This window comes from Pseudomonas sp. B21128 (assembly GCF_044218865.1).
GTDB lineage: Bacteria > Pseudomonadota > Gammaproteobacteria > Pseudomonadales > Pseudomonadaceae > Aquipseudomonas > Aquipseudomonas iridis.
The window spans coordinates 57,672-114,349 of sequence record NZ_CP162590.1 but is presented as its reverse complement, the minus strand read 5'-3'; the positions used below and the strand labels follow the sequence as shown (position 1 = coordinate 114,349).

The following is a 56,678-nucleotide window of genomic DNA, read 5'->3' as shown; positions in this document are numbered from 1 at the left end:
CCACCACTTGGGACAACAACGCCGCGCTGGGTTTCAGCTACGCCCTCGACCTCTGGGGCCGCGAAAGCAATACCAGCGAACGGGCGCTGGATCTGGCGCACATGAGCGTTGCCGAGGCGCGGTTGGCGCAGTTGGAGTTGCAGAACAACATCGTGCGCGCCTACATCGCGCTGTCGCTGCATTACGCCCAGCGCGACATCGTCGCGGCCACGCTTGCGCAGCAACAGCAGATTCTCGATCTGGCGCAAAAGCGTCTGGACGGCGGGATCGGCACGCATTTTGAAGTCAGCCAGGCGCAAACGCCTTTGCCGGAGACCCATCGGCAACTCGATGCGCTGGACGAAGAGATCGCCCTCAGTCGCAATCAGCTCGCCGCACTGGCAGGCAAAGGGCCGGGGGCGGGTGCGCAATTGCAGCGGCCGACGCTGTCCCTTGGTGCGGCGCTGAAGCTGCCTTCGGCACTGCCCGCGCAATTGCTCGGTCAGCGTCCGGATGTGGTCGCCAGCCGCTGGCAAGTGGCGGCGCAGGCGCGTGGCATCGAAGTGGCGCACGCCGGTTTTTATCCCAACGTCGACCTGGTCGGCAGCCTCGGTTTCATGGCCACTGGCGGTGGGGCGCTGGAGGTTTTGACCGGCAAGAAACTCAATTACAACGTGGGCCCGGCAATCTCGTTACCGATTTTCGATGGCGGGCGACTGCGTGCCGAACTGGGTGAAGCGTCGGCCGGTTATGACATCGCTGTGGCGCATTACAACCAGACACTGGTGAATGCGCTCAAGAATATTTCCGACCAGTTGATTCGCCGTGAGTCGATGGACAAGCAGCAAGGGTTCGCCGCCGAATCCGTGGCCACCGCGCAGAAGACTTACGACATCGCGATGATCGCTTATCAGCGCGGCCTCACCGATTACCTCAACGTGCTCAACGCACAAACGTTGCTGTTCAAACAGCAGCAAGTGCAACAGCAGGTGCAGGCGGCGCGCTTGAGTGCGCATGCGCAGTTGGTGACGGCGCTGGGGGGGGGGCTGGGTGCGGGGAATGACGTGCCGAGTGCCGAAAAAACCCAAGCCCCGAAAACCCCGGCTCTCCTGCATTGAACACACGACCCAATGTGGGAGCGAGCCTGCTCGCGAAAGCGGTTTATCAGTCGACATCAACGTTGAATATAAAAACGCATTCGCGAGCAAGCTCGCTCCCACAGGTTCTGCGACCAGACCGAATCTCATTGAGCACATTTGAATGACTTCCTTGCCTGCACCCCTGCGCTGGCTCTACTCCCTGGAATGGCGCCGCGGTTTTTTTGACTGGGCGCGCAGCGATGGCGTGACCTGGGTCTACATCTTCAAGGTGTTGCTCGCCGCGTTCCTGACCCTGTGGCTGGCCATGCGTCTGGAATTGCCACAACCGCGCACGGCGATGATCACCGTGTTCATCGTCATGCAGCCGCAAAGCGGGCAGGTGTTCGCCAAGAGTTTCTATCGCTTTCTGGGCACGCTGGCCGGCTCGGCGATGATGGTCACGTTGATCGCGCTGTTTGCGCAGAACACCGAACTGTTCCTCGGCTCGCTGGCGATCTGGGTCGGCCTCTGCTCGGCGGGCGCCGCGCGTTGCCGTAACTTCCGCGCCTATGGGTTCGTGCTGGCGGGTTACACCGCCGCAATGGTCGGGTTGCCGGCGCTGGCGCACCCCGACGGCGCGTTTATGGCCGCTGTGTGGCGGGTTTTGGAGATCTCACTGGGGATTCTCTGCGCCACCGTGGTCAGCGCCGCGATCCTGCCGCAAACCGCCAGCGCGGCGATGCGCAACGCGCTGTATCAGCGTTTCGGCGTATTCGCGCTGTTCGTCACCGATGGCTTGCGCGGGCGTAGCAAAACCGAATCCTTTGAGGCGACCAACGTACGCTTCATTGCCGAAGCGGTGGGGCTGGAAGGGCTGCGCAGCGTGACCGTGTTCGAAGACCCGCACATGCGCCGGCGCAATGGTCGCCTCAGCCGTTTGAACAGTGAGTTCATGGGCATCACCACGCGCTTCAACGCCCTGCACCAGTTGCTTGAACGCTTGCGCGGCAATGGCGAGGAGCACGTCGTGGCGGCAATCAGGCCGGGTCTGCAGGACCTGGCCGAAGTGCTCGACAGCTTCAGCGGTCGTGCCCTGACCAGTCCCGATGCCGCACGCCTGGCGATGGCGCTTGCGACCTACAAAGAAGGCCTGCCAGCGCGGGTGCGCAGTCTGCGCGCGGCCTTTGAGGAGAGTGAGCCGAGCGACGCCGAGCAACTGGATTTTCACACCGCATACGAGCTGCTCTATCGCTTCGTCGATGACCTGCACAGTTATGCACAGACCCACGCGTCCTTGGCCGATCACCGTCACGAACGCGAGCGTTGGGACGAGCCGTTCACCCCGCAAACCAACTGGTGGGCAGCGGCTGCTTCGGGGATTCGTGCCTCGTTCATCCTGATCGTGCTGGGCAGTTATTGGGTGGCCACCGCGTGGCCGAGCGGCGCGACCATGACCTTGATTGCCGCCGCCACGGTGGGCTTGTCCGCCGCCACGCCGAACCCAAAACGCATGGCATTCCAGATGGCGTGCGGCACGTTCCTCGGCGCGCTGATCGGCTTCTTCGAGATGTTTTTCATCTTCCCGTGGATCGACGGTTTTCCATTGCTGTGCGTGATGCTCGCGCCGGTGATCGTGCTCGGCTCGTTCCTTACGTCGCGGCCGCAATACGCCGGTGTCGGTCTCGGTTTGCTGATCTTCTTCAGCACCGGTTCCGTGCCGGACAACCTGACGGTCTACAACCCGTACACCTTCATCAATGACTACATCGCCATGGTCATCGGCATGCTGGTCTGCGCGGCTGCCGGGGCAATTATTCTGCCGCCGAACAGCCGCTGGTTGTGGCAACGGCTGGAGCAGGATCTGCGCGGGCAAGTGGTCTATGCCATCAGCGGCAAACTCAAAGGGCTGGCGTCGAGTTTCGAGAGCCGCACCCGCGATCTGCTGCATCAGGCCTACGGTCTGGCGGCCGGTGAGCCGAAGGTGCAAAAGAGTCTGCTGCGCTGGATGTTCGTGGTGCTTGAAGTCGGCCACGCGATCATCGAGTTGCGCAAGGAACAGGCGATTCTGCCGGTGCATCCGGCGTATGCCGAGTCGCAGCCGTGGCGTCAGGCAATCCGTGTTATGGGGCGTGCACTGGTGCGTCTGTTTCTGCACCCCAACGCCAGCAATCTGGAGCGCGCACTGGTCGCGGTCGACCACGCGATCAGTCGTGTCGCAGCCACCGATGAACCGTTCGCGCCGCACTTCGATACCTCGGCGTTGCGTCGGGTGAAGAGCTATCTGCACTTTATCCGCACGTCCTTGCTCGACCCGCAATCACCGCTTGCCGCGTTCGCGCCCGCCAAGCCCGAAGGACTTGCCCATGCCTCGTGAAATCGCCTTCCACGGCGTGTACATGCCGACCATGACCTTGATGTTTTTCATCGCCGCGGCCTTGGCCTGGGCGGTGGACCGGTGCTTGTCGGGGTTCGATCTGTACCGCTTCTTCTGGCACCCGGCGCTGCTGCGCCTGAGTCTGTTTACCTGTCTGTTCGGCGCGATGGCGCTGACTGTCTACCGTTGAGAACGTTCTGATGAAAAAGTTTTTCAGCCTGCTCGCGACCCTGCTGGTGCTGGCCCTTGCGCTGTGGATCGGCCGGACCTTGTGGGTGCATTACATGGACACGCCGTGGACCCGCGACGGCCGGGTGCGTGCGGACATCATCAACGTTGCCGCCGACGTCACCGGTGAAGTGGTCAACGTGCCGGTGCGCGACAACCAATTGGTGAAGAAGGGCGATTTGCTCATGCAGATCGACCCGGAGCATTACCGCATCGCAGTGAAACAGGCGCAGTCGCTGGTCGCTTCACGCAAGTCGACATGGGAGATGCGCAAGGTCAACGCGCATCGTCGCGCCGACATGGATGCGCTGGTGATCTCCAGGGAGAACCGCGACGACGCCAGCAATATCGCAGACGCCGCACTCGCCGATTACCAACACGCGCAGGCGCAACTGGAAGCCGCCGAACTCAACCTCAAACGCACCGAAGTGCGCGCGGCGGTGGACGGCTACGTGACCAACCTCAACGTGCATCGCGGCGACTACGCGCGCATCGGCGAAGCGAAGATGGCCGTGGTCGACATGAATTCGTTCTGGGTCTACGGCTTCTTTGAAGAAACCAAACTGCCGCACGTGCGCGTCGGTGATAAGGCCGACATGCAACTGATGAGCGGCGAAGTGTTGAAGGGCCATGTGGAAAGCATTTCTCGCGGCATCTACGACCGCGACAACCCTGAAAGCCGCGAGCTGATTGCCGATGTGAATCCGACGTTCAATTGGGTCCGGTTAGCGCAGCGGGTGCCGGTGCGCATTCACATCGATGAAGTGCCGGACGGTGTGCTGTTGGCGGCGGGGATTACGTGTACGGTCGTGGTTAAGCAGGACGGTTTGGATAACTGACGCAGACTGAGCCGCGATGCGGACGCCTCGGTCCTGCAAGAAATGCCGAACGTCTAAACCCCGCAAAACGTCTCCTGCAAATGCACCCAGACCAGCCGCCCGGAATCGAGTTTTTCAAACACGACCGTCGAGCGCCGGTCCGTGTGCAAACCGCTCGCATCCGTCTGCTGTTCTCGGTAACTCACCGTCGCGCCACGGTCGTGCAACGCAATCGCGCGCAGTTCGCTGAGTTCAATCCTGAACCCGTTCTTCTTGCCTCCGGCCATTTGAAACAGTCCCCGCAAGGCTTCGAAATCAAGCACGCGACCCAGCGGCGTAATCATCGAAAACCGGGGTGAAAAGCGTGTCAGTAATCGCTCCAGAGCGGTCTCGTCCTCTGCCACGGCAAACCATCGTTCGATGGCCTCGTGCGCTTCGATCACTTCGGCAAAGTAGTCGGTGTGGTCAGTCATGTGGTTTTTTCCTGAAGGGCAGGTGAGTTCAGCAGCGCGAGGACTTTGCTCGCATCGAAACGCAGCACGGCGACCATCGGCAAGAGCGTGAGAAGCGCGGCGGCGAGAAAGCAGTATTTGAAACCGTTGGCGCCCAGGGCGCCCAGCAATGAACTGAGCAGCGCCGCGCCGAGGCAGAAACCGAGCTGGCGATTGATGTTCCAGAGGGCGCTGGAGTGGCCCATTTTTTCCGCGCTCATGCCGACAAACGCCAGGGTCTGCGCGGTGACGCTGCACAGGCTGCCACCCAGGCCCATCAAGGCATAGGCGAGGATCAACGGGCCGGCTGCGGGCTGTTCGATCTGCATCAGCATGACAATGCCCAGGCTTTGCAACAGCATGCCCGCGATCAGCAACGGCTTGGGACCGACCCGGTTGAAACGGCGTTTGCCGAGCATGATCGCCAGTCCCGAAGCCGCCGCCCAGGACAGCATCAGTGCACCGGTTTGCGCCGCACCGAAACCGAGGTCGTGCAGGTACAGCACGGCAAGCATGTTGGTGCCGGTAAAGATGCCTGGCACAAACAGGTAGATCAGCATGGCCAGACGCAATGACGGGTGCTTGATCAGTTGCAGGTCAAGCACCGCACCAGGTTTTCGCCAGCCATCGCGTATGTACACGCACAAGGTTAAGACGCTGAGCAGCAGCACGGCGCCAGCCAGGTGGCGGGTGGCGGTTGCGCTTGCCAGGCTTACGGCGATCAGCAACAGGCTCAGGGCCGACACGGCCAACAGCAGGCCGCGTGCGTCCAGTGTCGGTCGTTCGCGGGTGGGTTGGTCGGGCTTCAACCAGAGCAGGCCGAGCCCGAACGCCAGCAGCGCCATCGGCATGTTCAGGTAGAAAATCCAGCGCCACGACAGCGCTTCAACAATCAGTCCTCCGGCCGCCGGCGACAGGGCCGGCACCATCAGCGCCACCAGCAGCACCACACCGGTGAAGTGCGCGCGCTGCGTCGCAGGAAACTCTCGATAGGCCAAGGCCTGACCGACCGGCAGCAGCAATCCGCCCCCCAGCCCTTGCAGCAAGCGCCAGCCGATCAGGCTTTCAATCGACCCGGCCTGGGCTACCAGTCCGGACGCGATGGCGAACACCAGCAACGAGCCAAGGATCAGCCGGCGCTCGCCGACCCGTGCCGCCAGCCACACGCTCATCGGAATGATCAGCGTCAGCCCGAGCATGTAGGCGTTGGTGATCCACGCCAGTTGCGTCACCGACGCGTGCAACTGCCGGGCGATGTCCGGATAGGCAATGCTGGCGGCGAACATGTTGAGCAGGTCGAGGGCGAAACCCAGCAAATACACCAGCGCGACTTTTGAGCGATAGGCCATGGCGACTTTCCTGTGATGAGACGTGCAGGGTAGGGCCCTTCTGACGATAGGAAAACGCTGGTTTGGCTGCTAGTTTGTCAAAATAATTTTGACAAGGAGCGCCGTGAATATGGTCAGCCTGGACCGTTTTGACACCTTTAAAGCCGTGGTCGAGGCCGGGTCGCTGACCGCCGCCGCCGATACGCTTGGGCAGACGCGAGCGGTGGTGAGCTTCAACCTCAAACGGCTGGAAGAGGAGCTGGGTGTCACGTTGCTCACCCGAAACACCCGGCAACTGGCGCTGACCGATGCCGGCGAGCGCTTCTATCGGCGCTGTCTGCGCACACTGGATGAAGCGCGACTGGCGATCGAGGAGGCCCGTTCCGAGCACTCACAGCTAAAGGGCACGCTGCGTATCACCACCACCGTGGAATTTGCTCTGGCGCAGGTGGTGCCGGCGCTGGAAGTGTTTCGTCAGCAGCAGCCGCAATTGAATATTCATCTGTCGACCTCCTCGACCCACGCGGATCTGATCTCAGAACGTTTTGATCTGGCGATTCGCCTCGGGCGCATGCACGATTCCAATCTGCGCGCGGTGCAGTTGTCGACGTTCGAGGTGTTTGCAGTGGCGGCGCCGGCATTGGTCGAGCAGTTTGCTCCCGTCAGCACCCTGGCAGTGCTGGAGTCGATGCCGACACTGGGGCATGGGCGCGTACCGGAAATGACGGTCACCGACCCCGCCGGCAGCGAGCATTTCTATCAGCCAAAACCGGGGACGACCGCGATCGTTGCGGACAACTCGGCAACGCTGCGGGCATTTGCATTGACCGGGCAGGGCGTGGCCATTCTGCCGCAGTGGCTGATCCAGGAAGATCTCGACGCCGGACGGTTACAGCGCTTGTTGGCGGACTACCGTTTTGCCCAGCAAGGCGTGTACGCGCTGTACCCGGACACCCGGCATTTGCCGCTTAAAGTGCGGGCGTTCATTGATTTCATGAAGGGCTGGGGTTGAGATTTTTCGGTGATTGCTGCGGCCCCATCGCGAGCAAGCTCGCTCCCACAGGTTTTGCAGCGTTTTAGGTATTTGAGTACACCGGAAAAACCTGTGGGAGCGGGCTTGCCCGCGATGGGCTCAACCCGCTCTCAGAGTTGCCCACGCAAGCCGAACCGCTTCATCAATGCTGACTCCAGCAAACCTTTAGGCAGTAACGCCGCCAACAACGGCAACGCCCGGCTGCCATTGCCGATGCGGATCAGCCGTGGTGGTTTGCTTTGTTGCACAGCCTTCAGCAATTGCGCCGCAAATTCGCTGGCCGGCGTCGGCTTGTCCTGCGACGCCTTGGCCCGCGCGCGAATGCCTTCACGCAGGGGAAACCACGGTGACTGCTCGTTGATCAACTGCTCGGCCTCATGCCCGGCATTCTTTGCGAAACTCGACTGAATCGCCCCGGGCTGGACTTCCATCACGCGGATGCCGAACGGTGCCAGCTCCATACGCAACGCGTCGCTCAAGGCATGTACGGCAGCTTTCGAGGCACAGTAGGCGCCCGCGAATGGCGTGACCAGAACACCGGACACACTGCCAATATTCACGACAAGCCCTTTGCCCCGGCGCAGCACCGGAAACAGTGCGCGGGTGACCCCGACAATCGAGAACACGTTGGTTTCGAATTGACGCTGCATGGCGGGCACGCCGCCGTCGAGCAGCGGGCCCATCGCGCCGTAACCGGCGTTGTTGATCAGCACATCGAGGCCGCCGTGTTGCTGATTGATTCGCTCGCCAAGTTGCGCCAGTGCCGCGCCGTCATTGACGTCGAGCTGCACCGCAATAAACCCGGCTGACGTCAGCGCGGCGACATCTTCAGGCTTGCGCGCGGTGGCCCAGACTTCGTAACCGGCGTTTGTGAAAACATCCGCCAAGGCGCGGCCGATGCCGCTGGAACAACCGGTGATCAACGCAACAGGCATGGCGCGTTCCTTGTGCAAAACGGTGGGGAAGGGGATCAGTCGGAGAAGCTGCCCTGCAATCGCTCGGCGCGAAATTCCAGGGTTTGCGGGCGATAACCGGGCCGCAGCGGCGGCATCGGCACGCAATCTTCCCAACTGCCACCAGCCTGCAATTCGCCGGGGCCGCGATAGCGTGGCGCGGTGTATTGGTTATCGGCCAGATTGACGGTATCGCCCGGCGCATAAGCGCCGATGCGCCAGCGCAGTTCGGTCAGCGGGACGTCGTTGCCGTTGTTCATCTTCAGTTGCAGCGGTCGATCTGCCGGGCATTGTTCGGGTGCATAGCTGATGCGCAGTTCCAGACGTGCCAGTTGCTTGACCTCGCGGTTGTCCAGCCACACCACCCACATCGCCACCAGCGCGAGACCGACAGCCGCTGCGACCGAAACCGGTAGCGCCTTGGCGGGGTAGCGCAGCAACAGGATCAGCCAGGTGATGACCAGCAGGACGCCGATGAACATGTTTGAACGCTCCTTGAACTCTTGCGCACCATCCTACCTAAGGGACGCCCCAATAGACATTCGTTGCGCAAGCGAATGCACCGTTGGTCGGAACTGTAATTTCTGACAGTAGGCATTCATGCCGTCCGACTGCTGTGATGCCGACAGACGAAAAGGACGTCGCGACCGTGCGGAGCAAACCACATGAACGTGCACAGCAGAACACCGACGCTTTCGGCGCACGACCCGCGTGGGTTGCCGGTTCGTAGGGTCGACTATTGGCGCACCGAGGTGGATGAGCCTGTTCAAACCCGCGTCAACCGCACGCTGCATGACGTAGCCGGGCGCGCTGTCGCCCAGTGGGATCCACGTTTGTGGTCGCTGCACATGAGCGATCCGCAGACTCCGGCCAATCTGACCTCGGTGTATTTGCTGAACGGCCAGATGCTGCGCTCGGACAGCGTTGATGCCGGCATGCAGATCGTCTTGCACGGTGTGGGTGCGCACGTGCTGTTCGATTGGGACAGTCGAGGCACTCGTCGCGAAACACAACACGATCTGCTGCTGCGTCCGTTGGCGGTGTTTGAAGAAGGCGAGTCGCAGCCTCGTCTATGCGTCGAGCGTTTCATGTATGGCCAGCCCGAGACGGCTGACCCGACCCGCAACCAGCTCGGCCAGTTGCTTCGCCACGATGATCCGGCGGGCAGTCTGCTGTTCGAAACCTTTTCCATCAGCGGCCAATGCAGCGAAAACAACCGACACTTCACCCCGCAACCCGTTATCCCGGACTGGCCCGAACCGATTGATGAACGGGCGCGGTTGTTGGAACCCGGCGAGGGTGCAACGACCCAATGGCGTTTCGGGCCACAGGGCCAGGTGATCGAACAGGTCGATGCGCGGGGCCATCGGCATTTCAGCGAATTCACCCTCGATGGCCGTCTACGCGCCCGTCATCTGCAACTGAAACATCAAGCCCGGCCGCGAACGCTGGTCTCTGCCATAGCTCACAACGCTGACGGACAAGTCACGCAGGAGTTGGCGGGCAACGGGGTGCTGACAGCACTGACCTATCGGCCCGAAGATGGTCGCCTGCTTGAGCGCAGCGCTGTAAAGGCCAACGGTGCGGCTTTGCAGCTCCTTCGCTACGAATATGACCGGGTCGGCAACGTGCTGAGCATTGAGGACAAGGCACTGCCGATTCGTTATTTCGCCAATCAGCGTATCGACCCCGTCAGCCGGTTTACGTACGACAGTTTGTACCAATTGAGCGAGGCCACCGGGTGGGAGGCGGGGGCCGCGAGTCAGGGGCCAGAGTCTCTGGATCGCAATGATCCGGCGGCGTTGAGCAATTACCGCCAGCGCTATCGCTACGACGAATCCGGCAACCTGCTGGAGCTCCAGCATGTGGGTATGCGCAGCGGACGAAAGCTCAAAGCCGCGCGGTGCAGCAATCGCTGTCTGCCTTACCGCAACGACGTACCGCCCACAGAAGAGCAAATCGCTGCAGCGTTCGATCCCCGTGGAAATCTGCGGGCGCTGGAAGCAGGGCGCTCGTTGACGTGGGATTTGCGTAATGCTTTGCGGTCGATTACGCCGGTGGAGCGGGCCAGTGGGCTCAATGACATCGAGCAATACGTTTACGACGGTGGCGGACAGCGTGTGCGCATGACGCGTTCATTACAGACGAACTCTCGCGGCGTCGTCGGCGAAGTACGCTATTTACCGGGACTGGAATTGCGCAGTGAGCGTGGCAGCGCAGAACAACTGCAAGTCATCAGCGCCGAGGGCGGCCTCAACGTTGTGCACGTTTTACATTGGGACAGTGCACCACCGACTGGCGCCAACGACCTCTATCGGTACAGCCATACTGATCATTTGGGCTCGACCAGTCTGGAGCTCGGCGAGGATGCCCGCATCATCAGTCAGGAAACATTTCACCCGTTTGGCGAGACGGCGTGGAGCAAGGACAGTGAAGTCAGTTACAAAACCCTTCGTTATTCGGGCAAAGAACGGGATGCGACGGGGCTTTATTACTATGGTTTTCGGTACTACATACCGTGGCTGCAGCGCTGGGTGAATCCTGATCCCGCAGGGGCTGTGGATGGGCTGAATCTGTTCCGGATGGTCAGGAACTCACCCATTAACCGTCAAGACGAAAACGGGACAAATAGTTATGACGTTTTGAATCAACAGGAGAGCTATGCAAAAAAAAGGAGTATTGAAATCATCGCCCAGGGGCTTGATTCATTTCCGGCAAAAGAAAGGGATGCAACGAGCGAAGCATTAAAATTGGGGCTTGATTGGGTAACCAATGCCGAGAAAGCGTTGTCGCAGCCTTCGTTAAGCCTCTCCACCCGGAAAATTCTAACGATGATGTTTGATGAGCAGGACTTCTCGTCTGCGCGGGATGAAGACAGCTTCACTTCCTTGCTGCTGGCAGATATGAGGGACTTGAAGTCCTTCATGACGAAGTTGGCGAATGAACGCAGTCAGCGAATTTTTCTTGTCGATCAGATGCCGGGTATGGAAGCGATGTCATTCAATACGATCAATGACGGGAGCTTCATATGGATGAGCCGAAGTTATATTGAACGTAGCCACCGGGTTTCTTATACGCGAACAGTGGTTCATGAGGCCGCGCATGCCATGCGCACACACCAGGACCCGAATTTTGTAGCTGATTTCATGTATCTGAACTTTGGTGATGAGTGGAACACCGCCTCCGAGGAAGACATGAAGGACTATGTTCTGCTCGGGCGTTTGGACTCCGCAGAGAGCATGCGCGTTGCCCCCGATGAAAGTAAATTCAACCCTCGTGTACTTGGGCAATACAAGAATGCAGTGAATACAGGCTTGGAAAAGTTGGGCAAGGGCCCGGCAACGTCGCCGCGAAAGCGTGCAGATGCCTACATCGGTCATGTAAAAGTCCGGCAAAACGTTGCTCGGCGCAACGCAGATTCCGTGGCTGTATTTGCCATGCAGTTCGGACGTTGAGTTGTTGATGGAGCACTGAGCAAAAAAAAGCCCAACCCGCTGCGGATAGGGAACGCAACGGGCTGGGCGAGGGCTTCATGTTTTGCGGATCGTTTACTGCGCGATGGTTTTCACCGACACGCCGCGCTCGATCGGGGTGGAGCGGCCGTAGATATCTTCGAAGCGTTCGATATCGTCTTCACCCAGGTACGAACCGGACTGCACTTCGATGATTTCCAGCGGGATCTTGCCCGGGTTGCGCAGGCGATGCACCGAAGCGATCGGGATGTAGGTCGACTGGTTTTCGCAGAGCAGGAACACGTTGTCATCACAGGTCACTTCGGCGGTGCCGCTGACCACGATCCAGTGTTCGGCGCGGTGGTGGTGCATTTGCAGCGACAGGCACGCGCCCGGTTTGACCGAGATGTGCTTGACCTGGAAACGCCCGCCCATGTCTACCGAGTCGTACGAGCCCCACGGACGATAGACTTCGCAGTGGTTCTGGGTTTCGCTGCGGCCCTGCTCGTTGAGGGTGTTGACCATCTGCTTGACGCCCTGGACCTTGTCCTTGTGGGCAATCATCATCGCGTCCTTGGTTTCGACCACAACGATGTTTTCCAGGCCGATCACCGACACCAGTTTGCCGTTGCCGTGGATCATGCAGTTCTTGCTGTCCTGAATCACCACATCACCTTTGGTGACGTTGCCATTGGCGTCTTTCTCGTTGACTTCCCACAGCGACGACCAGCAACCAACATCGCTCCAGCCGGCGGTCAGCGGCACGACGCAGGCACGCTGGGTTTTTTCCATGACGGAGTAGTCGATGGAGTTGTCCGGGCAGCAGGCGAAAGTGGCTTCGTCCAGCGTGACGGTGTCGGCATCCTGCGCGCTACGCTCAAGGGTCAGCAGGCAGGTGTCGTAGATGTCCGGGTCGTGTTTTTTCAACTCTTCGAGGAAGCGGCTGGCGCGGAACAGGAACATGCCGCTGTTCCAGTAGTAGCCGCCGGACTGCACGTACTCGGTGGCGCGTTTGACGTCAGGTTTTTCGACGAAGTGCGAGACGCGGCTGACGCCTTCGGGCAGCAGCGAATCAGCGGTGGACTTGATGTAGCCGTAGCCGGTTTCCGGTTTGGTCGCCGGTACGCCGAACAGCACCATTTCGCCGTTTTCGGCAGCGACGGTGGCCAGGGCCAAGGCTCGTTGCAGGGCTTTCTGGTCTTCCAGCACGTGGTCGGCCGGCAGCACCAGCATCAACTCGTCACGGCCTTCATTGACCAGCATCATCGCGGTCAGCGCCACGGCCGGCGCGGTGTTGCGGCCGAACGGTTCCATCAGGATGCGCTGGCATTCCAGTTTGCGGTTGGCCAACTGCTCGTTGACGATGAAGCGGTGATCCTTGTTGCAGACCACGATCGGGGTGTCCATGCCTTCGAACACCAGGCGTTCCAGGGTCTGCTGGAACAGCGTGTGTTCGCCGGTCAGGGCGAGGAATTGCTTAGGGAACTGCTTACGCGAAAGCGGCCAAAGACGTGAGCCGCTACCACCTGACAAGATCACCGGAATCATATTGTTTACTCCATAAAATCGATTGGGTTAGAGCCACGAACGCTGTGTCGTTTCACTCTTGTTTTTGTCTCGTACCCGAACGCTCACCTCGGTCCCTGTGGGAGCCTGGCTTGCCAGCGATGGCATCACCTCGGTGCATCTGCAGAACCGCGGTGTCTGCATCGCTGGCAAGCCAGCTCCCACAGGGAGCCGGGTCAGTTCGGAAAATTGATTAGCGCGTCGACACCGGGCGTTTCACCCAGACTGGCGACAGGCTGCTGCCGGAACCGGTGACGTACAGCACTGCTGCTTCACCGCGCTCCAGGGCGACCGGCTTCACGTCGCCGACTTTCTTGTCACCTTCGTACAGCGCCAGGCTGACTTTCACCGGGTTGATTTCACGTTCGCCGCGGCCCTTGGCGGCCACGGTTTTGACCACTTCAGTCTTGCCGTCGGCCGTCTTCAGGGTCAGCGGCTTGTCGCTGAGGTTCTGCACGCGCACCAGGGATTTCTGCTTGTTCTTGAACGGCGGCTCTTCGATCAGTTGCGGCGCGCCGGAAGCGTTGTTGACCAGGGTGTAGTAATGGTCACCGGCGAGTTTCACCGGCAGGGTCTGGCTGCCGACCTTGGCGCTGTAGTCGCCGCCCGGCATGAAGCTGAAGTCGCTGCTGGCCAGTGGCGCAACATCGCTCAGGTTGGTGCTGCCAACGGTGGCGCTGACTTCAGCGTTGCTGGCGTTATAGATGCGCACGAAGCTCGAGCCTTTTGGCGCCGTAGGGCCGTAGAGGGCAGCATCGCCCCCCGCGAAGGCGGATACGGACAGCACGCTGAGGCCAGCAACCAGAGCGAAGCTTTTAGCGAGACGGCGAGGAGTTGTAGTGAAAGTCATGGTGTACCTCTCTTTCAGTTTTGCGCCCGGTCGGGCGTCTCGGATTGAGTGTTTGCAGCTACGTTTTGTTGGCGTGCGCCGGCTTGTTTAAGCTCTGCGACCCACTGCGGGTCGGCGTCACCGATTTCGTTGTTCACAGCCAGATAACGTTCAGGAAACTCCCAGATCAGCACTTGTGGCGGGCTGTTCTTGAAGTCATCGCTTTTGAGGTAGCTGAGCATCGGCAGGATCGGGCCGTGGCCGTCTTCGGCGTAGCTCACGACGTCGCTGTGCAGCGCTTGTTTCAGCGCACCGACGAAGTTCCAGTTCGGGTTGGCGCTGTAGCTGGTACCGATCAGCGCGACCGGCACTTCGCTGTTGGCGAACAGGGCGTCGTCACCGCCAGGTTGCTCGCCAGCGGCTACGGTGTTGCGCTTTTGCAGCGGCTCTTGCGCCGGCATCAGGTTTTCGAACAGTGGGTCAAGCGGCAGGAACAGACGCAGGTCGCCCTTGTGCGTGACCTTTTCCGCCGGCGTGGTGACGAAACGCTGCGGCTCGCCGCTGAGCGGGAACTTGTCGGCGATGGTCTTGGCCAGGGTGTTGGCGGCAACCTCGGCACCCTCTGGCGTCCAGTGAGTGTCGGTGCGCAGGAACACTTGTTGACCATTCTGCTTGGCCTGTTGCAATGGCTTGAGCAGATCGGGTGCAAGGATCTTGTCCGCCGCAACCCGTGCGTGGAAGTCCTCGTAAAGGTTGGCGTGAATGCTCGCCGGTTTCACTTCACCCAGGTGCTCCGGGTACAGACGAACCTTGGCCGGCACGATCGCCATCACCAGTTTCACGCCTTTGTCTTTCAGGGTCTGGCGCACGCCTTCGACCAGCGCGTAGTTGCCTTGCAGGTTCAGCTCTTCGTTGACGATCGGGTTGAATTCCTCATCGCTGTACAACCACTGATCGCGACCGAGCACGACGCCCGGACGACCTTCGTTGAACAGTTTGAAATCCAGCGCGGCCCAGAGGTTGGTGCCAAGACGCTTGATCGGAAACTCTTCGTCGTAGTGTGTTTCCACAGCCTTGGTCCAGCGACCGTTGAGCACCGTCGCGTCGGCGTTGGTGCTGAAGCCGAAGAAGCTGCGAACCGACCATAGACCCAGGACCAACAGGGTCACCAGGAACAGAGCGATGTAGAAGATGCGTAATGAGCGGGTCATGTCAGATCCCTCAGAACTGGAAGTAAAGGAACGGCGAGAAACTTTGCGCCGAGAGTTTGAGAATCGAGGCAATGAACAGCAGCAGAATCACGGCGCGCATTGCGTAGCGCGACCAGTCAGCGGTCCAGTAGGCCGGTTGCACCTGGGCTTCGACGCCGACGGTGTAGCCTGGCTCGTGGATGCTTGCCGGGTTGTCGCCGGGCACCGCTTTGATCATTCCTGGAGTTGCAGTGGCAGGGCCGTCGGCCTCGACGTTGACTTCAGGTTTGGCCTTGACCGGTGGCTGATTGGTGTACAGATCACGCAGGCCGAAGAACGCCAGCGTCACGTACGCCACCACCAGAGTTGCCACTTGCAGACCGGTGAGGCTGGCCTGATTGAGTTCCGACAGCGACCATTCGCCGAAGCTGAACATCGCGCCGTACATGCGACCGGCAACGTGCAGGTTCTCTGCGCGGAAGATCACCCAGCCCATCACCACCAGCAGGAACGTCAGGGCCCAGCGGATCGGGTTGAGGCTGCGTGGCGAGGTGTTCAGGCCCAGCGCTTTCTCGATGGCCAGCCACATGCCGTGCCAGGCGCCCCAGACGATGTAGGTGATGTTCGCGCCGTGCCACAGACCACCCAGAAGCATGGTCAGGAACAGGTTGCGATAGGTCATCAATGTACCTTTACGGTTACCGCCGAGGGTGATGTACAGGTAGTCACGCAGCCAGGTGGACAGGCTGATGTGCCAGCGACGCCAGAACTCGGTGATCGACTGACTGATGTACGGCTGCTTGAAGTTTTCCATGAAGCGGAAACCCATCATCAGACCCAGACCGATCGCCATGTCGCTGTAACCGGAGAAGTCGAAATACAGTTGCGCGGTGTACGCCAGCGCACCCAGCCAGGCATCGCCCGTGGTCGGGTTTTGCAGGGCGAAGCAATGGTCGGCAACTACCGCCAGGGTGTCGGCGATGAAGACCTTCTTGATGAAACCCTGCATGAACCGCGTGCAGCCCTCGGAGAACTTGTCGAGGGTGTGCGTGCGGTTGTTGAACTGGTCGGCGAGGTCGCGGAAACGCAGAACCGGGCCGGCAATCAGGTGCGGGAAGATTGCCACGAAGGCCGCGAAGTCGATCAGGTTGCGCGTCGCCGGGGTGTCACCGCGATACACGTCGATGATGTAGCTGATCGACTCGAAGATGTAGAACGAGATCCCGATCGGCAATAGCACGTGGGTCAGGATGAACGGCGACAGACCGACCGAGGTCATCATCGCGTTGATGCTGTCGACACCAAAGTTGGCGTACTTGAAGTAGCCGAGGATGCACAGATCCACTGCCACGCCGAGCAACAGCCAGCGTTGCGCCGGTTTGGTCCGCACGCCGGCAGCACCGACTTTCAGGCCGATCCAGTAGTTCCACAACGTGACGGCAGCGAACAGCGCCAGGAAGTCCACCCGCCACCACGCATAGAACACGTAGCTGGCGAGTAGCAGCAGCAGATTGCGATAACGAATCCCGCTCAGGTAGTACATGCCGAGAAAGATCGGCAAGAACAGAAACAGGAACACGTTGGATGAAAATACCATCCCGATCTCTCCAGTTTTAACCAACAGTCAAGGGCCAAAGCCCCCCCAAACCCCCCGTGGTAGTGGAGGGGTGATGCGTGTTTCCTTGAGGTTCGAGGAGGCCGTAAGACCGCGCCCCTCACTCCCCGCCCTCTCCCGGAGGGAGAGGGAGCCTGATCTCCATGGTTTTCAAAAATGGAGATCGACTCGGTTGTTCATGTCGCCAATGAAGCTGCCTGGATCCTGAGCTCGGCGCGAACTTTCAGGTCGGCGGATTTCGCCCAAGCAACTCGGTCAGTCCCCTCTCCCTCCGGGAGAGGGTTAGGGTGAGGGGCTCTTGCTTCATGAGCCTTTCCCGCCCTTTTCATGGGACGGGTCGTAGACCTTGGTCAGATCCCCGCCAAGGCGGAAGGTCTTGAACGGTTGCATGTCGCGCTTCTTCTCGATCACATCGGCCGGGCAGGTGTAGAGGGTGCAGAACGGTTCGAGCCAGGCGAATTTGGAGTCGACCTTGAGGTCGTCCATGTCTTGCTCTTTGCCGTTCTTCTTCTCGAATTCATCCGGGTCTTTCACACCCGACAGCACCCGCTCACCCAGACGTTTTAGCGCAGCGTTGTTTTCCTGACGCAGATCGACGCCATTGACCTGGGCAAAACTGGCGATCATCGCCAGCGGCGGCAGGGCGTAATTGTGGTAGGCGAGGGCGCGTTGCTGGCGCTTGAGTTCGTTCGGCAGGAAACCGTCGGCGTCGACCTGATTCACGCCGACCTTGTATTCCTTCACTGCCCAGTCAAACAGGTCGCGGCGGTTGGTGGCGATGGACGTCGCCATTACCGACCAGGCAGCCCAGTACGAGTGGTTGTTGGTTTTTTCCAGCGGCAGGTTGTCCCAATCGCTGACGACCTGGTCGGCCATTTTGCTGAACCAGGCCTCGATCAACTGCGCTTGCTGCTGATGCTGCGCCAGCGGATGCGAGTCGGAGAATTTCAGGCGAATGTACGAAGAGGCCATGCTGCCCAGCGCCCATTTGCGCATCGACTTGCCGGTGTGGTTGAAGTCTTTCGACATCAAGGCGTCAGCCTTGGCCCACGCGGTCAGCCAGTTGAGCGTGCATTCGAGCTGCTCCGGGCGACCGTCGCGCATGAATTGCATCACGCGTTTGGCGGTGCCGCGTTCCAGCGTGGTGATGTCTTTGGTGGTGTCGCGGAAGGCTTTTTCCGACTGCACGTTCAGGGTCGAACGGGCCTTGTCCGAGCCTTCGTATTTACTGCGAAATTGCAGCGCGCCGGTGTACGGCGTCGGCATTGCATCGCAGCCTTCGCTTTTGTCGCCAGTCTTGAATTTATCCACCGGGGCGAAATAGCCCTGAGGTGGACGCAATGGCGCGGCGGCCTGCGCGGTGCCGGCGAAGATCGCCAGCCCGAGCAGCGTCGGCGCTAAAAGAGTTTTCAATTTCGGATTTCGCATAGCAGACCTCATTGCCCGACCTGAGCGGTTTGTTGCCCAGCGCCCGGGAATACGTTGCGTTTGCAGATTTTCGCTTCGACTTTCTGTGGCGCGGCGCCCGCTTCCGGGCCCTGGACTTCGACTGCCAGCAGGTTTTGCGAGGCCCAGTCTTCGTCCGTGCGCAACTCAAAGGCGAAACGACCGTCGGTGTCGGAGGTTTCCGGCTTCTCGATCTTGATGTCCTCGTGGCGACCGTTCATGTACCAGAGGGTGGCTTGCAGGGTTTTCACCGAGGTGTCGGCGAAGCGAATGTCGACCTGATGGCTGCTGTTTTGCAGGTTCAGGTTCTTGCTGTTGACCAGCAGTTCTTGTTTGCTGCCCGGCTTCAGTGTGGCGCTGCCGGTCATCTGTGCATCTTTGCCTTCGCAGCCGTTGTCGAGCAGCGCCATCATCTGGCGGTAGATGGTTTCCTGGTCGAGGCGATACAGCGGCGAGAATTCCCAGATGAGAATTTTCGGCGGGGTTTTCTGGAATTCGTCGCTGCCCAGGTACTGCAACATCGAACCTTCCAGACCACCGCCCGGGAACGCGACGTTGAGGATGTCGGCACCAATCGACTCTTCGAGGAAACCGGCGAAGTTGTAGTTCTTGCCGCTGTGCGAAGTGCCGACCAGGGTGATTTGCGGGTTGCCGGAATCACCGAACAGGTCGCCGTCGCCCGCTTCGCCTTTCGGCTCGGTGGTGAACTGGTCCATGTACTGGATCGCGTAACTGGTGCCGCACAGTTGCCCGGCCATGTTGTGCAGGGTACCTGTCTTGCCCATGCGCCCGGACTTCTTGGTCTCGAATTCACGCTTGGGAATGTCGGCGAAGGCCGGGATCTGCTTGACCTTCTCGGCGACGATTTTGGCCGTGCGCTGTGCGCCGTATGGCGTCCAGTGCTGGTCGCCACGGAAGTAGAAATCGTGGGCTGGCAAGGTGTCTGGCAGCGATTCATTGGTCAGCGGCGACAAGTCCGGCACCACGTAACCCATCTTGGCGAAACGGCCGAGCATGGTCTTGTAGTTGCCCAACGCTTTCTCGTAATCGAACGCGGCTTTTTCTTGCGGGTTGAGCTTGTTGCGGTTCACCAGGCCACGGGTCGGCTGATAAACGATCACCAGCTCGACGCCTTTGCTCTTGAACGCATCGTGCAGTTGCTGCATGCGTTTGTAGCCGGCCGGGGTGGTGTTGAACTCGGTGCGCAGGTCTTCCTGGGTACGGAACAGCCAGTCGCCTTGCGCCTGTACCAGCGTGGTGAAATTCTGCTGATAACGCGTGGTGTAGTTCTTCGCGTCATGCGCTTCCGGGCACAGGTTGCAGCACGGATCAGCGGTGAACTTGGGCGGTGTGACGGCGCTGGTTTCATCTGCGCGGGCACCATTGCTGGCCGCCAGAATGCCCATGGTCAGGGCCGACAGGCTGAGTAATTTGATCAAGTGTGGGTGCATAAAATTATCCTCAGTCCTGCATTTCGGTCTGGCGTTCGACAGGGTCGATCAGCACGGCTTTCTGCTGGCGCACCAGCAGGTCAAGAATTTCATCCTGGCGCTCGCCCAGGATGCCGTTGAAGCTGATGCCGCTGGATTTGGTCGGCGCCAGCATCGATACGCGATACAGCTCAACACTCAACGGCGAGTCGATCGACAGCGGGCCGCTGCCATTGGCCGCCAGCTCACCGCCGACCACGATCAGCGAAACCTGTGCATCGAACGGATCGAGCTTGATGTCGCGGTCGGTGTCGGTCAGGTCTTTGATGTGGCCGTAGACGCCGGTCAGACCGTTGGCCATGGCGATGTTTTCGTAGAGGCGAATGTTCACGCTGTTACGAATGCGGATGCCGTGGCGCTTGTTGCTGATGACCTTGTTGCCCCACAGCAGATTGTCGGCAGACTCGTAGAGGGTGATGCCGTCGGTGTGGTTCTTGTAGATCTCGTTGTAGGCAATGATGTTGTTGACGCTGTTCCGGTCGATCACCAGGCCCGAGAGTTTGTTGTCGTAGCTTTTGTTGTTGAAGATGAAGCTGTCGTTCACTTCGCGGGAAATGATGATCCCGTGCTTCTTCTTCGTCCCGTAAACGGTGTTCTCGGCAATGATCAGGCCGTGTGAACGGTCGTGCGGGTCGATGCCATAGACGATGTTGTCTTTGTAGGTGTTGCCCTTGACCACGAAGTCGCGGGTTTCATAGCAGTAGAAGCCGTACCACATGTCCGAGAACTCGGAACCGACGATCCAGCCAGTCGGCTCGGCGCGCTTGAGGACCTTGGCCATGTTTGGCGTGTACTGGGAAATACTCACACCGTACGACTTACTGTTGGCGTAGCCGAAGCTGGCCATCTTGCTGTTGACGATGTAAGTCTCGGTACCACCCCAGGCGAGCAGGAACGGGCGGAATTCTTTCGGCGAACGGAAGGTTGCCGGGCCGTTTTCCTTCTCGCGCCAGCCAGTGATTTTGGTATCACGCACGAACAGCTGACCGTCGTTGACCAGGAACGACCCGGCCTCTTGGGACAGGCGCAATTCCTGAGTCTGGCCGTCGATTTCGAGGATGCCCTTGCGGCCAACCACGATCGGCAACTTCGCCAGGTACACGCCCGGCGCGGTTTCGCTGAAGTACTGCTTGGGCAGTTTCTTCGCCAGATCCTTGAGGTTCATGTAGCCGTCGTCGACGAAGATCGCCTGCGGAATACCGTGCTGACGCACCACCCACTCGGCCATCTTGTTGTCGCCGCCGATGAAGTCCTTCAGGGCGTCTTCCTGCATCATCCGGCGCACGCTGACCTTGCCCGCTTTGCTGCGAACGATCTTCGCGGCGGCGGCTTCGGCGGTGTAGCCGGAGATGTCCGGCAGTGTCGGCGCGGCGAGGTTCAGCGCCTCGGTCGGTGCGCTGCTGACGGTGTAGGTCTTGGCTTGTTGCAGCTCTTTCGCCGTGGTCGCTGGCTTCGCCGGCTCTACGCTGGCGAAGGCGCCTGCCGAGGCCAGCAGCATCGCGCCGGCCAGCAGGCTGAGTGAGCCTTTGCGGGCACTGTTCATGTCGGGCACTCCCTTGGCGGTTGGCATCAGAAGCGCCAGATCACGTCGATGAACGCACGGTGCATGTACGAATCAACCTGCTTGCCATAGGCATCGCCCGGCTTGAACACGCCGCCACGGAAACGCACCAGGGCCGAAGGCTCATCGATCGACTGGCTCAACGCCGCCGGCAACAGGCCTTGCTTGAAGTACTTGGTGACGACCAGATCCATCTCCTGCCCCATGTCCTTGTTGCCGTCTTCAAGCGGCAAAGAGGTGCTGGACAAGATGGCGCCGGTGACGTCGTCGGTGTTGTTCTCGACGGCGTTGATACCGTTGCTGCCGACTGGCTTGTTGCCGTCGACGCGCCAGAATTTGTGGTAGATCAGGCTGGCGTCGTACTCGTCATTGAGCATCCACGAACCGAACAACGTAGCGGTCTGCATGTTGTTCATTTCGCCACGGAACGCTTCGCCGAAACGGTGAACGCGTGAACGTGTACCGGTGTAGTTCGAGCGGTTGCTTTCCAGACCGGTCTGTTCGTAATCGGCGCTGGCGCGGGCATAGGCGGCACCGACTTGCCACTGCGGATCGAGGCGCAGACGCACGCCGATGTCAGTGGCCCAGCCGTTGACGTCATCGCTGCGTTTGGCCTGCGTCGGACGGCTGCCATCGGCATTCAGTGCGTTGACCGTGTCGCGGTCGCCGCTCATGCCGGTGATGCTGCCCCAGTAGTTGACGGTGTTGGTGTTGCGCCAGTTGTAGGCGTCGCTGTCGGCGGTGAGGCCGATCCAGCTGATGTCGCCATTCTCTTTCTTGTCCAGCGAATCGCCGGCAACGCCAGGTTCCGGATAGTCGAGTTTGCCGTCATCGTGAGTATGGTGACCGCGAATCCCGACCCAGTTACCCGGTGTCCACTGGTAAGCGGCATCGGCGTAGGCGTGGAGGCGATCCTTGTCTTTCGGCGCCAGCTCTTTGAGGTCAGTGCGGTACTCGCTGAAGCGTTCGGCAACACCGGCGTTGGCACGCAACAGGGTGGTGTCGAAGGTCCAGTTCAGCGCTTCGATGTTGGTGTCGCGCCATTGGCCGTCGTCATTGCGCAGGCGCTGGCGACCGAGCTTGAGCATCTCGCCCGGGTAAGGCGTCAGGCCGCTGTAGCCGACCCAGAATTCGCGCATCGCCAGGTAGTTTTTCTTGGTCTTGCGATCACCGTTGTCGGTGGTCTGGGTGCCGTCGCTGTCGGACTGCTGCAGGGTGTCGGTCTCGATGATGTCAGTCGAGGTCACCGCTTGGCCCATCGCGTAGGCGCTCCACGCGCCGCTTTCGCCGTAGACCCACGGACGCAGGTCGAGGCCGACGCCGTTGACGTCGCCGCCACTGGCGGTGCCGAGGTCACGGTCGTCTTCGGACTGGCCGGTGACTTTCACTTCCAGGCCGAAGTTCTTGCTTTCAGTCATCGCGGCCAGTGTCGGGCAAGACCAGATCAGCGCGAAGGTGAGGCCAATACCGGCCTTCACGAATGGATTGAGCTTCATAGTTTTTCCTCGCCGTCTTCTTCTTGCAGGGCGTGCAGTTGCAGCGTGTTCGGGTTCAGGGCGCCACGGCTGGCCCTCTCCTGTTGCAGCAGGCGCTGGGCTTCGGCCATACGCTCGGGCGGCAATTGGGCTGCGACCGTGGTCGCCAGCTCATCGGCCTGCGGGGTGTTTTGATCTTTGGCCAATTGGCTGAACACATAAGCGTTGAGCGGATCAGGCTTGGTGCCCTTGCCTTGGGAAAACAGTTGGGCAATGGCGAAGTCGGCGCTGTTCTGGCCGTTGCGCGCAGCGGTCAGCAGATGGTCGAGGGCCTTCTGCGGGTAGACCTTGCCCAGGTAACCACGGCGATAGATCTGGCCGAGGTAATAGTCGGCGGCCACTTCACGGCCGACGGCTTTCTGGAAATGTTCTTCGGCGACTTTCGCATCGGCCGGGACCACTTTGCCTTCGTAGTAGAGCTTGCCCAGCAACAGCTCGGCGCGCGGCTGGTCGGCGGCGCGGCCGTTGTCCAGGTACTTCATCATCTGATCGACGTCGCCCAGTTCCGGGAAGTCGTAGAGCAATTGCGCGAGGGTGACCCACGACGCCGGGTAGCCCGGAGCAATTGGCTCAAGCAGCGACTGCGCGGTTTTTTCGTCAGTCTTGCCCAGGGTCGAGTCGGCCAGCACACGGGCGACCGAATCGACACGCTGAGCGGTGACAGTGCCGCGGCTGTAACCGGCCTGCATCTGCTTGATCAGCTCGGCCTGTTGCTCTGGCTGGGCACGTTTCTGATAGACCGTGGCCAGTTCGACGTAGCAGATGTCAGTGGTGTTGAGCGTGGCTTTGCAGATTTTTTCCACGTCATCCAGATGCTGGTCGTAAGTGCCTTGGGTGCGATACAGCAGCACCTGCGCCAGACCTGCTTCCGGGTAGCCGGATGTGCGCCACTGATCGATCTGCTGCTGAGCGTTGATGTTCGGGAAGCTGTGCGGGTATTGCAGGTAGAGCATCGCCAGCGGGATCAACGTGTTGCCTTCGCCATTGGCGGCGGCTTTTTTCAGCAGGGTTTCGGCTTCGTGGTGCTCGGCCTCGGTCGAACCGGGCTTGGCCACCAGCAAGCGACCCAGACGGGCCTGGGCACGCGGCGAAACGCTGGCCGCTGCGCGATAGGTCGCTTCGGCCTGTTTCATTTGCGCAGGGTCGCGGCTGTCGACCTGGATATCAGCGAGGCCCACTTGCGCTTCGCTGTAGCCCAGATCGGCCAGTTGCTGATAATTCTGCGCAGCGGTGGCGGTGTCGCCACGCTTGAGCGCTTCGTTGGCCAGGCGCTGATCGGGCAGGCCGGCGCAACCGGCGAGGCTGACTGCCAGTGCCAATGCACACACCGATCCTGTGTGGGAGCTGGCTTGCCAGCGATTCAGGCGACTCGGTGTTTCAGTCAGACCACATTGATCCGATCGCTGGCAAGCCAGCTCCCACAGGGATCGTGGCGTTCTGAAAAGACGGGTGATAGTCACAGGCATGTCCTCGACTTAAAGACCGGCAGCCATGGCTTTGTCGATCAGCCAGTTCAGGTTCGGGCCACGGTCGCTGTTCACTTCCACCGGACGGCCGGCGAGGCTGCTGTCGAGGGACTCGTCAGGCTTGATCTGTACGCGGATGTCTGAGGACAGGTCGGCGCTTTTCAGGCTGGTGCTGCTGACGATCTTGCCGGTGCGGATCTTGTCTTCGCCGGCGATCTGGAAGCTCACCGGGGTGCCCGGACGCACGTCGCCGAACTGGCGATAGGAGAAGCGTGCTTCCACATTGGCCTCGGTGTTGCGCGGCACCAGTTGGAAGATCACATCGCCCTTGCTCGCGTATTGACCGTCAGCCACCAGTTGCTGGGCCACGGTGCAATCGCACGGCGAGGTGAGGGTGCCGGTCATTTGCTTGCCGAACAGTTCTTCAACCTTGGCGGGCGACAGTTGATCTTCCTGCATGTGGCCCTTGAGCACGTCGAGCATGCTGGTGCTGAAGGTCGCCAGTGGCGCGCCTTTGGCCGCAACGCCGTCGGACTTGATCAGGCTCTGCACGGTGCCGTCACGCGGCATGGTGATGTTCATGCCCGGTACGCTGACCAGACCGGCCTGCGCATGGCTGACGAAGTACATGCCGTACACCGATTTGGCAATGAACCCCGCCGCGATCAGACCGACCGCGAAGATCCCGGCGCTGAACGTCACGGCTTTCAGACGCCCGAACGGGGTCATGCCGTGGCCGCCGTCCTTGACCTTGCGTGCCTTGGTGAAGTTGTCGCGCTGCAGGGTCGCCAGTACTTCACCCATGCTCACGATGTCGCCGGCCAGGTGCGAAGTGATCAGGTGGCGCAGGGTGGAAATATCCTGCGGCTCTAGGTTCTGGAACTGGCAACCGACGCGGCCGGTCTGGCGGTCGAAGGAGCGCACCTGCAGCTCGACGTCCATGGCCAGACCGAGGTTGTCGATCACAAACTGCAGGCGAGCCTTGTGCACCTGGCCGATGGTCAGCGGCATCTGCCCGGCGTTGAACGCCAGGCCGCCGGCGGACAGATCCAGCACGCGGGTTTCCAGCGGCGTCCGGTCAGGGCCGAAGAAACGCAGTTTGGCCGGGATTTTCACTCGGGCGTGCTGGCGCTGGGCTTCGGATTCATGCACTACGTTGGCGTTGACGGCGGTATTCATAGGGGCGATTTCCTTGTTAATTCAATAGGGGCGGGTCAGACCATCATCAGCAGCACGGCGACAAAAATGCTGCCGGCGGAGAAGGTCATGGTCCGAGACGACCAAGTGTTGAACCAACGTTGAAAGCTGGCGAGATCACGGGTCAGGGAAGTGGGCTGGCGAGTCCAGGATTGTTGGTCGAGGCGGAAGAACACGTAGATCTTCACCAACGCACCGACGATCTGGTTGTAATAGAGAATCGCCGGGTAGGCCGGGCCGATCCGGTGACCGGAGCAGGACAACAGCAGCGTCAGAATCAGGCGGGTGATGCCGATCCACAGCAGGTACACCAGGATGAACGCGGTGCCGTACTTGAAGCTGGCGATGATTGCCACGGTCAGGCCGAGCAGCGATGTCCACATCGACACGCGCTGGTCGAACAGTACCAACGAGGTGAAGGCGCCGAGGCGTTTCATGCCCAGGCCCAGCGCTCGCGAGTTCTGGCGCAGGTTGTTGCCGTACCAGCGGAACATCAGTTTGCGGCTGGCCTTGATGAAGCTCTTTTCCGGCGGGTGTTCCACGGTGTGGATCGCCGCGTCCGGCACATAGAATGTGTCGTAGCCAAGGCGCATCAGGCTGAACCAGCTCGACTTGTCGTCGCCGGTCAAAAACTTGAAACGGCCCAGGCGCCAGTGCTGCAGCGAGTCGCTTTCCACGTCAGCGATGAAATCCGGATTGGTCACCACGGAGGCGCGGAATACCGACATCCGGCCGGTCATGGTCAGGACGCGTTTGGACAGGGCCATCGAGCACATGTTGATGTGGCGTTGGGCGAAGCGCAGCTTGTGCCATTCGCTCATGATGTAGCCGCCGCGCACCTCGCAGAATTCGTTGGTAGTCAGGCCGCCGACGTTGCCGAACATCTGGAACCACGGCACGGTTTTGCGTACCACGCCCTCGGCGAGCACGGTGTCGCCATCGATGACGGCGACGACGGCGCGGTCGTCCGGCAGGTGCCGGGAGATCGCGCGGAAACCGTAGGCCAGGCCATCGCGTTTGCCGGTACCGGGAATGCGCACGAAGTCGAGTTTCACTCGATCCGGCGGATTCATGCGCGCCCACAGCGCTTTGACCAGCAGCTCATCGGACATTTCGACGATGGAGCAGACCATCGTGGTCGGCAGTCCGCAGTCGATCGCTTCGCGGATCACCGAGCTGTAGACCTGCGCTGTGGTCAGCGCGTCGATACGGAAACTGGTGACCATCAGGTACACGTGCGACGGATCTGCCGCCTTGCCCAGCTTGCGCACTTTACGGCGCAGGTGCGGGTAGACGATGTAGAGAAAAATCATGCCGCGCACAAAGTGCGTTGCACCCATCGAGTAGCGCCAGATACCCACGGCGCCAATCAGGAAAATGAAGTCCTTCGACTCGGAGTCGAACGTGGACGTGGGCAGCATCAAGGCCAGGCCCATCAGCAGACTGAGATAAAAAAGCCAGCCGGCGGATTGCAGAAAAAAATGTTTGAGCTTGTTCGACATAACCGTCATCCGAAGGTGAGAAGGCTTCAAGCCGCAAGCTGCGAGCTGCAAGCAAAACGCTTTGGCTTGCAGCTCGAGGCTTGTCGCTTAGGGCTGCTTTACCAGCAGATACCTTCGGTACGGGTGCCGGCGTCAGTGGCTTTGGCCATGAAGCCGACCAGGTCGATAACCTGTTTGCCGTCCGGCGCTTGCTGAGCCAGCGCACGGAATTTCTCGTCGCGGTTGCCGAGGATGATCACGTCGGAGTTGTCGATCACCGAATCGAAGTCTGCGTTGAGCAGGGACGACACGTGCGGGATCTTCGACTCGATGTAGTCCTTGTTCGCGCCGTGAACACGGGCGTACTCGACGTTGCTGTCGTAGATGCTCAGGTCGTAACCCTTGCCGATCAGCATTTCGGCCAGTTCCACCAGCGGGCTTTCGCGCAGGTCGTCGGTGCCGGCCTTGAAGCTCAAGCCGAGCAGGGCGACTTTGCGTTTGTCGTGGCTTTCAACGATGTCGAAGGCGTTTTGCACTTGCGATTCGTTGCTGCGCATCAGCGAGTTGAGCAGCGGCGCTTCGACGTCCAGCGAGCCGGCGCGGTAGGTCAGGGCGCGAACGTCTTTGGGCAGGCAAGAACCGCCGAAAGCAAAGCCTGGGCGCATGTAGTACTGGGACAGGTTGAGGGTCTTGTCCTGGCAGACCACGTCCATCACTTCACGGCCATCGACGCCGACGGCTTTGGCGATGTTGCCGATCTCGTTGGCGAAGGTCACCTTGGTGGCGTGCCAGACGTTGCAGGTGTACTTGATCATCTCGGCAACGGCGATGTCCTTGCGGATGATCGGTGCGTCGAGTTCTTCGTACAGCGATTGCAGAACGTCGCCCGAGGCCTTGTCGAACTCGCCGATGACGGTCATCGGTGGCAGGTCGTAGTCGGCAATCGCGGTGGATTCACGCAGGAACTCAGGGTTGACCGCAACGCCGAAATCGACGCCAGCCTTTTTCCCGGAGCAATCTTCGAGGATCGGGATGACAACGTTTGCGACAGTGCCCGGCAGTACGGTGCTGCGCACCACGATGGTGTGGCGGGTGGTCTTGTCACGCAGGACAAAACCGATCTCGCGGCACACGGCCTCGATGTAGTTGAGTTCCAGGTCGCCGTTCTTCTTGCTCGGCGTACCGACGCAGATCATCGACAGATCGGTGTCACGAATCGCTTCGGCGAAGTTAGTCGTACCGCGCAGACGACCGTTCTGAATACCTTGCTGCAACAGCTCGCCCAGACCGGGTTCAACAATCGGAGATTTGCCAGCGTTGATCATGTCGATCTTGTCTTTGGCAACATCGACGCCCACGACGTCATGGCCCCGTGCAGACAGGCAACCGGCACAAACTGCGCCAACGTAACCCAAACCAAATATGCTGATGCGCATCGCAATTACCTCTGTATATATCAGGCCAAAGAAGGCCGGAGTTAATGGTGTTCAGCGTTAAAAGTGCACTCGAAAGTGCGGCGCGCAGGCGTCACAATGCCGTGTGCAGGCATACTAATTTTCGAGTGTCTAAATAAGTGCACTCAAGATGTGCGCAACTAGGCCTTGTTGTTATGACCTGCCCTGTTATGCAGCCGATCTCCATTGTTGGAGACCTTGGTGCAATCGGTTTGCGCGCTTGATGTCTGGCGAATAGTCATACAAATCAAGCGGTTGTGTACTCAGGCGAGCACGTTTATAGGGGCGTGGCCACGGCCTTGCAGGGGATATTAATGGTGCGTATCTCCTGAACTTCGGTTTGTTTTCAGACTAGTTAGTCATCTAGGCAAGTTGCTGTGACAACTTGGTTACATGACTATCTGCCCTGCGTAAGTTATCTCGTACAAACTCGGCGAGAATCGTTACCGGTGGTATGAGCTATGCATTTGGACGAAGTTCCTGCCCACTCATCGCGAAACCTGAAATTTCTTGAAATATTGTCCTAGATGGCACCAATCTCATTTTGATGGCACTTTCGTTTTCGACCTTTAATAACAGGCGAATAATCACGTTAGATAGTTTTGTGCCACTACCGTGAAAAAAATTAGGTGCCACTACTGAAAAAAATGATCAGTGTCGAGTGAAACTAATATTAGAAAAGAGGGTGTTGATTTTATGGCGCCATAAAAATGGCGATAGGTGGGGAGGGTTTTTCGACATCGTGCGAGCTGCACGACTCTTGGCGGAAAGAGTCGTGCAACAGGCATGCTTTATTCGGGGGCGTGATCGCGCAAAAACACCAGATTGTCCGGTTTCGACTGTTCAGCACTGTAGCGATAGCCCTGAACATCGAACTGCTTGAGGTGGGCGGGATCGTTGATGCCTTCCTGGATCACGAAACGGCTCATCAGGCCACGGGCCTTTTTTGCGTAGAAGCTGATGATTTTGTACTGGCCGTTTTTCAGATCCTTGAAATCCGCATTGATGATTCGCGCATTCAACGCGGTGCGTTTGACAGCCGAGAAGTACTCGTTGGACGCCAGGTTGAGCAGCAAGTCATCGCCTTGCTCGGCCAATGCTTCATTCAGCCATTCACTGATGCGCGTGCCCCAGAACGCGTACAGATCCTTGCCGCGCGCGTTGGCCAGTTTGGTGCCCATCTCCAGACGATACGGTTGCATCAAGTCCAGTGGGCGCAGCAGGCCATACAGGCCGGAGAGCATGCGCAGGTGTTTTTGCGCGTAATCGAAATTCGCTTCGCTGAATGACTGCGCGTCGAGGCCGGTGTAGACGTCACCCTTGAATGCGAGCAGCGCCTGCTTGGCGTTTTCCGGGGTGAACGCTGGCGTCCAGCTGCCGAAACGCGCGGCATTGAGCCCGCCGATCTTGTCGGAGACGTGCATCAGCTCGCTGATCTGCGCCGGCGATAGCTCGCGCAACTGCTGGATCAGTTCCTGGGAATGGTCCAGATATTGCGGCTGGGTGAAGCGCTGGGTCGCCGGCGGCGTTTCGTAATCGAGGGTCTTGGCGGGGGAAATCACCATCAGCATGAAGTCGTCTCCTTTAATCGTGGGGGCGATTCTAGGGGGTTGGGGCGGTTGACTCCAGCTATGGGGGTTATAGGTATGGGTACGCTTGGGCATTTGCGACGGCTGGTGAATTTTCCCTCACCCTAACCCTCTCCCGGAGGGAGAGGGGACCGACCGGGTTGTTCTTTCGATATCCGCCGATCTGAGCTATCGAGTCGAACTCAAATTTTGCAATCAACGAAGATCGGCTCCCTCTCCCCCCGGGAGAGGGCTGGGGTGAGGGGAGCGTCTTTGAATCCTGCACATCAGCTATAGTGCCGCCCGGGTTTTGTTACGGAGACATCCCATTGCGCATTGTTCTTTTATTCACCGCTTGGCTGTTGAGCGCCGGCGCCGTCGCGGCGCCGGGTGATGTGGCGACGCTGGATCGCGGCACCTGGCCTGAGCAACTGACCAGCCCGACGCTGTTCGACGTCGCTTCACGGGCGGAAATCCTCATGTTTGCCCGCGGTTTGCTCGGCACCGAATCGATGACGGAGGCCGCGCTGGCTCAGCGTCTGGGCCTGCGCACGGTCAATCTGGATGCCGTCAACAGCCTGCGCGAGCGCCTGTGGCAGCGCTTGCTTGCCAACTACAACTACGCCCAGCAAAGTTGCGATCAGGACGCCTCGTTCTGCTTCCTCGTCGAAGACTTGCCAACGCTGCGTGAGCAGGCCGCCAAATTCGTCGTCAGCGATGACAGCTATTACACCAAGTGGGCCGAGCCAAGCCGGATCTTCCATCTGCAGTACCTGGACGAATTGCTGCGCAAGGCTGCGTTGTTCCCGCAGACCAGCAGCGAAATCGATCGTTTCGGCGACTATGAGCGCAACGGCGACGAGATGCATGACCGGCTGTTTCTGCTGACTTTCGACAGCGCTGCCAACGCACAACCGGACAACACCGACTGGCTCACCGAGTACCTGCGCAAGGCCAACATGAGCGGCACGTTCTTCATGTTGGGCAAGGATGTTCAGGCGCGCCTGGGTGACCGTTCCGTGAGCGGCCTGCAAGCGACGTTCTCGCAGCAATGCGTCGGCGTGCAGGGTTGGGAGTTCCGCTCCCACAGCCATTGGCAGGACTGGCAGGATTCGGTGCGCCGCAGTGCCGATCTGGTGAAGAACAAGCTGCCGGAAAATTATGTACCGCTGTTCCGTCCGCCGGATGGCCAGCGGCGCAGCGATGCAAAAGACTTCTTTAACACGCAGGGCCTGCAAGTGGCGCTTTGGGATATCGATGCCGCGGACGGCGCAGGCAAACTCAAAGGTCCGCCGAGTGCGCAGCGAGTGCTGACCTTGATGCTGCTGTGGCGCCACGGGGTGATCAATTTCAACATGAAACAGGATGCGGTGAAGACCGCCATGCCGTGGCTGATCACGCAAACCGCGCAAAGCGGAATCGGTTGGGAAGACTGTCTGGACGGGTTTCGCTGAGAAACGAAGAAAGCCCGGAAACATTGGGCTTGGGGCGATTTTTTTGCGAAGTTCGATGCAGGCGGACTTCCGACTTTAGCGGGGTCTGGACGGTCCGCCAAGGGCTTTTCGTCACTCTGCAAAATAAACTTCAAAAAACCGTCAAAGTGCTTTTTCCTGTCATGGGTTTTGGAGTATTACGAAGACAGACCGCCGAAACCTGCAACACAGGTGGCGTCTCCCAAGACCCACTTTGTGTGCAAGTCACCTGCCTCTTTCAATAAAAGCCCGGCAGATGAATCGGCAGTCACTTCGAGGCGCAGCACTGTAGAGGTATTGCGTCGAATGGCTCTGACAAAGGTGACCGAGTATGGATGATCACGGACGTAGCCCTTCCAACCAGCCAATCCTTTATGTACTCGATACCAACGTATTGATTCACGATCCAAACGCCCTGCTTAATTTCGAAGAACACCACGTTGCCATCCCGATGACCGTGCTGGAAGAGCTGGACAAGCTCAAGAGCGGGCATCACAGCGTTGCCGCCGAATGCCGTCAGGCGATCCGGCTGATCGACAAGACCCTGGGCGATGCCTCCCCCGAGGACGTCGAACTGGGCGTGCCGATTCAGCGCGGCAAGGGCGGTCCGAAGGGCTTGCTGTCAATTCTGATGAGCAAGCAGGCCGAATCGAACCTGATTCTGCCCGAGCATCTGAACGACAACAAAATCATCAACCAACTCATCGATATGCACACCCGTGACCCACAGAAACCCGTGGTTCTGGTGACCAAAGACATCAACATGCGCCTCAAGGCGCGCGCCTGCGGGATCGCGGCCGAGGACTACAGCACCGACCAACTGGTCGATGACGTGTCGCTGCTGCCCAACGGTTATCACAACATGACCGGCTCTTTCTGGGACCTGGTGAGCAAGGTTGAAACCCGTCAGGATCACGGTCGCACATGGCACGAAGTGAAGCTGATCGACAACTTGCCGGCGGTGCATATCAATGAGTTCATCATCGATGAACAGGGCTTTGTTGGCTGGATCAAGGAGATTGACGAAGACCGTTTGCTGATTCTCGATCTGCATCAGGAACCCCTGTTGCACCAGGAAGCCTGGGGCCTGAAACCGCGTGACATCTACCAGAGCCTGGCGCTGTACGCGCTGCTCGATCCGGACATCCATCTGGTCAACCTGTCGGGCGCGGCCGGTTCCGGTAAAACCATTCTGGCGTTGGCCGCTGCAATTGAGCAGACCATGGTCAGCAAGCGTTATCGGCGCATCATCGCCACCCGCAGCGTGCAGGGCCTGGACCAGGAAATCGGTTTCCTGCCTGGCACCGAAGCGGAAAAAATGGAGCCTTGGCTGGGCGCCATTACCGACAACCTCGAAGCCTTGCACATGGATGACGAAAACACCCATGGCAGCGTCGATTACATCCTCAGCAAAGTGCCGTTGCAGTTCAAATCGCTCAACTACATTCGCGGTCGCAGCTTCCAGCAGAGCCTGATCCTGATCGACGAATGCCAGAACCTTACGCCGCACCAGATGAAAACCATCATCACCCGTGCCGGCGCCGGTTCCAAAGTGGTGTGCCTGGGTAACCTCGCACAGATCGACACCCCTTACCTGTCCGCGACCAGCTCCGGGCTGACCTACCTGACCGAACGCTTCAAGGATTTCCCCAACGGTGTGCACATCACCCTGCAAGGGGTGCCTCGCTCGATCCTGGCCGAATACGCAGAGTCTCACCTCTAAGAGGAGCAGCTACAAGCTTCAAGCCGCAAGCTACAAGTGGCCCGAGTGAAATTCACTTGCCGCTTGAAGCTTGCGGCTTTCGGCTGTTTAAATGCGAGCTTTCCTGACGCCTGCCTACTGCGCTTTAACTTGCCGCTTGTAGCTTGCCGCTTGTAGCTGCCTCAAGGAGGCCCCCGTGCTGACTCATCTCGATTCCCAAGGTCGCGCCAATATGGTCGACGTCACTGAAAAAGCCGTGACGTTCCGTGAAGCGACGGCTCAAGCGCTGGTGCGCATGCTCCCCGAAACGTTGCAGATGATCGTCAGTGGCGGCCATCCCAAAGGCGACGTATTTGCTGTCGCGCGCATTGCAGGCATTCAGGCGGCGAAGAAAACCAGCGATCTGATTCCCCTGTGCCATCCGCTGATGCTCACTGGCGTCAAAGTCGAGCTCAGCGCTGAAGGCGACGACACCGTGCGCATCGTCGCCCGCTGCAAATTGTCCGGGCAGACCGGCGTCGAGATGGAAGCGCTGACCGCTGCCAGCGTCGCCGCACTGACTATCTATGACATGTGCAAAGCGGTGGATCGCGGGATGACCATCGAAAGCGTGCGTCTGCTGGAAAAGGTCGGCGGCAAGAGCGGGCACTTTCAGGCGGATCAAGTATGAAGCTGACCGTTAGGTTTTTTGCCCGTTACCGTGAAGCGCTGGGCGTTGACTCGGTAACGGTCGACGGCGATTTCGCCACCGTCGATGACGTGCGCGCGCTGTTGGCGCAGCGTGAAGGCGCCGAGGTATTGAGCGAGCAGAACCTGATGTGCGCACGCAACGAAGACTTGTGCCAGCTCGACGAGCCGGTGGTCGAGGGTGACGAAGTGGCGTTTTTCCCCACTGTGACCGGAGGCTGATCCATGGCAATTCGTGTGCAGGCCACGGCGTTCGATCCGGGTGCTGAAGTCAACGCGATGCACGCGGCCAATGTCGGCGTCGGCGCGGTGGTGAGTTTTGTCGGCTACGTGCGCGACTTCAACGATGGCCTGGATGTGGCGGGGATGTTTCTCGAACACTATCCGGGCATGACCGAAAAAGCCCTCGGCAAGATCGCGATTGAGGCCGAGCAGCGCTGGCCGTTGCTGAAACTGGAAGTGCTGCACCGCATCGGCGCGCTGGAACCGGGCGAGCCCATCGTGTTTGTCGGCGCAGCCAGCGCCCATCGCCAGGCTGCGTTCGACGCCTGCGCTTTCGTCATGGATTACCTGAAAACCCGCGCACCGTTCTGGAAGAAGGAAAACACCAGTGACGGCCCGCGCTGGGTAGAAGGACGCGACAGTGATCATGCGGCGGCGGATCGCTGGAAAAAGTAATGCCTGTAGCGCCCTTCAGTAAGCCTTCGCGAGCAAGCTCGCTCCCACAGTGGATCTGCGCCGTTCACAAATCCAATGTGGGAGCGAGCTTGCTCGCGAAGGGGTCATCCGCAACACCAAAAACCTCGCAAACACTCTCTCCTCCCTGATTGACGACTTGTACCTATAAGTCCAATATGGATTTCCAAGTACAAAAAAGCTTCAATCTTGCCGCTTGTAGCTCCCCGCTCCCAGCTGCTCTTCTTCATCTTGCCAAACCAACAACAACCCGCGAGAGAACGAACATGAAGACACTTCCCCTCATCACCGGTCTGGCCCTTAGCCTGTTGGCGTGCAGCAGTGTGTTCGCCGCCGAGAAAACCCTGCGCATTGGCATTGAAGCGGCTTACCCTCCATTCGCCTCGAAAACCGACAAAGGCGAAATCGTCGGTTTCGACTACGACATCGGCAATGCCCTGTGCGCGCAGATGAAGGCCAAGTGCGTGTGGGTCGAGGGTGAATTCGATGGTCTGATTCCTTCGCTCAAAGTGAAGAAAATCGACATGGCGCTGTCGTCCATGACCATCAACGAAGACCGCAAGAAGTCGGTGGATTTCACCCACAAGTATTACTTCACTTCTTCGCGACTGGTGATGAAGGACGGCGCCACGGTCGATGACCAATACGCCAGCCTCAAAGGCAAGAACGTCGGCGTGCAACGCGCGACCACCACCGACCGCTATGCCACCGAGGTGTTCGAGCCCAAGGGCGTCAACGTCAAGCGCTACAGCAACAACGAAGAGATCTACATGGACCTGGCCGCCGGTCGCCTTGATGCGATTTTTGCCGACACCATTCCGCTGAACGATTTTCTGTCGATGCCACGCGGCAAGGGCTATGCGTTTGTCGGGCCGGAGCTGAAGGATCCGAAGTATGTCGGCGAAGGGGCGGGGATTGCGGTGCGCAAGGGGAATAGTGAGTTGGTCAGCGAGCTGAATACCGCCATCGACGGGATTCGCGCCAGTGGCGAGTATCAGAAGATTTCCGAGAAGTATTTCAAGTCTGATATCTACGGCGACTGATCGTCCGCTTTCGCGAGCAAGCTCGCTCCCACCGGGGATTTGTAGCGTTCACAAATCCCCGGTGGGAGCGAGCTTGCTCGCGAAGAGGCCGCTACTGTCTTTGCAAACCTCTAGCCCTTCAGTTCCTTCAGGTGTTTGTACACCGTCGCCCGGCCCATGTTCAGCACATTGGCCACGTAGTTAGAGGCGCTCTTGCCCTTGAACGCGCCCTCGGCATGCAGCGCCAGCACCAGTTCACGTTTGTGATCGCGGGTCAGCAGATTCAGGCTCAGTTGGCGCTCGCGCAGCCAGGCGTGCAGGAACGTGTTGATGCGCTCCTGCCAGTCATCGCGAAACAGTGAGTCCGGTTGCGGGATCAGCTTGCTCGGCGACAGGAACAGGTCCAGCGCAGCCTTGGCATTCTCGAACAGCGAAATATTCAGATTGATGCACAGCACCGCCAGCGGCAGGCCTTCGCTGTCGCGCAATACGCTGCTCAGGCTGCGGATCTTCTGACCATCCCAGTTGAGTTTTTCGTATGGGCCGATGTTCCGCTCGCTGACATCCTCACTGAGCATGTCTTCAAGTGACGACTCGTCACCGATCTCGCGTTTGGACAGATTGTTGGCGATGTAATCGACTTTTTGCGTGCGCAAATCGTGCAACACCACTTCGGCGTGGGGAAAGAACAGCGTGGCGATGGCGTCGGCGATGGCCCGGAAGTTATCCAGTGCCGGGTCGAGTTCGGGGGCGGTCATGACAGTGGGGCTCCAGGCAGCGTCAGCGCCCACATGAACAGGGGCGCTGCGAGTTTGCCGCAATCGGTTGGGCGCGTCATCCGCAGCGCGGATTAACCGAGCCGGGCAGGGGCGAGCATGTTGCTGCTCAGTCCGAACTGACGCAGTTGCTCGGGCAACGGCAGACCGCGCACCAGTGCGGCGCTGGCCTGGCCCATCGCCGGTGACGTCTGGATGCCGTACCCGCCCTGGGCTGCGACCCAGAACAAGCCCGGCACCTGCGCATCGAATCCGCTGAGCAAATCACCGTCGGCGACGAAACTGCGCAAGCCGGCCCATGTGCGAGTCGGGCGGCGGATGGTCAGCGTCGTGGCTTCTTCGATCTGATAGATGCCCATGGCGATGTCCAGTTCTTCAGGCTGCACGTCGTGGGGTTCGACCGGGTCCGCGTTGGCTGGCGAGCCTAAGAACATGCCGGCGTCAGGTTTCATGTAGAAGGATTCGTCGAGGCTGACCAGCATCGGCCACTGATGAATGTCGACACCTTCTGGCCCGGCGAAGATGAAGGCGGCGCGGCGTTTCGGTTGCAGGCCCAGCGATCGTGCACCGGCCAATGCGCCGATCTTGTCGGCCCAGGCGCCCGCGGCGTTGATGATCACTGGCGCGCTGAAGGTCTGACCATTGGTCTGCACCTGCCAGACGTTGTTGGCATCGCGCTCAAGCCCCAGCACCTGGCAGTCGGTGTGCACCTCGCCGTGGTTGCGGCGGATCCCCCGCAGGAAGCCTTGATGCAGGGCGTCGGTATCAATGTCACAGGCTGTCGGGTCGTAAATCGCCCCGTGGACTTTTTCCCGGCGCAGGATCGGCAGGCGCGCGCAGGCTTCATCAGCACTGAGCCGTTGCATTTCGGGCACCGTGGCTTTGGCGCTCAGGTACTGGTTGTTGAGTTCGGCGGCGTCACCGGTGAAGTCCACGGTCATCTCGCCGCGCGGGGTCAGCAGCGGGTGCTCGCAGAAACCGGCCGGCGGCTGGTCGAAAAATTCACGGCTGGCCTGAGTCAGCGCGCGTACCTGCGGTGTGCCATAAGCCGCGGTGAACAGGGCGGCAGACCGCCCGGTGGAGTGATAGGCCGGGTGAGACTCACGCTCCAGCACAATCACTTTGGCGTGGGGCGACAGCCAGAAACCGGTGGAAGCGCCGGCAATCCCGCCGCCGATGATGATGAAATCTGCCTGGCTCATGAAGAAACTCCACGTTGAACTGCAAAGTTGAAGTTGTCGCAAATCCTGTGGGAGCCGGGCTTGCCCGCGATGGCATCACTACGGTTTTTTCTGAGGAACCGAGGCGTCTGCATCGCGGGCAAGCCCACTCCCACAGGGATCGAGGTGTCAGTGCTTCAGGTGATAAATCGCATTCGCCAGGGCGATGTCTTCCAGCCCTAGCCCGATCGAGCGGAAAAACACGTGACGGTGATAATCCGGGCGTTGCACTTTTTCACTGAGCAGATCGGCGAGATCACCCATGATCGCGTCCGTGCTCCAGCCATGTTGCTCAACAGCAATCAGCATCTCGCCCGCCGAGCCCGGCGTGGTCAGACGGTAGTCGCAGAACACCTGCATGTCGTTGAGGCTTTGTGGCGGCACTTCATGGGCGCGGGGGGCGTTGGTGCTGATCGAGGTGATCAGCGCGGGTTTGCTCAGTGCCGCCGGGTCAATCACCGGCCCCGCTGACGAAGTGCAGAGCATGATCACATCGGCGTCGGCGAGGGCGGCTTCACGACGGGTTGCAATCGTCAGGCCGGGAGCAGCGGCTGTGAGCAGCGCCCGGGTTTCAGGATCCTCCTGCAGGCTCGGCGAATAGACGCTGATGCTTTGCCAGTCGCGCAAAGACTTCACGTAATGCAGATGCGCCTGTGCAACTTTGCCGCTGCCGATAATCGCCAGTCGCCGCGCATCCAGCGGGGCGAGGGCATCGACGGCCACCGCGGTGGTCGCAGCCGTACGCGCTGTGGTGAGTTCGCCGGCATCGCACAGCAGCAAGGGTTGGCCGGTCTGCATCGACATCAACAAGGTCCACGCGGTCACCAACGGGCCTTGCTCGCGGACGATGTACGGCGAGGTCTTCACGCCGTACACACCGTCTTCGGCCAGTACACCCAGGTAATTGATGAAGTCACCAGCGCCCTGCGGGAACTCCACGAGTTGCTGCGCCGGTTGTACCGCGTGACCGGCGGCGAGATCGCGGAACAGTTTGCGCAATGTCTGCGGCACATCAATGCGGGCCAGCAGCTCACGGGCCTGGGTTTGGTCGATCACGAAGGGCGTACTGGACATGTCAGGCTCCGAAAGCGAAATCTAAACTTATTTGTCTATTATGGACTTTTAGTTTTGTCGGGCAAGGTCCTCCGGAAAAAAAGCCGGGCACAAAAAAAGCGCAGTCCGTTGCCGGCTGCGCTTCTCTTCTATCGTGTCACTTACTCTGGACGCTTGCGCTCAACGGCACGCAACAGATGCGTGGGAGGTGTCTCACAGCTGATCTTGCGGCCAAGCTTCTCTTCGATGGACGGCAACTGGTAGGAGTCGTCCTCGCCAGCGAAGCTGATCGACACGCCATCGGCGCCGGCACGACCGGTACGGCCGATGCGGTGCACGTAATCGTCCGGGACTTCCGGCAGGGTGAAGTTGATGACGTGGCTGATGCCGTCGATGTGGATGCCGCGACCGGCAACATCGGTGGCGACCAGTACGCGTATCTTGCCTTCACGGAAGCCTTCGAGCGTCTTGATGCGCTTGTGCTGCGGCACGTCGCCAGACAGTTGCGCGGCGTTGATGCCATCACGCACCAGGCGCTCTTCGATCCGGCGCACCTCGTCTTTGCGGTTGGCAAACACGATCACCCGCTCCCAGCCGTTATCGTTGACCAGGTTGAAGAGCAGTTTGTATTTGTCGGCAGCGGCCACGGCAAAGATGTGCTGCTCGACGTTTTCGTTGGCCACGTTCTGCGATTCGATCTCGACGATCGACGGGTCGGTGGTCCACTGCTTGGCGAGGTTCATCACGTCTTCGGTGAAAGTCGCGGAGAACAGCAGCGTCTGACGTTCGCTTTTCGGCGGGGTCTGGCGAATGATCTGCCGAACCTGCGGGATGAAACCCATGTCGAGCATGCGGTCGGCTTCGTCCAGCACCATCACTTCGACCATGTCCAGATGCACGTCGCCGCGCTGGTTGAAGTCGAGCAGGCGGCCCGGTGTTGCAACGAGGATGTCGCAGTGGCGCGCTTCAAGGTGCTTGAGCTGCTTGTCGAAATCCATGCCGCCGACAAACGTCATCACGTTGAGGCCGGTGTACTTGGTCAGGTCAGCGGCGTCTTTTGCAATCTGCACCACCAGCTCACGGGTCGGCGCGATGATCAGCGCACGGGGTTCGCCCATGTAGCGTTCTTTCGGCGGCGGGGTTTGCAACAACTGAGTGATGATCGAGATCAGGAACGCGGCGGTTTTACCGGTACCGGTCTGGGCGCGGCCGATGGCGTCTTTGCCGGCGAGGGTGAAACCCAGCACCTGTGCCTGGATCGGCGTGCAATAAGGAAAGCCCAGATCCTGAATGGCGTGCATCAGTTCTGGAGAAAGCTTGAAATCGTGAAAGCGGGTTTTGCCTTCCTGAGGTTCGACGACGAAGTCTTCGAGTTTCCACGGGATGACCGGAGCCTTGGGCTTGGGTTCGCGACGCGGCTTGAGCGGTTTTGGCGCTTCGCTGCGGGCAGGCTCGGCGGCGATTGGCGCGGCCGGTGCAGCTTGCGGTTCTTGCTTCGGTGCCGCTGCGGGAGCGGGGCGGTCGGCCTGCGGGGCATCGTTGCGATGACCGGGGGCGTGCGACGGCGCACGGGTAACTGGCGCGAGCTGCTCAGCCTCGCTTTTACCGAACATTTTCTTGAGTGCTTCGAGCACGGTCATCTCATCAATTGGTTAAGGAATGTACGCCGGCCAGTGTAATGCAAGAACCGGGCGCGGCGTAGTGTGATGATCAAAGGGCAGTCGTTGTGCGGATAATCAGCGCAGGCGCTCGCTCAGCCAGGTACCGATGTCGCGAATTTCCTCGGGTAACACTTCGTGCTCCATTGGGTATTCCTGCCATGTCACGGTGACACCATGGGCTTTCAGATACTCATAAGCGGTGCGGCCCATGGAGTTTTGCACCACGTTGTCGAACTGACCGTGCAACGACAGCACCGGAATTCGTTGCTGGCTGGCAGATAACTGCAATTGCTCACTGAACGTTGGCGCATACGTCGACAACGCCATCACGCCACCCAACGGTCCCTGCCATTTCACAAAAGCGGTGTGATAGACCACGGCGCCACCCTGGGAGAAACCCGCGAGAAAAATCCGCGAGGCGTCTATTCCGCTGGCGCGCTCGTTTTCGATCAATTCAATGACGTGATCGGCCGACGCTTCCAGTTCATCGCGATCGATCGCCCGCGCCGGGCTCATGGCCTTGATGTCGTACCAGCTCGGCATGGCATAACCGCCATTTATCGTCACTGGACGGGTCGGCGCCTGAGGCAGTACGAACCGTGTGCTAAGCAGGCTTTCCTGCAACGCCTCGGCGACCGGAAGAAAGTCATAGCGGTCGGCGCCGAGGCCGTGCAGCCAGATCACGCAGGCGTCTGCGGGCTTAACAGGCTGAAGAATCAAGGGCTCGGTCATGGCTGCTCCAAATGTGTGCGGGCGCTCTCATTGAGTGCGTGATTGAAGTGCGCGCCCGGTTGATCCGTTAAGAAGATGTCGCAAGGGTACAAGTTTTGCTATTGACCTGTCGCTTATGTGCTTCAGCGGCCGGTGTGGTACGGGCTTTGCTATGGCTTGAAGCGTGCAACCGATCTCGCGTCTGGCGGTAACACTATCAGTGAACGCCTGACGATGGGATGCAAAGAATCCGGTAATGGATGTTCGCCGATGGCCGCCATGGGCTTAGCGAATATGAAAGGGCTACAGCCCGTTCGGCCAATTGGTGAGAAGTGAGTTGTCCATGATGTGGATTTTCTCCTGAAACACTCATAGCGAAGGTCTTTACGTCGGTTGACCCAATAAAAAGCCAACTAGGGTCAACACCGCCTCAAAAGGGTGCGACTGGACTCAAGCTCCGACACAACAAGAGCAAAACTGGAGGTTTGAATGAAGATGTTGAAATCCACTCTGGCGATCGTGACTGCAGCAGCAGTACTCGGCGTCAGCGGGTTCGCTCAGGCGGGTGCAACCCTGGATGCCGTGCAGAAGAAAGGTTTCGTGCAATGTGGCGTGAGCGACGGTCTGCCGGGCTTCTCGGTACCGGACGCGACCGGCAAGATCCTCGGCATTGACGCTGACTTCTGCCGCGCAGTAGCCGCTGCTGTATTCGGCGACGCCACCAAGGTCAAATTCAGTCAGTTGAACGCCAAGGAGCGCTTCACCGCGCTGCAGTCCGGCGAGATCGACATCCTGTCGCGCAACACCACCATGACCAGTTCCCGTGACGCGGGCATGGGCCTGAAATTCCCGGGCTTCATTACCTACTATGACGGCATCGGCTTCCTGGTAAACAACAAGCTGGGCGTGAAGAGTGCCAAAGAGCTGGACGGCGCGACCATCTGCATCCAGGCCGGTACTACCACCGAGCTCAACGTTTCCGACTACTTCCGCGGCAACGGTCTGAAATACACCCCAATCACTTTCGACACCTCCGATGAAAGCGCCAAGTCGCTGGAATCCGGTCGTTGCGACGTGCTGACTTCCGACAAATCCCAGCTGTTCGCCCAGCGCAGCAAACTGGCTTCGCCGAAGGACTACGTGGTTCTGCCGGAAACCATTTCCAAGGAACCACTGGGTCCAGTCGTGCGTAACGGCGACGACGAGTGGCTGGCCGTGGTGCGCTGGACTGGCTACGCCATGCTCAACGCTGAAGAGGCCGGCATCACTTCGAAGAACGTCGAAGCTGAAGCCAAGTCCACCAAGAATCCGGACGTCGCTCGTATGCTCGGCGCTGACGGTGAATACGGCAAAGACCTGAAACTGCCGAAGGACTGGGTCGTGCAGGTCGTCAAGCAGGTCGGCAACTACGGTGAAGTGTTCGAGAAAAACCTCGGCAAGAACACTCCGCTGGAAATCGACCGTGGCCTGAACGCCCTGTGGAACAACGGCGGCATTCAGTACGCACCACCAGTGCGCTAATGGTTCTATCACCCGGCGGGCCAACCGCCGGGTGATGTTCTTGTTCCATTTTTTCCGGGGCACTTCATGCAAAAATCAATCGGCGCACCAAAGCAGAGGCTCAGCCTCAGCGATCCGCGAGTGCGCGCCTGGGTATTTCAGATCGTCACTATCGTGGCCGTCGTCTCCCTGGGCTGGTTCCTGTTCGATAACACACAAACCAACCTTGAACACCGGGGCATCACCTCCGGCTTCAGCTTTCTGGAGCGCAGTGCCGGGTTCGGCATCGCTCAAACCCTGATCGACTACACCGAAGCGGACAGCTATGCCCGCGTGTTTGTGATCGGTCTGCTCAATACATTGCTGGTGACCATCATCGGCGTGATCCTGGCGACTCTGCTGGGCTTCATCATTGGTGTCGCGCGTCTTTCGCCAAACTGGATCATCAGCAAGCTGGCGACCGTGTATGTGGAAGTCTTCCGCAACATTCCGCCCCTGCTGCAAATCCTGTTCTGGTACTTCGCGGTGTTCCTGACCATGCCGGGACCGCGCAACAGCCACAACTTCGGCGACACTTTCTTTGTCAGCAGCCGTGGCCTGAACATGCCGGCCGCGCTGGCAACTGATGGTTTCTGGGCGTTCGTGATCAGCGTCGTGATGGCCATTGTCGGCATCGGGTTGATGTGCCGCTGGGCCAACAAACGCTTCGAAGCGACCGGTGAGCCGTTCCACAAGTTCTGGGTGGGTCTGGCGATTCTGCTGGTGATCCCGAGTTTGTGCGCGCTGATCTTCGGCGCTCCGCTGCACTGGGAAATGCCCGAACTCAAGGGCTTCAACTTCGTTGGCGGCTGGGTGCTTATCCCGGAACTGCTGGCCTTGACCCTGGCCTTGACCGTTTACACCGCGGCGTTCATTGCCGAAATCGTGCGTTCGGGGATCAAGTCGGTCAGCCACGGCCAGACCGAAGCGGCCCGTTCGCTCGGTTTGCGTGAAGGCCCGACCCTGCGCAAGGTGATCATTCCTCAGGCCCTGCGGGTGATCATCCCGCCGCTAACCAGCCAATACCTGAACCTGGCGAAGAACTCCTCGCTGGCCGCCGGTATCGGTTATCCGGAAATGGTTTCGCTGTTCGCCGGCACCGTGCTGAACCAGACCGGTCAGGCGATCGAAGTGATTGCGATCACCATGAGCGTGTACCTGGCGATCAGTATCAGCATTTCCCTGCTGATGAACTGGTACAACAAGCGCATTGCGCTGATCGAGCGGTAAGGAAAAGCGCATGAGTACTCATACTTTCAAACCCGACATGCCCCCACCGAGCAGTAGCATCGGCGTAGTGGCATGGATGCGCGCGAACATGTTCTCCAGCTGGCTCAACACCTTGCTGACGCTGTTCGCGTTCTACCTGATCTACCTGATCGTTCCGCCGATTCTGGGGTGGGCGATCCTCGACGCCAACTGGGTCGGCACCACCCAGGCCGATTGCACCAAGGAGGGCGCCTGCTGGGTGTTCATCCAGCAACGCTTCGGTCAGTTCATGTATGGCTACTACCCGACCGGCCTGCGCTGGCGCGTGGACCTGACCGTGTGGCTGGCAGTGATCGGCGTGGCGCCACTGTTCATCTCGCGCTTCCCGCGTAAAGCGGTGTACGGGCTGAGCTTTCTGGTGATCTATCCGATTGTTGCCTGGTGCCTGCTGCACGGCGGCGTATTTGGCCTGCAAACCGTCGCGACCAGCCAATGGGGCGGCTTGATGCTGACTCTGGTGATCGCCACCGTCGGTATCGCTGGCGCCTTGCCGCTTGGCATCGTGCTGGCGCTGGGTCGACGGTCGAACATGCCGGCGATTCGGGTGGTCTGCGTGACCTTCATCGAGTTCTGGCGCGGCGTGCCGTTGATCACGGTGCTGTTCATGTCTTCGGTAATGCTGCCGCTGTTCCTGCCCGAGGGCATGAACTTCGACAAGTTGCTGCGGGCGCTGATCGGCGTGATCCTGTTCCAGTCGGCCTACGTGGCTGAAGTGGTGCGCGGCGGTCTGCAAGCGATCCCGAAAGGTCAATACGAAGCGGCCGCTGCGATGGGTCTGGGCTACTGGCGTTCGATGGGCCTGGTGATTCTGCCGCAAGCCCTGAAAATGGTGATTCCCGGCATCGTCAACACCTTCATCGCGCTGTTCAAGGACACCAGTCTGGTGATCATCATTGGCCTCTTTGACCTGCTCAACAGCGTCAAGCAAGCCGCTGCCGATCCGAAATGGCTGGGCATGGCCACCGAAGGCTACGTATTCGCCGCCCTGGTGTTCTGGATTTTCTGTTTTGGTATGTCGCGCTATTCCATGCATCTGGAACGCAAGCTCGACACTGGCCACAAGCGTTAGGAGTTCTGTAATGAGTGAAGCAATCAAAAAGCCTGTGAGCCCTGAAGGCATTATTCAGATGCAGGGCGTCAACAAGTGGTATGGCCAGTTCCACGTGCTCAAAGACATCAACCTCAACGTCAAACAGGGCGAACGTATCGTCCTGTGCGGCCCGTCGGGTTCCGGCAAATCGACCACCATTCGTTGCCTCAATCGTCTGGAAGAACACCAGCAGGGCCGCATCGTCGTCGATGGCGTGGAACTGACCAACGACCTCAAGCAGATCGAAGCGATCCGCCGTGAAGTCGGCATGGTGTTTCAGCATTTCAACCTGTTCCCGCACCTGACCATTTTACAGAACTGCACCCTGGCGCCGATGTGGGTACGCAAGATGCCCAAGCGCAAGGCCGAGGAAATCGCCATGCATTACCTGGAGCGCGTACGCATTCCGGAGCAGGCGCACAAGTATCCGGGGCAACTGTCCGGCGGTCAGCAACAGCGTGTGGCGATCGCCCGCGCGCTGTGCATGAAACCGAAAATCATGCTGTTCGACGAACCGACTTCGGCGCTCGATCCTGAGATGGTGAAAGAGGTGCTCGACACCATGATCGGTCTGGCCGAAGACGGCATGACCATGCTCTGCGTAACCCACGAAATGGGCTTTGCCCGCACCGTGGCCAATCGCGTGATCTTCATGGACAAGGGCGAGATCGTTGAGCAGGCAGCACCGAACGACTTCTTCGATAACCCGCAAAATGATCGGACGAAGCTGTTCCTGAGCCAGATTCTGCATTGATGGCTGATGTGTAAAACGGACCCGGCCTTGTGCCGGGTTTGTTTTTTTGTGGGTCAGGATACGGTGAAGGTTTCGTGTTCTTTGTGGATGGTGTGCTTGAAGCCTCTCAAGTCTGCACCTTCACCGAGAATTTTCGCATCGGTCAGCAAGTACGGGTAACGATCCAATAGTCGCATCAGCAGCATCAACGCCTTGGGCGGTAGTATTTCGCCGCGTTCGTAGCGAGAGAACGCGTTATGCCCTCCACCGGACAGCAGTTGCACCGTCTCTTTTTGCGTGAGGTGCAATTTGCGCCGAATACGCTTCATCTCGGCGCCGATCATTTGCCTGGCAGCGAAAACCAGCTCATCCCCGGCATCACAATAACGTTCTGCGCTATCGGTATCGTGATCCCACTCAACCTCTCCGCACTGCTGGCATTCCCAACCAGAAAGATCATCTACACGGCGCTCCATGCCTTTGACACTCAGGGTTTCGCCGCGCCCTGCAAAATGTCTCATTCCCTCACGTGCACCGCAGCTGACACATTGCTGGGTTTTCATGGGTTTTTCTCCTTGAAGGAGATTACCGGTGGGCCGCCACCGGGGCGGTAGGTCACCTTGATGTAAATCTCCAGATCTTGTGAATGGGTGTGATACACGTCTTGCCAGACCCGATGATCGTCGTAGCTGGTCATCGATTTGTACAACATCCTGTTCTGCAATTCGAAAACGATCTCTTGCATCTCGCTGATGCTAAAGCCGAGATACTCGCCTGAATCTGCCGAGGTCTTTGTGAAGGCTTTTTTTCCAAGCCGCCGGACCTCAGCCTTGATCACCGCCAAGTCGTAATGGGGCGTGTTCTTCTCCATAAGAAACCAAAACCCTGTCCCGAAATTACCCTTAAAGGGTAATTTTGACTAATCGAAAATCCCGCTTCATTTCCCTCCAATTGACCCTAGGTGGTTGCCGTCCTACACGGGTCTGACTAACATGTCAGAAAATTCATCCTATGATTGGATGAAAGGGCGAATCCTATGTCAGACATTTCTCCTCTCGTTAAACGGTCCTTGGTCGATCAGGCCTTGGATCAATTGCGTCAGCGCATCAACAGCGGCACCTGGCAGGTCGGTGAGCGATTGCCCACCGAGCCCGAGCTGTGCGCCGAGCTGGGCATCAGCCGTAATACCGTGCGTGAAGCCATGCGCGTGTTGGCGTTTTCCGGGTTGATTGAAATTCGCCAGGGCGACGGCAGTTATCTGCGTGCGCTGATTGATCCGCTGGACACCCTCAAGGCGCTCTCGCGTTGTTCGCTGGAACAGGCGCGGGAAACCCGGCACATCCTCGAGGTCGAAGCCATTGGTCTCGCGGCGCTGCGCCGCACCGATGAAGACCTCGTCGCCTTGCGTGAAGCGCTCGGCACCAGCGGCAGCCATTACCACGGCGATCTCGACACCTACATCGCCTGCGATCTGGTGTTCCACCGCCGTTTGGTCGACGCCGCGCATAACCCGACACTCAGCGAGCTGTATCGCTATTTCTCCAGCATCGTCGGCGCGCAATTGCGCCAGACACTGAACATCGTTCCGCGCCGTCAGGAAGTGTTCGACCTGCACATCGAGTTGCTCGATGCCGTCGAACAACGCGACCCGGAACGGGCCAAAGCCTTATCCAGGCAGTTGATCAATGAACCTTGAAACCGAGAAATCCATGCCCCGCAACGAGATATCCACAGCCCCGAAACGCACGGCAGAGCTCGAAGAGCTGCTGATCGATGCCGAGGCTGATGACGAACACGTACAGCAAAGCCCTCCGCTGGTGCGCCGGCCATGGCTGTTGCTGCTGGGCTTGATTCTGGTGGCGCTGAACCTGCGTCCGGCGCTGTCGAGCCTGGCGCCGCTGCTTAGCGATGTTTCGAAAAGCCTCGGGCTGTCTGCCGCTCAGGCGGGTCTGCTGACCACGTTGCCGGTGCTGTGCCTCGGCCTGTTTGCACCGCTGGCGCCGATTCTGGCGCGGCGTTTTGGTGCCGAGCGAGTGGTGTTGGGGATTCTCCTGACCCTCGCAGGCGGAATCATCCTGCGCAGCAATTTCGGTGAGATCGGTCTGTTTGCCGGCAGCGTATTGGGCGGTGCCAGTATCGGCATCATTGGCGTGCTGCTGCCGGGCATCGTCAAACGCGACTTCGCCAAACACGCCGGTACCATGACGGGCGTTTACACCATGGCGCTGTGTCTGGGGGCCGCGATGGCGGCGGGATCGAGCGTACCGTTGAGTGAACACTTCGGCAGCAGCTGGGCCGTGGGTCTGGGTTTCTGGGTGATTCCGGCGCTGGTCGCTGCGGTGTTCTGGCTACCCCAAGTCGGCCAGAAACACGGTGCGCACAATGTCGCTTATCGCGTGCGCGGACTGTTGCGTGATCCGTTGGCGTGGCAGGTGACCTTGTACATGGGCCTGCAATCGTCGCTGGCCTACATCGTGTTCGGCTGGTTGCCGTCGATCCTGATTGGGCGCGGTCTGACGCCGACCCAGGCCGGCCTGGTGCTGTCCGGTTCGGTGATCGTCCAGCTCGCCAGTTCACTTGCGGCGCCGTGGCTGGCGACTCGTGGCAAGGATCAGCGTCTGGCGATCGTGGTGGTGATGGCGCTGACCCTCGGCGGTCTGTTCGGTTGTCTGTATGCGCCGATCGAAGGCCTGTGGGGCTGGGCGATTCTGCTCGGTCTGGGGCAGGGTGGTGCATTCAGCCTGGCGCTGACGTTGATCGTGCTGCGTTCGCGTGACGCCCATGTCGCAGCCAACCTGTCGGGCATGGCCCAAGGCTTCGGCTACACGCTGGCGTCGATGGGGCCGTTTGCAGTCGGCGTTGTGCATGACTGGACGGGCGGCTGGAATGCGGTGGGCTGGATCTTCGGCATCATTGGCACGGGGGCGATCATCGCGGGCCTCGGCGCCGGGCGGACGCTGTACGTGCAGGTCACAAGCGAAAAAATCTGAATGGCGCAGTTTCCAGTGGGAACGAGGTTGCTCGCTTCCACTGGTTTTATCGTCGCCTGAAGGCCAGGAAAGATATTCGGTGGGCGAATGCCGATAGTGTTTCCGCGCTGTGCAGATTATCGTGCTGGCAATCTGTCCATTCCATGGAGTTTGCCCATGAGTGACGCTCATGCTGCGTTGATCACCCGCTTCTATCAGGCTTTCCAGCACCTCGACGCCGAGGCCATGGCTGCGTGTTACACCGAAGATGTGGTGTTCAGCGACCCGGCCTTTGGTGAGCTGCGTGGGCGCGATGCAGGCGACATGTGGCGAATGCTCACCACCCGCGCCAAAGACTTTTCGCTGACTTTCGACAACGTTCGCGCCGATGAGCGCAGCGGCGGTGCGCATTGGGTGGCGACGTATTTGTTCAGCCAGACCGGCAACGTCGTGGTCAACGATATCCAGGCACGCTTCGTGTTCCGTGACGGCAAGATCTGCGAGCACCACGATCATTTCGATCTGTGGCGCTGGTCGCGGCAGGCCTTGGGTTTCAAAGGTCTGCTGCTGGGCTGGACGCCTCTGGTGCGCAACGCAGTGCGTGCCCAGGCGCTGAAGGGACTGAAGGCATTTCAGGCCGGTCGCTGATAAGATCGCGGCCTGTTTCCTACGCGTCTTGATCCCGAAGTGACCAGCCTTAGCGAAAAATCTGTCGATGTTGTCGAGCCAGTGAGCAAGTCCTGGTTCGTCTACCTCGTGCGCGCGGCCAACGGTTCGTTGTATTGCGGGATCAGCAACGATCCCGCGCGCCGTTTTGCCAAGCACCAGAGCGGCAAAGGCGCGCGCTTCTTCCTGTCCAGCCCGGCCACGGCACTGGTTTACACCGAGCTTTGTCGCGACAAGAGCGACGCCTTGCGGCAGGAGCGGTTGATCAAAAAACTGCGCAAGAGCGCGAAGGAGTGTCTGGTCGCGTCTTATCAATCTGACTGATCGGTTCCCATCAGCCAGATCTGTAGGCTGCTAAGTAAATGCGCGCTAAGCTGCCGACTCACTTTCTGAGCGGCGGAGCCGAGCATGTCCGAGTTGATTCTGCATCATTACCCGACCTCTCCATTTGCCGAGAAGGCCCGTCTGCTGCTGGGCTTCAAAGGTCTGTCTTGGCGCTCGGTGAATATCTCGCCGGTAATGCCGAAACCGGATCTGACCGCCCTGACCGGTGGTTACCGCAAAACCCCAGTGCTGCAGATCGGCGCTGACATCTATTGCGACACTTCGTTGATCGCCCGCCGACTGGAGCAAGAGAAGGCGCAGCCGTCGTTTTTCCCCGAAGGTCAGGAAATGACCACCGCCAGCTTCGCGACGTGGGCGGACTCGGTGGTGTTCCAGCATGCCGTCAGCCTGGTGTTCCAGCCGGAATCGGTTGCCGTGCGCTTCGGCAAATTACCGCCGGAAGCGATCAAGGCGTTTATGGCCGACCGTGCCGGCCTGTTCAGTGGCGGCACCGCCACGCGTTTGTCTACCGAGCAAGCCAAGCATCAATGGCCGACGATCATGGCGCGTCTGGAGCAGCAGTTGCAGCGCGAGCAAGGTGACTTCCTGTTCGGCGCTCCATCGATCGCCGACTTTGCTTTGGCGCACCCGATGTGGTTTCTCAAGGCGACCCATGTGACAGCGCCTCTGGTGGATGAGTATCCAGCCGTCGTCGCGTGGCTGGGACGTGTGTTGGGCTTCGGGCATGGCGCTGCGAGCGAAATGACGTCCGAGGAGGCGCTGGAGGTTGCACGCAATGCGACGCCAGCGGCATTGCCGGATGAACAGTTTGTTGACCCGAACGGGTTCAAGGCAGGCCAGCAGGTGGCAATTGCCGCGACGGATTACGGGGTTGATCCGGTGGTGGGTGAGTTGCTGTTTGCCGGTCGTGAGGAACTGATCGTGCGTCGCGAAGACGAGCGTGGCGGCGTGGTGCATGTGCACTTCCCGCGGTTCGGTTTCCGTATCGAAGCACGCTGATTTTTTAAGTCAGATGCAAAACCTGGGGGCGAGCCTGCTCGCTCCCACGGTTATTTCAGGGCAGCGAGGATCTCGTCCGGATCAAACCCGCGAATCAACGTGCCATTCACATCGATCAGCGGAATCCCGCGTCCACCCAGTGCCTCGTACGCCTTGCGCGCCTCGGCATCCTTCTCGATGTCGAACTCCTTGAACGCAATCCCCTTGCTGTCGAGAAAGCGTTTGGTCTGCTTGCAGTAGCCGCACCAGTCTGTGGCATAGAGCACGACATTGGCCTGCGCCCGCGTCTGCTCAGCAACCATCTGCGACGGGTTGAACACCCGCTCGATCTTGCCCCAGTTCTGATAAACCACGACCACCAGCAGAACCAGCGCGACCTTCTTCAGCACATTGCCGAGCATCAGTTGCGGCGCTTCAGCTGATCGGTCAGTGAGGTGGGCAGACCCTTGATCATCAGGGTGCCGTTCTCTTCGTCGTACTCGATCGTCGAGCCCAACAGGTGTGCCTCAAAGCTGATCGACAGGCCTTCGGCGCGACCGGTGAAGCGGCGGAATTGATTCAAGGTACGTTTGTCCGCCGGTATCTCTGGCGACAGGCCGTAATCCTTGTTGCGGATGTGATCGTAGAAGGCTTTCGGGCGTTCTTCGTCGATCAGTTCCGAGAGCTCTTCCAGGCCCATTGGCTCGCCGAGTTTCGCCTGGCTGCTGGCGTAATCGACCAGCGTCTTGGTTTTCTCGCGAGCGGACTCTTCCGGCAGGTCTTCGCTCTCGACGAAGTCACTGAAAGCCTTGAGCAGGGTGCGGGTCTCGCCCGGGCCGTCGACGCCTTCCTGGCAGCCGATGAAGTCGCGGAAGTATTCCGACACCTTCTTGCCGTTTTTGCCTTTGATGAACGAGATGTACTGCTTGGACTGCTTGTTGTTCTGCCACTCGGAAACGTTGATCCGCGCGGCCAGGTGAAGCTGGCCGAGGTCGAGATGGCGCGACGGGGTCACGTCCAGCGAGTCGGTGACGGCCACGCCTTCGCTGTGGTGCAGCAGGGCGATGGCCAGATAATCGGTCATGCCTTGCTGATAGTGAGCGAACAGCACGTGGCCACCGACCGACAGGTTCGACTCTTCCATCAGCTTCTGCAGATGCTCGACCGCCACTTTGCTGAATGCGGTGAAGTCCCTGCCACCTTCCATGTACTCCTTCAGCCAGCCACTGAACGGGAACGCGCCAGATTCCGGATGGAACAGACCCCAGGCTTTGCCCTGTTTGGCGTTGTAGCTCTCGTTGAGGTCGGCGAGCATGTTCTCGATGGCCGCCGACTCCGCCAGTTCAGAATCACGGGCGTGCAGAACTGCGGGCGTGCCGTCGGGTTTTTTGTCGATCAGGTGGACGATGCAATGACGGATCGGCATGGGCTTCTCGGCTGTTGGATGGGAGGAGGGCAGGCTCCCCCGAAAAAGCGCCCAGTGTACCGCAATCACTGGTTTTGGCGCCGGGTGAAGGGCAAATCCTGGGCGCTGTGCGGCCCTTATGCAGTTTTTTGCCGGTTTAGAGCAATAAAGCTGACCAAATGGGTAGCTAGAGGCGGATATTTCCTTGTCTCTGTGCTAGTTTTGCCCGGTCTTACGCGAAGTCACTGCGTTAAGCGTGCAATCAGCATTTGTCAGGTCGAACCAAACCCTGATTTCGGTATCTATAACCCGACTCGTCGCGGTTATCGCCGAGGGTGCCAGATCCAGAAGATCGGGCTCGATGGCTGACACTGCACTCTGCAATCCATATGAATTTGATAGGGAAGGAACACTACATGGCTCTTACTAAAGACCAACTGATCGCCGACATCGCTGAAGCTATCGACGCGCCGAAAACCACCGCGCGTAACGCTCTGGACCAACTGGGCCAAATCGTTGCCGATCAGCTGGAAAACGGCGGCGAAATCACTCTGCCAGGTATCGGCAAGCTGAAAGTGACCGAGCGTCCTGCCCGCACTGGCCGTAACCCTTCGACTGGCGCTGCCATCGAAATCCCTGCGAAGAAAGTGATCAAGCTGGTTGTGGCCAAAGGCCTGACCGACGCTGTGAACAAGTAAGACGCAGCAATAAAAAACCGTGCACCGGAGCGATCCGGGCACGGTTTTTTTGTGTCTGCGATTTGGCGATTGACTGACGAACGCCGTAAATCACTGTGGGAGCGAGCTTGCTCGCGAAGAGACCGTTTCAGCCAACATCTCTGCTGAATGACACACCGCCTTCGCGAGCAAGCTCGCTCCCACCATTTGACCTGTAGGAGCATTGACTCAGTCTTAGCGCGTCCAGCGCTCGCGACGCCAGATCTGCTGTTCGGACTTGGTCTGGAAGGTCCAGGCCACGAAACGGCTCTGCTTCTGACCTTGAGACATTTCCACTACCTGGCTTTCCAGTACGCCAGCCTTTTTCAGCGCGGTTTCGATGGGCGGCAGGTTCGAGGCTTTCGACACCAGTGTGCTGAACCACAGCACCTTGTGCTGGAAATTGGCGCTTTCGGCGATCAGTTGCGTCACGAAACGCGCTTCACCCCCCTCGCACCACAGCTCTGCCGACTGGCCGCCGAAGTTCAGCACCGGCAACTTGCGTTTCGGATCAGCCTTCCCCAGTGCGCGCCATTTGCGCTCGCTGCCCTTGGTCGCTTCGTCCATCGAGGCATGGAACGGCGGGTTGCACATGGTCAGGTCGAAACGCTCGCCTGGCTCCAGCAAGCCGATCAGGATGTGCTTGCGATTCTCCTGCTGGCGCAGCTGGATGACCTTGCTCAGGTCGTTCGACTGGACAATCGCTTTGGCCGCTGCAACGGCCGTCGGGTCGATTTCCGAACCGAGGAAGTGCCAGCGGTATTCACTGTTGCCGATCAGCGGATACACGCAGTTGGCACCCATGCCAATGTCCAGGACATTGACGATCGCGCCGCGCGGCACCTTGCCCTCGTTCATGCTCGCCAGCAGGTCCGCAAGAAAGTGCACGTAATCGGCACGGCCCGGAACCGGAGGGCAGAGGTAGTCTGCCGGAATGTCCCAATGCTGAATGCCATAGAACGACTTGAGCAGCGCACGGTTGAACACGCGCACCGCGTCGGGGCTGGCGAAGTCGATGCTTTCCTTGCCGTACGGGTTGGTGATCACGAACTTTGCCAGTTCCGGCGTGGTTTTGATCAGCGCCGGGAAGTCGTAACGACCCTGATGGCGATTGCGCGGGTGCAGGCTGGCCTTTTCCCGTGGTTCCACGGCTTTGGCCGAGGTGGCGGAATCAGGCTTCTTGCGCGGCGGGCGAGGTGTACGGGGGGCGTTCATGGGCGTGGTCGATTCGGGTATGGCTGAAAGTGGCGGGTATTGTCCCACATCTATACAGAAGTCGACCAAATGAGTGCATGGGTTGGGCGCGGCGGTTTTTTTATTCCAAAAAGGCATTGGAACCTGTCAGATATGACAGTAGGCACCCCGGGTTCTTTTCGGCCTAATCGAAGGACGTCCTTTTCTCATTCAAGGACATTTTCCGGAGAAAAATCATGATTGAATTGCAAGCCCCGACTTTTCCAAGCGCTGACAGATACGGATTGATCTCGTGCGGCAGTGTACCCAGCCCTGTCAAGGGCGTTCCCGTTCGCGTCATGATTCAACCGGGTATGGCGATTGGCGATGTTATTACCCTGGAAACACGGGGCTTTTTGGAACGCGATGAAACGCAGCCTGTCGAGGGAACCGAATTCAGTTTCACGTTCACGTTAGATACCATCAGCGACAAGTTCCAGGATGTGATATGCCCTTACGAAACGGCGATTAAACCCATCGGCAGCGGATGGCTGCGGGCTGGGTATTCCCTGAAGCCTGGTAATGGGGGTGTTGTTATCTCGCCCAATGCCTTAGTGCTGGTTGAAGTGCGGCTTTCTAACGGCCAGACATGTCCTGAGTGAGTAACCGAAAACGAAAAAGGGAGGCCATGACGGGCCTCCCTTTTTCATTGCGATTTGCCGTTACAGGCTGGCAATCCGCGCGTGCTGCTCGGCCAACTTGCCCAGGGCCTGTTCAGCCTCGGCCAGTTTGGCGCGTTCCTTCTCGATGACTTCGGCCGGGGCCTTGTCGACGAAACCGGCATTGGACAGCTTGCCGCCAACCCGCTGGACTTCGCCCTGCAGACGCAGGATTTCCTTGTCCAGGCGCGCCAGTTCAGCAGCCTTGTCGATCAGGCCGGCCATCGGCACCAGCACTTCCATCTCGCCGACCAGTGCGGTGGCGGACAGCGGTGCTTCTTCGCCAGCGGCCAGGACGGTGATCGATTCCAGACGCGCCAGCTTCTTTAGCAGCGCTTCGTTCTCGGTCAAACGGCGCTGGTCTTCGGCGCTGACGTTTTTCAGGTAGATCGGCAGTGGTTTGCCCGGGCCGATGTTCATCTCGCCACGGATGTTCCGCGTGCCGAGCATCAGCTCCTTGAGCCACTCGATGTCGCTCTCGGCAGCCGGATCGATGCGCTCTTCATTGGCCACTGGCCAAGGTTGCAGCATGATCGTCTTGCCCTGAATACCGGCCAGCGGTGCAATGCGCTGCCAGATTTCTTCAGTGATGAACGGCATGAATGGGTGCGCCAGACGCAGCGCCACTTCCAGTACACGAACCAGCGTGCGACGAGTGCCGCGCTGGCGCTCGACCGGAGCGTTTTCGTCCCACAGCACAGGCTTGGACAATTCCAGATACCAGTCGCAGTACTGGTTCCAGATGAACTCGTACAGCGCTTGCGCCGCGAGGTCGAAACGGAACTGATCCAGTTGACGGGTGACTTCGGCTTCGGTGCGCTGCAGTTGCGAGATGATCCAGCGATCTGCCAGCGACAGCTCGTAGGCTTCGCCGTTCTGGCCGCAGTCTTCGCCCTTGTCCAGAACATAACGCGCGGCGTTCCAGATCTTGTTGCAGAAGTTGCGATAGCCTTCGACGCGGCCCATGTCGAACTTGATGTCACGACCGGTGGACGCCAGCGAGCAGAAGGTGAAGCGCAGGGCGTCGGTGCCATAGCTGGCGATGCCGTCGGCGAACTCGTCGCGGGTCTGCTTCTCGATCTTCTTCGCCAGTTTCGGCTGCATCAGGCCCGAGGTGCGTTTCTGCACCAGCGTTTCCAGGTCGATGCCGTCGATGATGTCCAGCGGGTCAAGGACGTTGCCCTTGGACTTGGACATCTTCTGGCCTTGGCCGTCACGCACCAGACCATGCACGTAAACGGTCTTGAACGGCACTTGCGGCGTGCCGTCTTCGTTCTTCACCAGGTGCATGGTCATCATGATCATCCGGGCGACCCAGAAGAAAATGATGTCGAAACCGGTGACCAGCACGTCGGTGGAGTGGAATTTCTTCAGGAACTCGGTTTTTTCCGGCCAGCCGAGGGTGGAGAAGGTCCACAGACCCGAACTGAACCAGGTGTCGAGAACGTCGTTGTCCTGTTGCAGCGCAACGTCCGGGCCAAGGTTGTTCTTGGCACGCACTTCGGCTTCATCGCGACCGACGTAGACCTTGCCCGACTCGTCGTACCAGGCCGGAATCCGATGGCCCCACCACAACTGACGGCTGATGCACCAATCCTGAATGTCGCGCATCCACGAGAAGTACATGTTTTCGTATTGTTTCGGCACGAACTGGATGCGGCCGTCTTCGACAGCAGCAATCGCGGGCTCGGCCAGAGGCTTGGTCGACACGTACCACTGGTCGGTCAGCCACGGCTCGATGATGGTGCCGGAGCGGTCGCCTTTCGGCACTTTCAGGGCGTGGTCGTCAACGCTGACCAGCAGGCCGGCGGCGTCGAACGCGGCAACGATCTGCTTGCGCGCTTCGAAACGATCGAGGCCGGCGTATTCAGCCGGGATCTTGCCGTCGATGCTTTCGTTCAGCGTGCCGTCGAGGTTGAATACCTGACAGGCCGGCAGTACGT

At 59.5% G+C, this 56,678-nt stretch carries 51 protein-coding genes and 1 pseudogene (2 of these 52 cut by a window edge); 24 read left to right on the top strand and 28 right to left on the bottom strand.

Annotation, left to right across the window (positions count from 1 at the left end):
- From AB4P91_RS00520 to AB4P91_RS00500, 5 genes and pseudogenes are all read left to right on the top strand, one after another.
- Positions 1–1,097, top strand: partial view of an efflux transporter outer membrane subunit gene (locus AB4P91_RS00520; RefSeq protein ID WP_395604090.1) — the 3' portion only. It extends 403 nt beyond the left edge of the window; 1,097 of the gene's 1,500 nt are visible here — the last part of the coding sequence; the start codon falls outside the window, past its left edge; it ends in the stop codon at positions 1,095–1,097.
- Positions 1,094–1,213, top strand: a pseudogene (locus tag AB4P91_RS00515) (metal ABC transporter ATP-binding protein); the annotation flags it as partial. The gene AB4P91_RS00520 and the pseudogene AB4P91_RS00515, both read left to right, overlap by 4 nt.
- A gap of 26 nt (positions 1,214–1,239) precedes the next feature.
- Positions 1,240–3,432, top strand: coding sequence for an FUSC family protein (locus AB4P91_RS00510; RefSeq protein ID WP_395604089.1), 2,193 nt, complete (start codon positions 1,240–1,242; stop codon positions 3,430–3,432).
- Positions 3,422–3,622, top strand: a complete 201-nt coding sequence (locus AB4P91_RS00505) for a DUF1656 domain-containing protein (RefSeq protein ID WP_395604088.1) — start codon at positions 3,422–3,424, stop codon at positions 3,620–3,622. The genes AB4P91_RS00510 and AB4P91_RS00505 overlap by 11 nt, the downstream gene beginning before the upstream one ends.
- A 10-nt stretch (positions 3,623–3,632) precedes the next feature.
- On the top strand, positions 3,633–4,499 hold the full coding sequence (locus AB4P91_RS00500) for an efflux RND transporter periplasmic adaptor subunit (protein WP_395604087.1): 867 nt from the start codon (positions 3,633–3,635) through the stop codon (positions 4,497–4,499).
- 53 nt (positions 4,500–4,552) lie between these two features.
- Here AB4P91_RS00500 and AB4P91_RS00495 read toward each other — a convergent pair whose 3' ends face one another.
- Positions 4,553–4,951, bottom strand: a complete 399-nt coding sequence (locus AB4P91_RS00495; RefSeq protein WP_047299819.1) for a DUF4440 domain-containing protein — start codon at positions 4,949–4,951, stop codon at positions 4,553–4,555.
- Complete coding sequence (locus tag AB4P91_RS00490; RefSeq protein WP_395604086.1) at positions 4,948–6,318, bottom strand: MFS transporter; 1,371 nt, start codon at positions 6,316–6,318, stop codon at positions 4,948–4,950. Before AB4P91_RS00490 ends, AB4P91_RS00495 begins: the two co-directional genes overlap by 4 nt.
- A gap of 109 nt (positions 6,319–6,427) precedes the next feature.
- On the opposite strand from AB4P91_RS00490, the gene AB4P91_RS00485 reads away from it, so the two are divergent.
- The gene (locus tag AB4P91_RS00485) at positions 6,428–7,309 is read left to right on the top strand and encodes a LysR family transcriptional regulator (protein WP_042557743.1); all 882 of its coding nucleotides are present in this window, start codon (positions 6,428–6,430) and stop codon (positions 7,307–7,309) included.
- 131 nt (positions 7,310–7,440) lie between these two features.
- On the opposite strand, the gene AB4P91_RS00480 is transcribed toward AB4P91_RS00485, so the two are convergent.
- The gene (locus tag AB4P91_RS00480) at positions 7,441–8,265 is read right to left on the bottom strand and encodes an SDR family oxidoreductase (protein WP_150594975.1); all 825 of its coding nucleotides are present in this window, start codon (positions 8,263–8,265) and stop codon (positions 7,441–7,443) included.
- A 35-nt stretch (positions 8,266–8,300) separates the two neighbouring features.
- Positions 8,301–8,765 (bottom strand): multidrug transporter, encoded by a 465-nt coding sequence (locus tag AB4P91_RS00475; protein ID WP_395604085.1) that lies wholly within the window; start codon positions 8,763–8,765, stop codon positions 8,301–8,303.
- A gap of 183 nt (positions 8,766–8,948) precedes the next feature.
- On the opposite strand from AB4P91_RS00475, the gene AB4P91_RS00470 reads away from it, so the two are divergent.
- A complete protein-coding gene (locus tag AB4P91_RS00470; RefSeq protein ID WP_395604084.1) occupies positions 8,949–11,738 on the top strand; it encodes an RHS repeat domain-containing protein in 2,790 nt (929 codons plus the stop codon).
- A 93-nt stretch (positions 11,739–11,831) separates the two neighbouring features.
- Here the strand turns inward: AB4P91_RS00470 and AB4P91_RS00465 are convergent, their stop codons facing one another.
- The 13 genes from AB4P91_RS00465 to yaaA all read right to left on the bottom strand — a co-directional run bounded on the left by AB4P91_RS00465 (position 11,832) and on the right by yaaA (position 30,136).
- A complete protein-coding gene (locus tag AB4P91_RS00465) occupies positions 11,832–13,283 on the bottom strand; it encodes a mannose-1-phosphate guanylyltransferase/mannose-6-phosphate isomerase (protein ID WP_150594972.1) in 1,452 nt (483 codons plus the stop codon).
- 211 nt (positions 13,284–13,494) lie between these two features.
- Entirely contained in the window at positions 13,495–14,151 is a 657-nt protein-coding gene (locus AB4P91_RS00460; RefSeq protein ID WP_150594971.1) for an alginate O-acetyltransferase AlgF, read from the bottom strand.
- Between the two features lie 14 nt (positions 14,152–14,165).
- Positions 14,166–15,341 carry an alginate O-acetyltransferase gene (locus AB4P91_RS00455; RefSeq protein ID WP_395604083.1) on the bottom strand — a complete coding sequence of 392 codons (1,176 nt, stop codon included), beginning with the start codon at positions 15,339–15,341 and terminating at the stop codon, positions 14,166–14,168.
- Positions 15,342–15,351: 10 nt separating this feature from the next.
- Positions 15,352–16,917 (bottom strand): MBOAT family protein, encoded by a 1,566-nt coding sequence (locus AB4P91_RS00450; RefSeq protein ID WP_150594969.1) that lies wholly within the window; start codon positions 16,915–16,917, stop codon positions 15,352–15,354.
- A gap of 321 nt (positions 16,918–17,238) precedes the next feature.
- On the bottom strand, positions 17,239–18,363 hold the full coding sequence (locus AB4P91_RS00445) for a mannuronate-specific alginate lyase (RefSeq protein ID WP_395604082.1): 1,125 nt from the start codon (positions 18,361–18,363) through the stop codon (positions 17,239–17,241).
- Between the two features lie 8 nt (positions 18,364–18,371).
- Positions 18,372–19,832, bottom strand: a complete 1,461-nt coding sequence (locus AB4P91_RS00440) for an alginate O-acetyltransferase (protein ID WP_150594967.1) — start codon at positions 19,830–19,832, stop codon at positions 18,372–18,374.
- Between the two features lie 10 nt (positions 19,833–19,842).
- Positions 19,843–21,414: a mannuronan 5-epimerase AlgG gene (gene algG, locus AB4P91_RS00435; RefSeq protein WP_150594966.1), complete on the bottom strand. Its 1,572-nt coding sequence runs from the start codon at positions 21,412–21,414 to the stop codon at positions 19,843–19,845.
- 26 nt (positions 21,415–21,440) lie between these two features.
- The gene (locus tag AB4P91_RS00430) at positions 21,441–22,928 is read right to left on the bottom strand and encodes an alginate export family protein (RefSeq protein WP_150594965.1); all 1,488 of its coding nucleotides are present in this window, start codon (positions 22,926–22,928) and stop codon (positions 21,441–21,443) included.
- A complete protein-coding gene (gene algK, locus AB4P91_RS00425; RefSeq protein ID WP_395604081.1) occupies positions 22,925–24,433 on the bottom strand; it encodes an alginate biosynthesis TPR repeat lipoprotein AlgK in 1,509 nt (502 codons plus the stop codon). Before algK ends, AB4P91_RS00430 begins: the two co-directional genes overlap by 4 nt.
- Before the next feature lie 9 nt (positions 24,434–24,442).
- Positions 24,443–25,612: an alginate biosynthesis protein Alg44 gene (locus tag AB4P91_RS00420; RefSeq protein ID WP_150594963.1), complete on the bottom strand. Its 1,170-nt coding sequence runs from the start codon at positions 25,610–25,612 to the stop codon at positions 24,443–24,445.
- Between the two features lie 35 nt (positions 25,613–25,647).
- A complete protein-coding gene (gene alg8 / locus AB4P91_RS00415) occupies positions 25,648–27,132 on the bottom strand; it encodes a mannuronan synthase (protein ID WP_395593400.1) in 1,485 nt (494 codons plus the stop codon).
- A 98-nt stretch (positions 27,133–27,230) separates the two neighbouring features.
- Positions 27,231–28,547 carry a nucleotide sugar dehydrogenase gene (locus AB4P91_RS00410; RefSeq protein ID WP_150594961.1) on the bottom strand — a complete coding sequence of 439 codons (1,317 nt, stop codon included), beginning with the start codon at positions 28,545–28,547 and terminating at the stop codon, positions 27,231–27,233.
- An 809-nt stretch (positions 28,548–29,356) separates the two neighbouring features.
- Positions 29,357–30,136: a peroxide stress protein YaaA gene (gene yaaA, locus AB4P91_RS00405; RefSeq protein WP_150617198.1), complete on the bottom strand. Its 780-nt coding sequence runs from the start codon at positions 30,134–30,136 to the stop codon at positions 29,357–29,359.
- A 326-nt stretch (positions 30,137–30,462) separates the two neighbouring features.
- On the opposite strand from yaaA, the gene AB4P91_RS00400 reads away from it, so the two are divergent.
- From AB4P91_RS00400 to AB4P91_RS00375, 6 genes are all read left to right on the top strand, one after another.
- Positions 30,463–31,587 carry a polysaccharide deacetylase family protein gene (locus AB4P91_RS00400; protein WP_150688562.1) on the top strand — a complete coding sequence of 375 codons (1,125 nt, stop codon included), beginning with the start codon at positions 30,463–30,465 and terminating at the stop codon, positions 31,585–31,587.
- A gap of 349 nt (positions 31,588–31,936) precedes the next feature.
- Positions 31,937–33,328 (top strand): PhoH family protein, encoded by a 1,392-nt coding sequence (locus AB4P91_RS00395; protein ID WP_042557759.1) that lies wholly within the window; start codon positions 31,937–31,939, stop codon positions 33,326–33,328.
- 175 nt (positions 33,329–33,503) lie between these two features.
- Complete coding sequence (gene moaC, locus AB4P91_RS00390; protein WP_150688563.1) at positions 33,504–33,977, top strand: cyclic pyranopterin monophosphate synthase MoaC; 474 nt, start codon at positions 33,504–33,506, stop codon at positions 33,975–33,977.
- Positions 33,974–34,216, top strand: a complete 243-nt coding sequence (locus tag AB4P91_RS00385) for a MoaD/ThiS family protein (protein WP_150594956.1) — start codon at positions 33,974–33,976, stop codon at positions 34,214–34,216. The genes moaC and AB4P91_RS00385 overlap by 4 nt, the downstream gene beginning before the upstream one ends.
- 3 nt (positions 34,217–34,219) lie before the next feature.
- Positions 34,220–34,672, top strand: coding sequence for a molybdopterin synthase catalytic subunit MoaE (gene moaE, locus AB4P91_RS00380; protein WP_150597490.1), 453 nt, complete (start codon positions 34,220–34,222; stop codon positions 34,670–34,672).
- Between the two features lie 284 nt (positions 34,673–34,956).
- A complete protein-coding gene (locus tag AB4P91_RS00375) occupies positions 34,957–35,733 on the top strand; it encodes an ABC transporter substrate-binding protein (protein WP_150597491.1) in 777 nt (258 codons plus the stop codon).
- A gap of 110 nt (positions 35,734–35,843) precedes the next feature.
- Here the strand turns inward: AB4P91_RS00375 and AB4P91_RS00370 are convergent, their stop codons facing one another.
- From AB4P91_RS00370 to AB4P91_RS00350, 5 genes are all read right to left on the bottom strand, one after another.
- Positions 35,844–36,470, bottom strand: a complete 627-nt coding sequence (locus AB4P91_RS00370) for a transcriptional regulator (RefSeq protein WP_150597492.1) — start codon at positions 36,468–36,470, stop codon at positions 35,844–35,846.
- Positions 36,471–36,562: 92 nt separating this feature from the next.
- Positions 36,563–37,690, bottom strand: a complete 1,128-nt coding sequence (locus AB4P91_RS00365; RefSeq protein WP_395604080.1) for an NAD(P)/FAD-dependent oxidoreductase — start codon at positions 37,688–37,690, stop codon at positions 36,563–36,565.
- A 147-nt stretch (positions 37,691–37,837) separates the two neighbouring features.
- Positions 37,838–38,782: an ornithine cyclodeaminase family protein gene (locus AB4P91_RS00360; RefSeq protein ID WP_150597493.1), complete on the bottom strand. Its 945-nt coding sequence runs from the start codon at positions 38,780–38,782 to the stop codon at positions 37,838–37,840.
- Positions 38,783–38,922: 140 nt separating this feature from the next.
- Positions 38,923–40,401: an ATP-dependent RNA helicase RhlB gene (rhlB, locus tag AB4P91_RS00355; protein ID WP_150597494.1), complete on the bottom strand. Its 1,479-nt coding sequence runs from the start codon at positions 40,399–40,401 to the stop codon at positions 38,923–38,925.
- Between the two features lie 96 nt (positions 40,402–40,497).
- The gene (locus AB4P91_RS00350; RefSeq protein ID WP_150594950.1) at positions 40,498–41,154 is read right to left on the bottom strand and encodes an alpha/beta hydrolase; all 657 of its coding nucleotides are present in this window, start codon (positions 41,152–41,154) and stop codon (positions 40,498–40,500) included.
- A gap of 468 nt (positions 41,155–41,622) precedes the next feature.
- On the opposite strand from AB4P91_RS00350, the gene AB4P91_RS00345 reads away from it, so the two are divergent.
- From AB4P91_RS00345 to AB4P91_RS00330, 4 genes are all read left to right on the top strand, one after another.
- Positions 41,623–42,654: an amino acid ABC transporter substrate-binding protein gene (locus AB4P91_RS00345; RefSeq protein ID WP_115146333.1), complete on the top strand. Its 1,032-nt coding sequence runs from the start codon at positions 41,623–41,625 to the stop codon at positions 42,652–42,654.
- 66 nt (positions 42,655–42,720) lie between these two features.
- Entirely contained in the window at positions 42,721–43,902 is a 1,182-nt protein-coding gene (locus AB4P91_RS00340; RefSeq protein WP_395604079.1) for an amino acid ABC transporter permease, read from the top strand.
- Between the two features lie 10 nt (positions 43,903–43,912).
- Positions 43,913–45,010 (top strand): amino acid ABC transporter permease, encoded by a 1,098-nt coding sequence (locus AB4P91_RS00335; RefSeq protein ID WP_047299835.1) that lies wholly within the window; start codon positions 43,913–43,915, stop codon positions 45,008–45,010.
- A gap of 10 nt (positions 45,011–45,020) precedes the next feature.
- Positions 45,021–45,785 carry an amino acid ABC transporter ATP-binding protein gene (locus tag AB4P91_RS00330; RefSeq protein WP_042730176.1) on the top strand — a complete coding sequence of 255 codons (765 nt, stop codon included), beginning with the start codon at positions 45,021–45,023 and terminating at the stop codon, positions 45,783–45,785.
- A 53-nt stretch (positions 45,786–45,838) separates the two neighbouring features.
- Here the strand turns inward: AB4P91_RS00330 and AB4P91_RS00325 are convergent, their stop codons facing one another.
- Together AB4P91_RS00325 and AB4P91_RS00320 are read right to left on the bottom strand one after the other, a co-directional pair.
- Entirely contained in the window at positions 45,839–46,327 is a 489-nt protein-coding gene (locus tag AB4P91_RS00325) for a type II TA system antitoxin MqsA family protein (RefSeq protein ID WP_395604078.1), read from the bottom strand.
- Positions 46,324–46,635 carry a type II toxin-antitoxin system MqsR family toxin gene (locus tag AB4P91_RS00320; protein ID WP_095188819.1) on the bottom strand — a complete coding sequence of 104 codons (312 nt, stop codon included), beginning with the start codon at positions 46,633–46,635 and terminating at the stop codon, positions 46,324–46,326. Before AB4P91_RS00320 ends, AB4P91_RS00325 begins: the two co-directional genes overlap by 4 nt.
- Before the next feature lie 165 nt (positions 46,636–46,800).
- Here AB4P91_RS00320 and AB4P91_RS00315 point away from each other — a divergent pair, with 165 nt between their 5' ends.
- The 5 genes from AB4P91_RS00315 to AB4P91_RS00295 all read left to right on the top strand — a co-directional run bounded on the left by AB4P91_RS00315 (position 46,801) and on the right by AB4P91_RS00295 (position 50,743).
- Entirely contained in the window at positions 46,801–47,460 is a 660-nt protein-coding gene (locus tag AB4P91_RS00315; RefSeq protein WP_150594946.1) for a FadR/GntR family transcriptional regulator, read from the top strand.
- A complete protein-coding gene (locus AB4P91_RS00310; protein ID WP_395604077.1) occupies positions 47,450–48,754 on the top strand; it encodes a CynX/NimT family MFS transporter in 1,305 nt (434 codons plus the stop codon). The genes AB4P91_RS00315 and AB4P91_RS00310 overlap by 11 nt, the downstream gene beginning before the upstream one ends.
- 156 nt (positions 48,755–48,910) lie before the next feature.
- A complete protein-coding gene (locus AB4P91_RS00305; protein ID WP_395604076.1) occupies positions 48,911–49,381 on the top strand; it encodes a nuclear transport factor 2 family protein in 471 nt (156 codons plus the stop codon).
- A gap of 39 nt (positions 49,382–49,420) precedes the next feature.
- Positions 49,421–49,723, top strand: a complete 303-nt coding sequence (locus AB4P91_RS00300; protein ID WP_042557776.1) for a GIY-YIG nuclease family protein — start codon at positions 49,421–49,423, stop codon at positions 49,721–49,723.
- 84 nt (positions 49,724–49,807) lie between these two features.
- Entirely contained in the window at positions 49,808–50,743 is a 936-nt protein-coding gene (locus AB4P91_RS00295; protein WP_150594942.1) for a glutathione S-transferase family protein, read from the top strand.
- Between the two features lie 50 nt (positions 50,744–50,793).
- Here the strand turns inward: AB4P91_RS00295 and AB4P91_RS00290 are convergent, their stop codons facing one another.
- A complete protein-coding gene (locus AB4P91_RS00290; protein WP_008083649.1) occupies positions 50,794–51,144 on the bottom strand; it encodes a glutaredoxin family protein in 351 nt (116 codons plus the stop codon).
- A complete protein-coding gene (gene yejK, locus AB4P91_RS00285; protein WP_150594941.1) occupies positions 51,144–52,148 on the bottom strand; it encodes a nucleoid-associated protein YejK in 1,005 nt (334 codons plus the stop codon). Before yejK ends, AB4P91_RS00290 begins: the two co-directional genes overlap by 1 nt.
- Before the next feature lie 395 nt (positions 52,149–52,543).
- On the opposite strand from yejK, the gene AB4P91_RS00280 reads away from it, so the two are divergent.
- A complete protein-coding gene (locus tag AB4P91_RS00280) occupies positions 52,544–52,825 on the top strand; it encodes an HU family DNA-binding protein (RefSeq protein ID WP_003221909.1) in 282 nt (93 codons plus the stop codon).
- Positions 52,826–53,038: 213 nt separating this feature from the next.
- Here AB4P91_RS00280 and rlmF read toward each other — a convergent pair whose 3' ends face one another.
- Positions 53,039–54,058 (bottom strand): 23S rRNA (adenine(1618)-N(6))-methyltransferase RlmF, encoded by a 1,020-nt coding sequence (gene rlmF / locus AB4P91_RS00275; protein ID WP_395604075.1) that lies wholly within the window; start codon positions 54,056–54,058, stop codon positions 53,039–53,041.
- Positions 54,059–54,273: 215 nt separating this feature from the next.
- On the opposite strand from rlmF, the gene AB4P91_RS00270 reads away from it, so the two are divergent.
- Positions 54,274–54,678 carry a hypothetical protein gene (locus AB4P91_RS00270; RefSeq protein WP_150594939.1) on the top strand — a complete coding sequence of 135 codons (405 nt, stop codon included), beginning with the start codon at positions 54,274–54,276 and terminating at the stop codon, positions 54,676–54,678.
- A 60-nt stretch (positions 54,679–54,738) separates the two neighbouring features.
- On the opposite strand, the gene AB4P91_RS00265 is transcribed toward AB4P91_RS00270, so the two are convergent.
- Positions 54,739–56,678: the 3' portion of a valine--tRNA ligase gene (locus tag AB4P91_RS00265; protein ID WP_395604074.1), read on the bottom strand. It continues 907 nt past the right edge of the window; only the last 1,940 of its 2,847 coding nucleotides appear in the window; the start codon falls outside the window, past its right edge; the stop codon is at positions 54,739–54,741.

Coding starts and splice junctions, on each gene's coding strand:
- AB4P91_RS00305 (WP_395604076.1), top strand. CDS start 48,911: ATGAGTGACGCTCATGCTGCGTTGATCACCCGCTTCTATCAGGCTTTC.
- AB4P91_RS00465 (WP_150594972.1), bottom strand. CDS start 13,283: ATGATTCCGGTGATCTTGTCAGGTGGTAGCGGCTCACGTCTTTGGCCG.
- AB4P91_RS00500 (WP_395604087.1), top strand. CDS start 3,633: ATGAAAAAGTTTTTCAGCCTGCTCGCGACCCTGCTGGTGCTGGCCCTT.
- AB4P91_RS00370 (WP_150597492.1), bottom strand. CDS start 36,470: ATGACCGCCCCCGAACTCGACCCGGCACTGGATAACTTCCGGGCCATC.
- AB4P91_RS00490 (WP_395604086.1), bottom strand. CDS start 6,318: ATGGCCTATCGCTCAAAAGTCGCGCTGGTGTATTTGCTGGGTTTCGCC.
- AB4P91_RS00315 (WP_150594946.1), top strand. CDS start 46,801: ATGTCAGACATTTCTCCTCTCGTTAAACGGTCCTTGGTCGATCAGGCC.
- AB4P91_RS00430 (WP_150594965.1), bottom strand. CDS start 22,928: ATGAAGCTCAATCCATTCGTGAAGGCCGGTATTGGCCTCACCTTCGCG.
- AB4P91_RS00475 (WP_395604085.1), bottom strand. CDS start 8,765: ATGTTCATCGGCGTCCTGCTGGTCATCACCTGGCTGATCCTGTTGCTG.
- AB4P91_RS00350 (WP_150594950.1), bottom strand. CDS start 41,154: ATGACCGAGCCCTTGATTCTTCAGCCTGTTAAGCCCGCAGACGCCTGC.
- AB4P91_RS00450 (WP_150594969.1), bottom strand. CDS start 16,917: ATGGTATTTTCATCCAACGTGTTCCTGTTTCTGTTCTTGCCGATCTTT.
- AB4P91_RS00365 (WP_395604080.1), bottom strand. CDS start 37,690: ATGAGCCAGGCAGATTTCATCATCATCGGCGGCGGGATTGCCGGCGCT.
- AB4P91_RS00375 (WP_150597491.1), top strand. CDS start 34,957: ATGAAGACACTTCCCCTCATCACCGGTCTGGCCCTTAGCCTGTTGGCG.
- AB4P91_RS00335 (WP_047299835.1), top strand. CDS start 43,913: ATGAGTACTCATACTTTCAAACCCGACATGCCCCCACCGAGCAGTAGC.
- algK (WP_395604081.1), bottom strand. CDS start 24,433: ATGCCTGTGACTATCACCCGTCTTTTCAGAACGCCACGATCCCTGTGG.
- AB4P91_RS00510 (WP_395604089.1), top strand. CDS start 1,240: ATGACTTCCTTGCCTGCACCCCTGCGCTGGCTCTACTCCCTGGAATGG.
- AB4P91_RS00345 (WP_115146333.1), top strand. CDS start 41,623: ATGAAGATGTTGAAATCCACTCTGGCGATCGTGACTGCAGCAGCAGTA.
- rlmF (WP_395604075.1), bottom strand. CDS start 54,058: ATGAACGCCCCCCGTACACCTCGCCCGCCGCGCAAGAAGCCTGATTCC.
- AB4P91_RS00270 (WP_150594939.1), top strand. CDS start 54,274: ATGATTGAATTGCAAGCCCCGACTTTTCCAAGCGCTGACAGATACGGA.
- AB4P91_RS00385 (WP_150594956.1), top strand. CDS start 33,974: ATGAAGCTGACCGTTAGGTTTTTTGCCCGTTACCGTGAAGCGCTGGGC.
- AB4P91_RS00330 (WP_042730176.1), top strand. CDS start 45,021: ATGAGTGAAGCAATCAAAAAGCCTGTGAGCCCTGAAGGCATTATTCAG.
- yaaA (WP_150617198.1), bottom strand. CDS start 30,136: ATGCTGATGGTGATTTCCCCCGCCAAGACCCTCGATTACGAAACGCCG.
- AB4P91_RS00360 (WP_150597493.1), bottom strand. CDS start 38,782: ATGTCCAGTACGCCCTTCGTGATCGACCAAACCCAGGCCCGTGAGCTG.
- algG (WP_150594966.1), bottom strand. CDS start 21,414: ATGAACAGTGCCCGCAAAGGCTCACTCAGCCTGCTGGCCGGCGCGATG.
- AB4P91_RS00455 (WP_395604083.1), bottom strand. CDS start 15,341: ATGACCCGCTCATTACGCATCTTCTACATCGCTCTGTTCCTGGTGACC.
- AB4P91_RS00280 (WP_003221909.1), top strand. CDS start 52,544: ATGGCTCTTACTAAAGACCAACTGATCGCCGACATCGCTGAAGCTATC.
- alg8 (WP_395593400.1), bottom strand. CDS start 27,132: ATGTCGAACAAGCTCAAACATTTTTTTCTGCAATCCGCCGGCTGGCTT.
- AB4P91_RS00420 (WP_150594963.1), bottom strand. CDS start 25,612: ATGAATACCGCCGTCAACGCCAACGTAGTGCATGAATCCGAAGCCCAG.
- AB4P91_RS00340 (WP_395604079.1), top strand. CDS start 42,721: ATGCAAAAATCAATCGGCGCACCAAAGCAGAGGCTCAGCCTCAGCGAT.
- AB4P91_RS00325 (WP_395604078.1), bottom strand. CDS start 46,327: ATGAAAACCCAGCAATGTGTCAGCTGCGGTGCACGTGAGGGAATGAGA.
- AB4P91_RS00410 (WP_150594961.1), bottom strand. CDS start 28,547: ATGCGCATCAGCATATTTGGTTTGGGTTACGTTGGCGCAGTTTGTGCC.
- AB4P91_RS00505 (WP_395604088.1), top strand. CDS start 3,422: ATGCCTCGTGAAATCGCCTTCCACGGCGTGTACATGCCGACCATGACC.
- rhlB (WP_150597494.1), bottom strand. CDS start 40,401: ATGACCGTGCTCGAAGCACTCAAGAAAATGTTCGGTAAAAGCGAGGCT.
- moaE (WP_150597490.1), top strand. CDS start 34,220: ATGGCAATTCGTGTGCAGGCCACGGCGTTCGATCCGGGTGCTGAAGTC.
- AB4P91_RS00440 (WP_150594967.1), bottom strand. CDS start 19,832: ATGCACCCACACTTGATCAAATTACTCAGCCTGTCGGCCCTGACCATG.
- yejK (WP_150594941.1), bottom strand. CDS start 52,148: ATGCCGATCCGTCATTGCATCGTCCACCTGATCGACAAAAAACCCGAC.
- AB4P91_RS00495 (WP_047299819.1), bottom strand. CDS start 4,951: ATGACTGACCACACCGACTACTTTGCCGAAGTGATCGAAGCGCACGAG.
- AB4P91_RS00290 (WP_008083649.1), bottom strand. CDS start 51,144: ATGCTCGGCAATGTGCTGAAGAAGGTCGCGCTGGTTCTGCTGGTGGTC.
- AB4P91_RS00480 (WP_150594975.1), bottom strand. CDS start 8,265: ATGCCTGTTGCGTTGATCACCGGTTGTTCCAGCGGCATCGGCCGCGCC.
- AB4P91_RS00295 (WP_150594942.1), top strand. CDS start 49,808: ATGTCCGAGTTGATTCTGCATCATTACCCGACCTCTCCATTTGCCGAG.
- AB4P91_RS00460 (WP_150594971.1), bottom strand. CDS start 14,151: ATGACTTTCACTACAACTCCTCGCCGTCTCGCTAAAAGCTTCGCTCTG.
- AB4P91_RS00485 (WP_042557743.1), top strand. CDS start 6,428: ATGGTCAGCCTGGACCGTTTTGACACCTTTAAAGCCGTGGTCGAGGCC.
- AB4P91_RS00320 (WP_095188819.1), bottom strand. CDS start 46,635: ATGGAGAAGAACACGCCCCATTACGACTTGGCGGTGATCAAGGCTGAG.
- AB4P91_RS00470 (WP_395604084.1), top strand. CDS start 8,949: ATGAACGTGCACAGCAGAACACCGACGCTTTCGGCGCACGACCCGCGT.
- AB4P91_RS00310 (WP_395604077.1), top strand. CDS start 47,450: ATGAACCTTGAAACCGAGAAATCCATGCCCCGCAACGAGATATCCACA.
- AB4P91_RS00395 (WP_042557759.1), top strand. CDS start 31,937: ATGGATGATCACGGACGTAGCCCTTCCAACCAGCCAATCCTTTATGTA.
- AB4P91_RS00445 (WP_395604082.1), bottom strand. CDS start 18,363: ATGCGAAATCCGAAATTGAAAACTCTTTTAGCGCCGACGCTGCTCGGG.